The following is a 57671-nucleotide window of genomic DNA, read 5'->3' on the forward strand; positions in this document are numbered from 1 at the left end:
GCCCAGCCACCCAGGATGCCGATCCCAACCCACAAAAATGGGATCGGGAACCCTTCAGCGGTGTTGAGATAGATCACTCCCAACATTCCGCCGATAGCCGGCATCACAAAAGGCAAGGCCGCAAGCAGCTTCTCGCGCAATGAAGTACTTTGATCAGCCAACAGACCCCTCCAAAGAAATAGCCACAAGCTGTTGCGCTTCCATGGCAAATTCCATTGGCAGCGCTTGCAGCACCTCCTTGGCAAAGCCATTCACGATCAACGCGACGGCCGCTTCTTCATCCATACCGCGCTGGCGGCAGTAGAACATCTGTTCATCATCCACCTTGGAAGTGGTTGCTTCGTGCTCCACACGAGACGAGTTGTTCTTCACCTCGATGTACGGCACCGTGTGCGCCCCACATTTGTCGCCAATTAGCAGGCTGTCACACTGTGTGTAATTTCGGCTGTTTTTGGCTTTTGGGTGCATCGAAACCTGACCACGATAAGTGTTCTGAGCCACACCGGCGCTGATGCCTTTGGAGACAATCCGCGACTTGGTGTTTTTACCCAGGTGGATCATTTTGGTGCCAGTGTCCGCCTGCTGGTGATGGTTTGTGATCGCGATCGAGTAGAACTCACCCTGCGCATCGTCACCACGCAAAATGCACGACGGATATTTCCATGTCACAGCTGATCCAGTTTCGACCTGTGTCCACATGATCTTGGCACGGTCACCACGACAGTCGGCGCGCTTGGTCACAAAGTTGTAGATCCCGCCTTTGCCGTTCTCATCCCCAGGGTACCAGTTCTGAACGGTGGAGTATTTCACCTCAGCGTCTTCTTCGATCACAATCTCAACCACAGCGGCGTGCAGTTGGCTGGTGTCACGCTGAGGCGCGGTACAGCCTTCAAGATACGAAACGTAGGAACCTTTGTCCGCGATGATCAAAGTCCGCTCAAACTGGCCAGTGTTTTCCGCGTTGATGCGGAAATACGTGGACAGCTCCATAGGGCAGCGCACGCCAGGCGGCACGTAAACAAACGACCCATCTGAGAACACAGCGCTGTTCAATGTGGCATAGAAGTTGTCCGACACAGGCACAACGGAGCCAAGGTATTTTTTTACCAACTCCGGATGCTCACGAATAGCTTCAGAAATCGAGCAGAAGATAACGCCCGCGTCTTTCAACTCATCTTGGAAGGTGGTGCCCAAAGACACCGAGTCAAACACCGCATCCACAGCAACTTTCCGGCCCTCGGCTGGCGCATTTTCCGCACCCTCAACACCGGCCAGAATCATCTGTTCTTTCAGCGGAATTCCCAGTTTTGCATAGGTGGCCAGAAGTTTGGGATCGACTTCATCCAAAGACTTCGGCTTCACCTCCATGCTCTTGGGGCGCGCATAGTAATATTGGTCCTGAAAATCCACTTCAGGATAATCCAACATCGCCCAATCCGGCTCTTCTTTGGTCAGCCAACGTTTGTACGCTTCCAACCGCCAGTCGGTCATCCATTCCGGCTCTTCGTTCTTTTCCGAAATCAGTCGGACAATGTCCTCGGTCAACCCTTTTGGGGCATAATCCATCTCAATTTCGGTTTCCCAACCATATTTGTATTTGCCGCCAACTTCGCGCACGGCATCTACGGTTTCCTGATCAACACCGTCTTTGACCTGGGTTTCCTCAACTACAGCCATGTGCGTCTCCTAATCTTTCTGTCGCGCCAAGGCGCGGTGTTTGTGCATCTGGGCCAGCCATTTGTCGGCAAAACCCATGACGTCCTGTTCGCTTGTGTGTGGCCCCAAGCTCACCCGTATTGCGCTTGCAGCCGTCATCTCATCAAATCCCATCGCGGTCAGCACCTTGCTAGCGCGCACCTTGCCTGAAGAACAGGCAGATCCAGCGGAAATCGCATAGCCGGCCAGATCCATTTGCATGACCTGCGTCTCACCCTTCCAGCCCGGCACCGCAACGGCCGTTGTGTTGGGAAGCCGCTTGGCCCCTTTGCCAACGATAATGGCGTCTGGCGCGTCTGCGGATAGCCTGTCTTCCAGCAAATCGCGCAGCTCTGCAACCCGATCCCAAACGCCATCGGCCAATTCTTGCACCGCGACTTTGGCCGCTGCCGCAAAACCCGCGGCCCCAATCACATTCTCGGTACCAGCGCGCCGGCCCATTTCTTGACCGCCGCCGAGTAATTGTGCGGGCACTTCAGTACCTCGCTTGACCACAAGAGCCCCAATCCCTTTGGGGCCACCAAGTTTATGTGCGGAAATCAGCGCCATGTGCGCGCCTGTCCAATTAAAGGCCAGAGGCAACTTGCCAAAGGCTTGTGTCATATCGCTGACGGCCACGCCGTCAGGCAAGTTTTGCACAACTCCTGTTTCGGAGTTTGCGAGTTGTACACAGCTTGCGCTTGGATCGTGAACCGCCACGGAACCCTGCTCATCAACGAGCAAATCATTTAGCGTCCAGGCGTTGACCGCATCATGTTCAATGCCCGCCGCATGCAAGTTACGCCCCGACAGGGCCAAAGCCGCAGACTCAGTTGCACTGCTGGTAAAAATCACATCCGCGCCATCCGCCCCAAAAGCCGAGGCAATATCGCCGCGTGCTCTCTCTAGGATAGCTTTGGCCTTCCGCCCTTCGGAATGTACCGACGACGGATTCCCATAGACCTCCATGGCGGCAATCATCGCCTCCCGCGCTTCAGCGCGCAGTGGCGTTGTTGCGTTATGATCCAAATAAGTACGCATCAGGCGTTTTCGTCCGCCATTTCATCAACAACGGAAAACAGTGTTGGAACCGCAGGACACGGCGCCAGCTCGTTCTCGACAATATCCGACAGACGGGTTTGGTGCAGAAACACATACACATGCGCTGACAGCCCTTCCCAGAGTCGGTTCGCCATCGATTGCGCCCGAGAGCCACAAGAGCCTCCGCTGGCCCCTGCCCCCGTGTGCAAGGCTGAAACCGTCTCATCCACAGCTGCCAGAATATCGGCCACTCGAATCTCGGACTTTGAACGCGCCAAACGGTATCCGCCACCAGGCCCGCGAACAGACGTAACAAGCTCAGCCCGACGTAACTTCACAAAAAGCTGCTCCAAATAAGGCAGCGAAATATCCTGTCGTTTGGAGATTTCGCTCAAGCTCACGAGATCTTCGGGTGGTTGAAGTGCAATATCCGCCAAAGCAACCACCGCATAACGGCCTTTTGTCGACAGTTTCATGTAGCACCCCTTCGAATTGATTGACCTCAGCCATGCATATGCTTAAGTCGCTAGGACCGGAACGGCTTGTTTTTGAACCGTTCAACTATTTAGAAGCGTTCTAAGGTGACAGAGCAAATTCGTCAAGAATTCGTTCATACCTTTTCAGGGAGAAAAGCGACAAATATGCCAGAGGTGATTTTTCCGGGACCAGAAGGCCGCCTCGAAGGCCGCTATCATCCACAAAAAGAAAAAGATGCGCCAATCGCGATTGTGCTGCATCCGCACCCGCAGTTTGGCGGCACCATGAACAATAAGGTTGTCTACAACCTGCACTATGCCTTCTACAATATGGGCTTTACTGTGCTTCGGTTCAACTTCCGTGGCGTTGGCCGGTCTCAGGGTGAATATGATCAAGGTGTTGGCGAGCTGTCTGATGCGGCGTCGGCGCTGGACTACCTGCAATCGATGAACACCAATTCCAAGCACTGCTGGGTGGCTGGGTTCTCTTTTGGGGCATGGATCGGCATGCAACTCCTGATGAGACGACCAGAGATCACCGGGTTCATTTCAATTGCCCCACCAGCCAACATGTATGATTTCTCGTTCCTTGCGCCTTGCCCAAGCTCTGGCTTGATTTTGAACGGCACGGCGGATCGCGTTGCACCGCCTGCGGACACCCACACGCTTGTGAACAAATTGCACGAGCAAAAGGGCATCACCATTACGCATACTGAGATCGATGGCGCGGGGCATTTCTTTGAGACCGACGACTACATGGATCAGATGACGGGCAACGTCACCAACTACGTGAAACGCCGCCTGACGGAGAGCAGCCGCTAATGAGCGCACTGGACACGCTGGCATCCAAACTTGCCGATGACACAATCAAAGCCCAGAAAGAACTGGGTGATGAGCGTCTCTTCATGGAGGTAAGTGCGGTGCTTGGCGCGTCCTCTCAGTCGCTTGAAGAAGCGTATCTGATGGAAGTGCGTGTGCGCATGTCCGAAGAAAAAGGCCGGGCCTTTCTCATCAACAAAGTGAAAGCCGCCCGAGCCGCAGCAGCGAAGACAGAAACACCCAAATGAGCGACCGCCTCTCCGCCCAACTCGCCTTCTTGACCGAAGCCGACAAGTTGAAATCTGTCTACCGCGCCACCAATGTTCTGGATGGCCACCGCAAAGAAGACAGTGGCGGCCACAGTTGGCACATTGCGCTTTACGCGATGATCCTGTCGGAACATGCCAACACAAACATCAACATCGACCGTGTGATCCGCATGCTGCTGATCCACGATCTGGTTGAAATTGATGTGGGTGACAGTCCAATACACGGCGATCACGATATCGCTGCGATGGAAGCTGCGGAAAGCGCCGCGGCAGACCGAATCTTTGGTCTATTGCCAACAGATCAAGCCAGCGTGCTGCGCGCGTTGTGGGACGAGTTTGAAGCGGCCGAAAGCGATGACGCCGTGTTTGCCAAAAGCATTGATCGGGTTCAGCCAGTGATTGGCAACCTTGAAACCAATGGCGGCACTTGGCCCGAGTACAACGTGACCAAGCAACAGCTTGAAGACCGTGTGGGCTGGAAAGTTGCTAAAGGCGCCCCTGCGATTTGGGACCACTTAAAAACCCGCATCGCCAAATGGTTTTCCGAAAACGGTTAAATTAAAAACACTGAGGCCAGCCATATCCCCAACGCCACGGCAGACCTGAACAGGGCAACCCCCCTACGCGCACGGCATCATACATGCGGTCCGCCACAAAATAGATCGCGGCAGTGACATCTTCCGGCGTACTATCAAATTGTTGCGCCAACACGGCGGCCTGACCATCTGCCACGCCCTGCACGCACATTCTCAGATCCTTATCTGCCTTTAGACGCGCTCGAAAACCAGCTTCCGCGTCAGGCACTTCACCCCCCAGGTGATACGCTCTGTCATGCACTACACAGCAGTCATGCCAGGGCGCTTCATGCGCAAACACACGCGCGAACCAAGGGAACGTGCGGGCCAAACTACCCCATGCCGCAGACATGCCGCCAGAACAGCCATCCGTTGTGAAAGGCACCAAAGCGGTTGAGTCCTCCGCACGAAGTACCTGCAGTCGGCTGTGCCGCCAAACCTCCACCTTGGAAGAAAACCCCAATTCTCCATCTGAACTCTGAGAATTAACCGGCTCACTTAAAACAATAATCACGGAGAGAAATGCGATGAGCTTACTGCACGTCATCTTCGCCTCGATGTGGCACATCCAGCCCAATCCGCCCCGCCAATCCAAGCACCAGCCGCTCAACGCCTGTCAACGTCTTGCGATCAGCCAACACCTGCCGGGCCAGCGCAGGTTCATCAGTGATCAGTCCATCCACCCCGTAAGACAACATGCCCGACATCGACAACGCGTCATTCACGGTCCACACATAGACCTCCTTGCCAACATCCTGTGAACCACGCACCAGCTGGCGCGACATGGTTGCACTGTTCACCGCCAGAAAGTCGACATCCAGATCCCACATGTTTCCAAGTGATGCCGAGGCCAAAAGCCCGACATTCCAGTTCGGACGCAATTCGCGCATCTTGGCCACCGCATTCGCCTTCAGCGACATGATCTTAACCTGATCCACCATGTCAGCAGCTTCCACGATGTCGATCACCCGTTGCTCAAGGTCTTCGTCATGGCCGTAGTATTTGAGCTCAATGACCACGCCGGACTTATCCTTGGTTGCCAGCAGCACCTCTTCCAACGTGGCCGTACGCTCTGAGGCAAACGCTGGCTCAAACCAGCTGCCAATGTCGATTGCGTCCAGATCCGCCAAAGTGGCGTCCCAGATTTTCAATGGGTTTCCAGCCACTTTCATAAAGTCGCTGTCATGCACCACAACCACTGCGCCATCCGCGGTTTCTTGTACATCGATCTCCACCCAGTCGGCTTGGTCCTCAACGGCACGGGTTACCGCGGCCATCGTGTTTTCCGGCGCCGCGCCAGATGCACCTCGGTGCGCGATCACCGCAACCGGTCGATCCTGATCAACCTTCATCAGCTCCGCAACACCAAAGCCGCCAAGCAAAGTGACAACAGCCGCCACAGCCACCACGCCCCCCAAAAACGCCTTAGGCAACTCTCGTTTTTGACCGGCATTGGGCCAGTCTGCGAACCCCATAAAGGCCACAGCCAGGGCACCGGTGGTCAGAGATGTGAGGATCAGGTTGAGAAGCGCCCACAATGCTGCCGACAGCAGCAGAAACGCGGCCAGCCCCTTGAGCCCAAACGGCACAAAATGCAGGCCAATCTGAATAATCACGCCAACAACAAACAAGGCTGCGCCACCGACCACGGCGCCTAGCGCCGCCCAGATTGCCAATCTCCCAAGGAATTCTACGCGCCGACCCGCCATGCGCGCCTGACTCTCACGTAAGGCCTCCCCTGCCCGACGATTGTCAAATACCACCAGCGGCAATGCCAGAACCCAGCCCAGTGTCCGCCACATCACCAAAGCCGCCATAAACGCCAACGCAATGCCGCAAACCACCACGGTTTGCACAAATTCCGGCGGATGAAAGCTGAGGTAATAGTTGATGTCGTAATCCGTCATCCAGCTGACAAAAGCCAAACCGCAGACCGCGAGAAAGGGCAAACACATAGCCAGAAGCCGCAGGCAAAACTGCACGGCCAACCCAAGCACCGCTGGTGCACGCGGGAGCACCAGCGCCACTCCGTCCAAAAACCCGTGCGTCTTTCCTTCTCGGTCGCGCAATGCAACCGCCATCATGAAAGACACGTCCAGCGTCAGAAGAACCAAGGCCAGTCCGGCGATCAGCACTCCCGCCACAAACCCAACTGGAGAAAGCAAAAACAAAGCGATGTCAAAATCGGCCAAGGCTGGTTGGCCTGAAAATTTCAACGCCAAGTGTACCGTGCCGGCCATTAGTGGCGCAAAAGCCGCCGCCAGCAAAATGTTGAACACCAGATGGGATTGCACAAAGGGCACTCTCAGATGCCACGCCACCCTAAAACACCGTACCACCTCTGACACTGCTTGCTTCACATCATCACTCCAACACCCGTTTAACGTGATCCTACCTCTGTCCCCTGCCGCGGTCGAGAGGTGGTGGAATTTTGTGAAATGCAATTGTCATGCTAGGTTTCGCGCAACAATAGTTCGCGCCCGATACAAATTGTATACAATCGCATACAAAGCCTTCCCAAAGCGGTTAAACTTCCTTACGACGGGCGACAAATACGACTCGGTTCACAGGAGACCCCCATGACCAAAATCAAAGTGGAAAATCCCATCGTCGAGATGGACGGCGATGAAATGACACGCATCATTTGGCAGTTCATCAAAGACAAATTGATGCTGCCTTACTTGGACCTCGATCTGCTGTATTATGATCTGGGCATCGAAGAGCGGGACCGCACCGAAGACCAAATCACCATTGATGCCGCCGAGAAGACCAAAGAAGTTGGCGTTGCAATCAAATGCGCCACCATCACACCCGATGAGCAGCGCGTCGAAGAATTTGGCCTCAAGAAAATGTGGCGCTCGCCCAACGGCACGATCCGTAACATCCTTGGTGGTGTGGTGTTCCGCCAGCCAATCATCTGCCGCAACGTACCGCGCCTTGTGCCAGGCTGGACCTCCCCCATTGTAGTGGGGCGTCACGCCTTTGGTGATCAGTATAAAGCCACCGATTTCACCTTCCCTGGCGCTGGCAAGCTGACCATGAAGTTTATCGGCGAAGATGGCACCGTGATTGAGAAAGAGGTCTACGACGCGCCGTCCGCTGGCGTGTATCAGGCGATGTACAACCTCGACAGCTCAATCATCGACTTCGCGCGCGCCTCTCTGAATTACGGCCTCAACCTCGGCTGGCCGGTGTACCTCTCGACTAAAAACACCATCTTGAAAGCTTATGACGGCCGCTTCAAAGATCTGTTCCAAAAGGTCTATGAGGAAGAATTTGCCGAGAAGTTCAAGGCAGCTGGCATCTGGTACGAGCACCGCCTGATCGACGATATGGTTGCCTGCGCCATGAAATGGAACGGTAAATTTGTTTGGGCATGTAAAAACTACGACGGTGACGTGCAATCTGACACCGTGGCTCAGGGTTTCGGTTCCCTTGGCCTGATGACCTCACAGCTGATGACCCCGGACGGAAAAATTGTCGAGGCCGAGGCCGCGCACGGCACAGTGACTCGTCACTATCGCCAGCACCAGAAAGGCGAAGCCACCTCCACCAACTCGATCGCCTCGATCTACGCATGGACTGGCGGGCTGAAGCACCGCGCAAAACTGGACAACAACATTGCCCTGCGCGCCTTTGCAGAAACACTGGAGCGGGTGATCATCGACACCGTTGAAAGCGGGCACATGACCAAAGACCTGGCGCTTCTTGTCGGGCCTAATCAAGGTTGGATGACCACCATGGGCTTCCTCGAAAAGATCGATGAAAACCTCAACAAAGCCCTCGCAGGCTGATCGCTGAGACAAAATGCCCTAAGGCGCACCCGCTGCGCCTTAGGATGCCCTTTACCCTCGCCCGGTAGACCCCAACTGCATAGCGGCCTTGCGCCGCACCCCCTAGACAGTCGCACTGCGCTGCGGCAAATCCGGTGCCATGGTAAGTTTTATTGAATCCCCAAGCCCTGAAAAACACAGCCCTTTTGATGATATTCAAGGGCTTGTTGTTGGCACCCTGCTGGTTGCACTGTCGGTACAGTTTCTACAGGCGGTTGGGCTCTTTACTGGCCAGATTGCCGGCCTGTCTTTGGTCGCGGCCAAGGCCACCGGGCTGACGTTTGGTGCGCTCTTTTTTGTCCTGAACCTGCCATTTTACATCATTGCTTACCTGCGCATGGGTTGGTTCTTCACGCTCAAGACCTTTGCCGCTGTGGGCCTTTTGACGCTCTGGACCTTCTTGCTCCCGCAAGTTTTTGAAATCGCCACGGTGCACCCACTGGTTGGTGCAGTGCTCGCGGGTGTAACCGCTGGCGCAGGTTTGATTGTTCTCTTCAGACATGGCGCCACTTTGGGTGGCGTTGGCATTGTGGCGGTTTGGCTGCAAGACACCAAAGGCATCAAGGCCGGCTGGGTCCAACTTGGCTTTGACGTGCTGGTCTTTGGCCTCGCAGTGTCGTTTTTTGACCTCAACGCGGTCGCCTTCTCGCTGATTGGCGCCGCAGTAACCAATATCATGATCGCAACAAATCACCGTCGCGATCGCTACATCGCGCGCTAACCGTCAGGGACGCGCATGCCCAAAGCCTATTTAATCCTCTTGGTTGCCGTTGTGTTTGAAACCATCGGCACCGCAGCGCTGCAGGCCAGCCAGCAATTCACCAAACCCATCCCCTCAATTATTGTGGTCATTGGCTACGGACTCGCCTTCTATATGATGGCACTGACCCTCAAGGTTCTGCCGGTTGGGATCACCTACGCGGTTTGGTCTGGGCTAGGTATCATCTCCATCTCAATCATAGCTTATTTTGCCTTTGGGCAAAAACTCGACTTGGCGGCAATTCTTGGCATGGGGCTGATTGTTGCGGGTATTCTCGTGATAAACCTGTTTTCTAAGACCGCTGTGCATTAAGGTACACAAAGGGCTGGCCTTTTGCTGCGACCCGCGATAGGGCGAGCGCGAACAGGAAAGGCTGCCCTTATGGATCTTCGCAACATCGCCATCATCGCCCACGTTGACCACGGCAAAACCACACTCGTGGATGAGCTGCTGAAACAGTCGGGCGCATTCCGGGAAAACCAGGAAGTGGCCGAGCGCGCCATGGACAGCGACGCGCTGGAGCGTGAGCGTGGCATCACCATCTTTGCCAAGCCCACCAGCGTTGAGTGGAAGGGCACACGCATCAACATCGTGGACACCCCTGGCCACGCCGATTTTGGCGGCGAAGTGGAACGTATCCTCTCCATGGTTGACGGCGTAGTGCTGCTGGTAGACGCGGCGGAAGGCCCAATGCCACAAACCAAATTTGTGACCTCCAAGGCGCTGGCTCTCGGCCTACGCCCAATTGTTGTTCTCAACAAAGTTGACAAACCCGACGCCGAGCCAGATCGCGCGTTGGATGAATGCTTTGACCTCTTTGCCTCCCTTGACGCAAACGATGATCAGCTCGAATTCCCACACATGTACGCCTCTGGCCGCAACGGCTGGGCAGACGCTGAACTGGACGGGCCACGCAAAGACCTGCACGCGCTGTTCAACTTGATTGTGAACCACGTGCCAGAGCCCAAGCAGGTTCACAAACAAGAAGACGACTTCCGCATGCTGGCCACAACTTTGGGTTCTGACCCATTTGTTGGCCGCATTCTGACGGGTCGCGTTGAATCTGGTACGCTGAAAGTGGGCGCAACTGTACAGGCGCTGTCCCGCATTGGTCAAAAGATCGAACAATTCCGGGTGACCAAGATTCAGGCATTCCGTGGCCTGGCCCAACAGGACATCGAAGAAGCCCAAGCTGGTGACATCGTTTCTCTGGCCGGTATGACAAAAGCCACTGTGGCTGACACCATTTGCGCGCTGGCGGTTGAAGATGCGCTCGAAGCGCAGCCGATCGATCCGCCAACTATCACAGTGACCTTTGGCATCAACGACAGCCCGCTGGCTGGCCGTGACGGCAAGAAAGTTCAGTCGCGGGTCATTCGTGATCGTTTGATGAAAGAAGCTGAATCAAACGTGGCGATCAAAATCGCGGACACTCCCGGCGGCGAAGCTTTTGAAGTTTCCGGTCGCGGCGAACTGCAGATGGGCGTTCTGATCGAGAACATGCGCCGCGAAGGCTTTGAGCTGTCGATTTCTCGCCCGCAAGTGATCATGCGTGAAGAAGACGGCCAGACTGTCGAACCTGTTGAAGAAGCCACAATCGACGTGGACGACGAATACTCCGGCGCTGTGATCGAAAAAATCACAGGCTCTCGTAAAGGCGAATTGGTCGAAATGCGCCCAGCGGGTGCTGGCAAGACCCGTATTATCGCGCATGTGCCGTCCCGTGGCCTGATTGGCTACCACGGCGAATTCCTCACCGACACTCGTGGCACCGGTGTTCTAAACCGGGTCTTCCACGGCTGGACGCCCTACAAAGGCACCATCGCTGGCCGTCGGTCCGGCGTTCTGATCTCGATGGAAAACGGCTCCTCCGTAGCCTTTGCACTGTGGAACCTCGAAGATCGCGGCAAAATGATGATTGGCGCTCAGGCTGATGTCTACACCGGCATGATCATTGGCGAGCATAGCCGTGAGAACGACCTTGAAGTGAACCCACTGAAAGGCAAGAAACTCACCAACGTCCGTGCATCGGGCACCGACGAAGCAGTTCGCCTGACAACGCCGATGACGTTGTCGTTGGAAGAAGCCATCGCCTACATCAACGATGACGAGCTGGTCGAGGTAACACCTAGCAACGTGCGTCTGCGCAAACGCTATTTGGACCCACATGAGCGTAAGCGCATGTCCAAGAAGATTGGCTAAATGATTGATGAAACGCCGGGGTCCTGCCCCGGCGTTTTTCTTTTTGACAAATGACTTGAGAAGATCGCGAAAGTATTTGAAGTTCGGGCCATAGGATTTTCACATTCCAAGGCGCCATGTTCAAAAAATTGTTCTCAGCAGTATCCGCCTGCCTTCTGCTTCTTTTCGGCGGCGCATTGCACGCTCAAAGTGGTGGGTTCGGCACCTTCAGCAGCACCGATACGCTTGTCAAACGTACGTCACCGCAACAAGTTGGCGTTGGCATCACAATCGACCAAATCACCTTTGTGGATCAACAAGCGGAAAACTTCGGGGTTGTCGGCACCCTCTTCCTTAAGGCGGATTACCCTCAATTTGCCTTTGATTCTGCGGCGCATGGCAGTGACGTCAAAACCTACAGCAACGAAGCATTCCGAAAACTTTTGAACGATGCCGGTGCGCAACCGCCCTACTTTATCTTTCGCAATCAACAAGGTCGCCGCTTCACTCAGCAGGTGTCGATCTTGCTGAAAGACACAGGTGAAGCCACGTATGCAGAACGCTTCACAGCTACCCTGCAAGCGCCCCACTTCAACTTCAAGCGATACCCCTTTGATACTCAGGAATTTTTTATTGAAGTGTCATCAATGCTCCCGCTGAAGTTTGTCGAGTTCTATCCGTTGGAAGAACAAACTGGTATGGGGGATCTACTTGGTGAAGAGGAATGGATCCTCTCAAACTCTTCCATAGAACGTCGCTCAGTGGAAGGCATCGGAGGTGCTGAGACCACCATGGTGGCGCTGCGCTTCGAGGGCAAACGACATGTACAATACTACGTACTGCGTATCCTGTTGCCACTGCTCATCATCCTGTTTGTGAGCTGGGCCACCTTTTTTCTGGAAGAATACCGTCGTCGCATCGACATGGCCTCAGCCAACCTCCTGGTTTTTGTGGCTTTCAACTTTGCGATTTCGACAATGCTGCCCAAGCTCGGCTACCTAACCTTCATGGACTCGCTGTTGGTGGGCATGTTCCTCATCACCGGCTCCACGGTTCTGATAAACATTGCTCTTCGACGCTTAAAAACTTCTGGCCGCGAAGACCTCGCCCGCAAAATCGACGGATATCTCGTGATCTGGATTTTCCCAATCCTGCACGCGATCTTCCTATTCTGGGCGGTGAAGTTTTTCCTCATTTGAGCCGTCAACTCAATGGGCGAAACGGTTCAATCTCAAAACTGCCGTTTTTGTGGAATCGACAGAACGACCCCGCCGGGATTTCTTCCCACCCCTCTTCCGCCTCAACCAGCGGTTCACTCACCACCGCACGACCACTCCGGCTGTCGCTGGCGCGGTGATACACAGTTGGCGCCCGATTATCTGAGGCATATCGCACCGCATACAGGGTTTCCCCATCGCTGAACGCCGCCGCCAAGCGCATGTGAGGGGTTGTGCCCCGCTCCCGGCTCATGCGCTCAAGGATTCCAACCGCAATCTGAAGCGACTCTTTTGGGTGCTCTTCCATGCCTTCCATCAGGCCCAACAAAAACAACACCTCACTGTCCGTCGCGCCCTTGCGCTCGGGATAGAGTTCATCAGAGATCAACATATCCGCGCGACGCCGAAAGGTCTCAAACCCGCCAACTTGCCCGTTGTGCATGAACGACCAACGCCCCACCGCAAATGGATGGCAATTGTTTCGGCTCGTAGCAGTGCCTGTAGAGGCTCGCACATGAGCCAGAAACAGGCTCGACTCCACTTGTGCGGTCAACGATTTCAAGTTGGGATCGGACCAAGCCGGTAGAATATCGCGGTACAGCCCCGGTTCCGACCGATTTCCGTACCACGCCAGACCAACACCGTCGCCATTGGTCTGCGTCTTACACTCTGTGGCTTGCATGCTTTGCTGGATCAACGAATGATCTGGCCGCGTCACAACATCTTCGAGGAAACAAGGTTCCCCAACATAAGCAGCCCAACGACACATCAGAGTTTTCTCCTTACTTCCGAATCCTGACAAAAAGATGCGGGATAACGGTTCTCGCGCATACATACGCGAGAACTCGAAAGGATAAAAGCGCAAGCAAACGCTCCACGTCGGGAATTTTTCCTAGAAATGGTGCGTGTCAGGACCAAAATCCCTCAACAAGTGCGCCGCGACGACACTTTGTTCTCACACCCAAGAAGTCCGAATGACTCAGTCGTTGGTTTCGACCACCATCAACTCGCGCTCTGACGCACCGCGCGCATGGTTAAGCGCCTCTTGGTACTCCGGGCTGTGATAGCAGGCGACCGCCGTGTCGACATCTGGGAATTTTGCCACCACATTGCGTGGCCGCTCTTTGCCCTCCAGCTGCACAAACCGGCCACCACGGGCAATAAACTCGCCGCCGTGTTTGGCAATCGCGGGGCCTGCAAGCTCCGCGTATTTCCCATAAGCATCCGCGTCAGTCACGGTCACATGTGCAATCCAAAGTGCGCCCATCTGGCTCTCCAATCCAATAGTCCTGCTCGACACTCTACGGGAAACGTCGGACAGGCCAAGAGAATTTTGACCAAATGGTCAGCCTGTGATCACCGCTTCCGCCGCTGCAAAAGCTTCTTCGGACTTGGAAGCATCTTTGGCGCCACCTTGGGCCAAATCCGGACGACCACCGCCGCCTTTGCCCCCCATTGGTCCAACTGCCGCGCGGACCAGGTCCACGGCGCTCAGATCACCTTTCAGATCATCCGTCACACCGGCAGCCACGGCCACTTTTCCGCCGGCATCTGCCACCAAAAGCACCGCGCCACTTTCCAAGCGTGCCTTGTGTTCGTCGATCAACGGAGGCAGATCTTTACCGGACACACCCGAGAGCACTTGCGCAAAGAACTTCACACCGTTGATCTCTTTGGCTTCCAGGCCAGCTCCCTGACCATTTCCACCAGACATCGCCAGCTCACGACGCAGCGTCGCAACCTCGTTTTGCAGCGCTTTGCGCTCGTCAAGCAGCGCTTTCACGCGATCTACGATGTCCCCAGGTTGCGCCTTCAATGTGCCAGCCACTTCGGCCACCCGCTTGGCTTCCCGCGCCAGATGTTCAAACGCCACCTCACCCGTCAACGCCTCAATCCGACGAACACCAGCTGAGGACGCGCTGTCCGACAACAGCACAAACACACCAATATCGCCGGTCTGTTTGACGTGCGTGCCGCCACAAAGTTCGATCGAATAGGTGTCGCCATTCTGGCCTTTGCCAGTGTTGGCCCGGCCCATGGAGACAACACGCACCTCATCGCCGTATTTTTCCCCAAACAGCGCCTGCGCACCGATGCCGCGGGCGTCATCCGGTGTCATCACACGGGTTTCCACCGGCGTGTTCTGACGGATGTAGGCGTTCACGTCCAAGCCAACCTGGGTCAGCTCTTCCGGGCTCAATGCTCTGTTGTGGCTGAAATCAAACCGCAAACGATCATCCGCATTCAGCGAGCCACGCTGAGCGACATGATCGCCAAGCGCCTCGCGTAGCGCTTCATGCAGCAGGTGTGTCGCTGAGTGATTGGCCCGAATCGACGAACGGCGACTGTTGTCGACGATCATCGCCACCGGATCGCCTTTGGAGATTGTCCCACGCGAAACCAGGACCTTATGCGCAATCAACTTGCCGTCAGCAAACTTCTGAACTTCCGACACTTTGGCCATCTCGTCGCGGTTTTCCAGCCGCTCCACCAAACCGTGGTCCGCAACTTGGCCGCCGCTCTCGGCATAGAATGGCGTCTGGTTCATCACCAACCAGCCTTCTTCACCTTCTGCCAGCGCCTCAACCAGTGCGCCATCTTTCATAACTGCTTGGATTTGCCCCTCGGCAGTCTCGGTATCATACCCGAGGAACTCAGACGCCCCATTTTCATCTGCAACGTCAAACCAAACCGCGTTTTCAGCGGTGTCACCGGAGCCCTTGTGGGCCGCCCGCGCCTTGGCTTTTTGTTCTGCCATAGCGGCATCAAAGCCGTCGGTATCCACTTCGCGGCCTTTTTCGCGCAGCGCATCCTGGGTCAGGTCCAGCGGAAAGCCAAAGGTGTCATACAATTTGAACGCCGAGGCTCCATCCAACGGTGCGCCGTCTTCCAAACCATCCAGCTCATCGTCCAACAGCTTCAAACCACGGTCCAGCGTCTGTTTGAATTTGGTTTCTTCCTGCTTCAGCGTCTCTTCAATCAAAGCCTGCGCTTGCCCAAGCTCTGGATACGCCTGCCCCATCTGCTGCACCAGCGAGGGTACAAGCTGATGCATTACAGGGTCTTTGGCACCCAACAGGTGCGCATGTCGCATCGCACGACGCATGATCCGGCGCAAAACATAGCCGCGTCCATCATTGGAAGGCATAACCCCGTCCGCCATCAGGAAGGATGTGGAGCGCAAATGGTCAGCAATCACGCGGTGATGCACGTTCTGCTCCCCATAAGGATCAGTCGACGTCACATGGGCCGAAGACTCGATCAACGCTTTGAACAAATCGGTGTCGTAGTTGTCATGGCTGCCCTGCAGCAATGCGCCAATCCGCTCCAGCCCCATGCCGGTGTCGATTGACTGCATGTCCAGTGCTTTCATCGAGCCATCTTCGAACTGCTCATTCTGCATGAACACCACGTTCCAGATCTCGATGAACCGGTCGCCATCTTCTTCAGGTGAGCCAGGAGGGCCACCCCAGATATGCTCGCCATGGTCGTAGAAAATCTCGGTGCACGGACCACATGGTCCAGTTGGACCCATTTGCCAGAAGTTGTCAGAGGTCGCGATACGGATGATCCGCTCCTCTGGAACACCGATTTTCTTCCAGATATCATAGGCTTCATCGTCAGTATGGTAGACCGTCACGTAAAGACGCTTTGGATCGATGCCAAATTCTTTGGTAATCAGGTTCCACGCAAACGGAATAGCCTCTTCTTTGAAATAATTGCCAAAGGAGAAGTTGCCGAGCATCTCAAAAAACGTGTGGTGACGTGCCGTGTAACCCACATTGTCCAGATCGTTGTGTTTGCCGCCGGCCCGCACACATTTCTGCGATGTGGTTGCACGCTGGTAATCCCGTTTTTCCACCCCAGTGAAGAGGTTTTTGAACTGCACCATGCCTGAATTTACAAACATAAGTGTCGGGTCATTGCGTGGCACCAGCGGGCTGGAGTCCACAATCTCATGACCTTGTTTGGCAAAGTAGTTCAGAAAGGTCGACCGGATGTCGTTTAGGCTGGCCATGAGCAGATCTCTTAACGTGGGTTTCGGTATTCAAGCGGGTGTATAACCCCCGCGCCTGCCTGTCCACATGGCATTGCGCCCAACTTAGTGCGACAAGTGCCAAACGCCCCACCTTACCTAATCATCAGCGCCTCACACCTTGCGCAAGATATCTCCGGCCTGAATCACACCATCTTGCTCAACGCTGCAGAGAACACCACGTAACCGCAGCGACCGATGCTCCGGTTTCCTGATCCACTCATAAGCCGCCTGCCCGTACCGGACCTTCCACTTCACACAAGCGTCGTTGAAGACCTCTGACACCTGCAAAACAGCGGTGCCAACTGTCAATATCTGACCAGTTGGTAAGTTTCCGTCCGACATATCGAGGTCCGCTGTAAAAGTATCGCCAGGATGCAGCGCGTCCTCATTTGGTGCCCACACCAAATCCAGCACACGCTGCGGAATGATGCACACTTGAATGCCTGGATGAGGCGCACCGACTTCAGTACGCAGCCAAGGCTGCGTCATCCATCGTTCTCCAGGAATGCCTTGGGCCGCTGTCAAAGTGATCTTATCCACAAACCGTCGGGCATTGCGCTCCGGACGTAGGCACAAATGCGAAATGGCCGCCCTATCTTTTGGGGCGGCCAAAACATGCGGTAAGATCCGCATCAATTCTTCAGAGGACGGGATCAATCCTCTAATAACTCTTCGTCACCTTTCGGCATATCAAAGTCCAGCCCATGCGCAGCGCGGATTTTGTCCTCGATCTCCAGCGCCATACGGGTGTTTTCCTTCAGGAACGCCGAGGCATTTGCGCGACCTTGCCCAATCCGCTCGTCGCCATAACTGAACCAGCTGCCAGATTTCTCAACCACGCCGGCTTTTGCACCTAAGTCGAGCAATTCGCCCATCTTGGAGATGCCTTCGCCATACATGATGTCAAACTCCACTTGCTTGAACGGTGGCGCCACTTTATTTTTTACAACCTTCACGCGCGTTGCGTTGCCCACAATTTCATCGCGATCTTTCACCGAGCCAATACGGCGGATATCCAGCCGAACGGAGCTGTAGAACTTCAACGCATTACCGCCCGTCGTGGTTTCTGGCGATCCAAACATCACACCAATCTTCATCCGGATTTGGTTGATGAAGATCACCATACATTTGGACCGCGCAATCGACCCAGTCAATTTGCGCATCGCTTGGCTCATTAGGCGCGCCTGAACCCCAAGGTTACTATCACCCATGTCGCCTTCAAGTTCGGACTTCGGTGTCAATGCTGCAACCGAATCGACCACAACCATGTTCACCGCACCAGAGCGCACCAATGTGTCAGTGATTTCCAACGCCTGCTCCCCGGTGTCTGGCTGCGAAATCAGCAGTTCATCCAGGTTCACGCCCAGCTTCTTGGCATACAGTGGGTCCAATGCGTGTTCCGCATCCACAAACGCGCAAACGCCACCTTTTTTCTGCTCTTCCGCAATACAATGCAGAGTCAGCGTGGTTTTACCGGAACTCTCTGGTCCATAAATCTCGATGATCCGCCCTTTGGGCAAACCACCAATTCCCAGCGCGATGTCCAAACCCAAAGAGCCGGTCGAGGTTGACTCGATCTCTTGCGCAGGGTTGTCCGCGCCCAGTTTCATAATCGAGCCCTTACCAAACTGCCGCTCAATTTGCGCCAGCGCGCTGTCCAGCGCTTTCTGTTTGTCGGGGGATGAGGATTTCTTGGTGGTCATTGTCAAAAGATCTGCCGTTGCCATTTGCTTGGTTCCTTATTCCACACCCGCGCGCGGGCGGCAATCACTGCCTGTGTTCACCTCTTGTTCTAAAAACTTATGAGATCAAAAGGAGAACAAATCAAGAGAAAAGAATAGGAACATTTTCCATCCCCTTTGGTTAAGAACTGGTTTACAAACTTAAGGCAACTTGTCTTTCATTTACTCAAGGCCATGCAAATGCTTGTTTTCTGGAAACAAAAACTTGTGTTCCTGTCTGTCCCAAAGACCGGCACAACAGCCATTGAGGAGGCTTTGGCCCCCTCTGCAGACATGGTGATTTCCAATCCACCAGAGCTCAAACACGCTCCGGTTTACCGCTACAATCGCTTTTTCCGTCCCATGTTTGAACGCGCCTGTAAAACTGATGATCTGGAACTGATGGCCGTTATGCGCGAACCGGTCAGCTGGCTGGCCAGTTGGTACCGCTACCGACGTCGCGATTTTATGCGTGGGCATGCAAACTCAACCGAGAACGTGAGCTTTGAAGAGTTTGTCCAAGAATACATGAAAGGTGACAAGAAAGCGGCCTTTGCCAATGTTGGCAGCCAAGCCAAATTTCTAGAGCCGCGCCCCAATGGAGTGAAAGTGGATCACTTATTCCGCTATGAGGATCAACCTCAATTAATCGCGTTTTTGGAAGATCGTTTGCAACAAAAGGTCCAATTGCAACGCCGAAACAGCTCCCCCCCTATGCCACTCGATCTGCCAAACGCCACCATGCAAAAGCTGCGCAAAAAATGCGCAGCGGAATTTGAGCTTTACGAGAGTCTGACTTAGGAGTTTGAGATCCGCGCCTGAACTGCTTCTGTGAGGTCGCTGAGGGAAAACGGCTTCGGCAAGAAACTGGAATTTTCAATGCGCGCCTGATCGTCAGAGAAACTATCTTCCGCATAACCGGAGACAAAAATCACCGGCACATTTGGATACTCCTCACGCGCCTGGCGCACCCAGCTTGGCCCATCCATGCCAGGCATAATCACATCACTGACAAATACATCAATGGTTGGGTGATCCATCTCCAGAACTTCCAGAGCCTCTTCTCCCGACGCGGCTTCAAGCACGGTGAAGCCCCGCATTTTCAACGCACGTGTCGCAAAAGACCGCACTGGTGCCTCGTCCTCGACAAGCAAGACAACCCCGCTGTGCTGGACTTCTGGCAAGTCTGGGCGCTTGCCAAGCTCAGGTGCCGCCACCTGCTCTGCTGCGGCACCATGCGCAGGAAACATCAACGTGAAGGTGGTGCCCACTCCCTCCGTGCTGTCGACAAAAATGTAGCCGCCGGTCTGCTTCACGATGCCATACGCCGTGCTCAGGCCAAGCCCGGTGCCTTCACCTGTCTTTTTGGTGGTGAAAAAGGGCTCAAATACTTTCTGGAGCTTGTCACGCGCGATGCCGATGCCCTGATCTGCCACCGTGACCGACACGTAATTGCCAACTGGCACAACCACCCGGTCACGCTCCAACGCCTCGCTGAGCTCAACACCCTCAGTTGTCACTCGGATTTCGCCGCCATCCGGCATGGCATCCCGCGCGTTCACAACCAAGTTCATCAGCACCTGCTCCAACTGCCGCTTGTCTGCGCGGATCGCGGGCAGCACCGGATCATTGTTCAATGTCAATGTCACCCGCTCCCCAACCAATCGGTTCAGCAAATGGGTCAAGTCCGCCAACGTATTGCGCAGGTCCAACACTTCCGGGCGCAGGTTCTGCTTTCGGGAGAACGCCAACAACTGCCCAACCAGCGCTGCGGCACGATTGGCGTTCTGATTGATCTGAATAAGGTCCGCGTAGTCCGCATCCCCTTGGTCGTGTCGCAGCAACAAAAGGTCACAATGCCCTGAAATTGCTGTCAAAAGATTGTTGAAATCGTGTGCCACACCACCGGCCAACTGGCCAATTGCCTGCATCTTTTGGCTTTGCACAAATTGCGCTTCCAGAGACTTGAGCTCGGTGGCGTCACTTAGCACGGCAATCAAAGAGGTCTCGCCACCTTCGATCACGCGATTCAGACTGACTTGCACAATCACATCTTTGTCGTCTCGCTTAAGGCGCAAGAATTCCGATTGATTGACCGTTTTCCCCTGCGCGGCTTCCATCAGCCAATCCACAATTGAACGTCCCAGACCCTCCATGAGGTCGCCGATAATGGTTTTCGGTGAAACCTCCATATTGATCAACGCCCGTGCAGCGCGGTTGGCCAACAGCACGTCACCGGAGGGGGTCACTTTCAAAAGGGCAACCGGCAGCTCGTCAAACTGCACCGCCCCATCGCGCATCACCGGTACTTCAGTGGGCAGCAAGTAGACCTCACGCCGCCCGGCCGTGGCCTCAAATTCCGCGACCAAACATTGCTGCTCTCCGTTTGAGGTATGCACCACAGTTGCACTGCGCAGATCTTGCACATCAGGACCAAACACATCCGCGAGCGTTTTCTTGCGCTCGCCAAGCAAGTGACGGGCTGCTGGATTCATAAACAAAACCGTCCCAGACCGTCCGACAGTCAGCATAGGTAACCGCGGCGCCCCACCGGCATGCTGCGCATCCGCAACGGGATTAGATTTCTGGATGTTCCACAGCAGTACGCCGTATTCCAAACTTGTTACGGACAGCCGCATCATCGCATCACGCAGAGACAGCTCTTCTTCGCATTTTCCCTCTGCAAGGCTGCTCGCAATCATGTCGCGCACCTTGCCTTCGGGGTCCAAAACCTGATCCGACAACGCTTCAATCATGGTGTCGCGCGCGCCCAAACCCGCATCCATCGCAGCCTTATTGGCGTAGATCACCTGCCCCTCAGGGTTGGACACAAAGGCCTGATCGGTCGCCTCGTCAAACATCCGGCGCAGCAGGGATACCGCCCGCATTTGCGCGGCCTTTCGGCGCAAAGACACCATCAAACTCACAGCGCTGCCCAGGCCCAGAAGCCCGCTGGCAAACACCATCGCTATGCGCATCGGGCCTGGTTGCAAAAGAACAGCCGTCACCACCATGACCAAAGCGGCCAAGGCGAGGATGCCGGCATGATGTGGTGAGTCACCCATATGACGGGGGGAAGGCCCCTTGGCCTTTGTCGAATTGGACACGTCTGCACCTATTCTTTTACGTCTTCGTTAATATGCGTCAAATTATCTTAAACACGCATTAACGAAGACAGAAGAAAAAGCGTAAGCCCTCTATTTTTTACGCAAAATTGCCCCAAAGAATCCGTCGCCACCTTCAGAGAGGGCGAATTGACGCTGCCATTGCACCGCCCATTCCGGGAATTTTCCTACAAACCGATCAATCTGAGCGGTGTTTTCGGCACTCAAAACGGAACAGGTCGCATAAACCAAAACCCCACCTGGCGCGACCAACTCTTTGGCTTGATCCAGAATATCTGCCTGTGTGACCTCCAGTTGCGCCAAATCGTCCTCTGTGAACCGCCATTTGGCGTCCGGGGCCCGTCGCCAGGTTCCGCTACCGGAACAGGGCACGTCACATAGCACCATCTCATACGGCGCAGACGCCGATGGGTCCTCCACAATCTGCACAGCCACACCAGCGCGTTTGGCACGGGCCGGCAGGTCCGCCATTCGATGTACCAAAGCATCATAAGCAAAAAATGTGGCATCAGCACGCCCAGCCATTGCCAGAGTTTTGCCGCCTCCACCTGCGCAATAGTCCAGAACTTTCAAACCCTGCTCCAGTGGCAACTGCGCCACCAACGCCTGACTGGAGGCATCCTGTAGCTCGACCATCCCATCTAGATATGCGGCGTTCAGCTTAATCCGCCGCGCGCCTGCGGTCACTTCCAGCGCAGTGTCCACCAAGTCCATTGGCTTTGCTTCAATGCCATCTTGCAACAGGGCAGCCTGTGCCTCGGCACGGGTCGCCTTGCGCGGATTGACCCGCAGGATAACTGGCGCGCGGCCCCGCAACGCCTCATGAGTTGCCTCAAACGCTGCACCAAGACTGGCGCGCATGGGGTCCTGCAACCACTCCGGCAGATCAAGCGGCATGTCGCCATCAGGTGATGTGGCTTCTCGTTCGGTCAGCGGAGCTGGTCCATATCCTTCGCCGCTGAAAACCATATCCAAATCCGCGCCATCCTGACGCAAAACACCAATCATCACACCACGCCCTGTCAAATCCCCACCAACAAATGCGGCGGAGTTTCTTCGGCGCAGCGCATCAAATACGTGATCCCGCACAGCCGCCCGGTCTTTGGAGCCCGCAAACCGGCTGCGCCGCGCCCATCCCGTCAACGCTTTTTCCGCCGGCGTTCCCTCCAAGATGTCATCGAGAATCTCTATCGCTGCTTGTACGCGCGCTGCTGGTGTCATGTGCCGCCTCTTTCCAATTTGATCGGGCGCACCATGGTATTTTTTTTGCGGCCGCCCGTCAGCGTTGCTCTACATCATGGCGTGCTGTGATCGCAACTGTTCGCAGCCCGCTTAAATTTTGAGCACAAATCAATCATAGAGATACCGTGGGTCATTCAAAGTACCGCATCGCGCGTGAAATGCATTTGGACCTTTAATTTAAGGACGTGTCATAAGGCTTCGTTAAACTTGCCACCGCTAGTCCATCACGTGAAACCTCAACAATCAGAGAGTCGACTGCGATGCCAGCCCTCCTCACAAAACTGTCTACACGGATCAGTGCCATCGCCGTTGTGGCTCTTGCACTGGCCATAGTTCTCACCCTTTTGCTGCAAAACCACATGCGCAACACGGTTGAAACCATGTACAATAAGAAGCTTCTGGAAATCACCGAAACGGCAACCAGCCTGCTCGCAAATCTGGAAAAAGGTGTGCAAGAGGGCAAGTACAGCCCTGAAGAAGCCCGCACGCTGGGTCGCGAACAACTGGAATCTCTCAATTATGGTGACTCCGGCTACCTTTTTGCCTTTGACACCAACTACGTGATGACAGCGCACCCACATCGCCCGCAGTGGATCGGACACAGTCAGGAAAGCTTGGAAGACCCAAACGGCCTGATGATTTTCCAGGAAATGCGCAAGATTGCCATGGAAAATGGCAGCGGCACGCTGATCTATCACTTCCAAAAACCCGACAGCGATCTGCAAGAGGCCAAAATTGGCTTTGCCTACCACTATAAACCGTGGAACTGGATTGTCGGAACCGGTGCGTATCTGTCTGACATCGAAGCGGAAATGGCAAAAATTCGCAACAAGGCGTTAACCATTCTGGGGGGCATTCTTGTTGTCCTGTCTTTGGTCGCCTTTTTCATCATCCGCAGCGTCACCGGCCCATTGGACAGCTTGCGCAAGCGCATGGCAGATTTGGCTGAGGGGGACACAAACGCAGACATCCCATTCACCCAAACCCAGAATGAGTTGGGGGACATGGCCCGCACTCTGGATGTGTTCCGCGCCGCGCTGGTGCGCCAACGTGAGTTGGAAGAAAGCCAGAAACAAGCCGCAGCCGCTCAATCCGAAGTGGTGGAAACCCTATCTGATCACCTCGCGAACCTTTCAAACGGTGATTTGGCTTCTAAAATTGCCGTCGTTTTCCCAGCTGAATACGAAAAGCTTCGCACAGATTTCAACGCCTCGATTACAAATCTCAGCAGCACAGTCACTGATGTGGTCGACTCTTCCAAATCGATTCACAGCGGTGCGACTGAAATCAGCCAGGCTTCGGATGATCTGTCCAAACGGACAGAGAGTCAGGCCGCCACGTTGGAGGAAACCGCAGCGGCGCTGGATGATCTGACCCGCTCCGTAAAGGCCGCAGCAGATGGCGCACGTGATGTGGAAGGCACTATGCAGACCGCAAAAACCGAGGCTGAGGAAAGTGGCGAAGTGGTGCGCAATGCCGTTTCCGCGATGACCGAGATCGAGCAAAGCTCGGCGCATATCTCACAAATTATCTCAGTGATTGACGACATCGCCTTCCAAACCAATCTGCTTGCGCTGAATGCAGGCGTAGAAGCCGCCCGTGCCGGCGACGCAGGTCGGGGGTTTGCGGTTGTGGCTTCTGAAGTGCGCAAATTGGCGCACAGCTCTTCTGAAGCTGCCAATGAAATCAAGGCGCTCATCGAGAAATCATCGGAGCAAGTGGACCGTGGTGTGAGCCTTGTGGGGCAAACCGGCGATGCCCTGAGCACAATTGTCGATCGTGTGGTGCATATCTCCGGCATGGTCTCAGCTATTGCTGATGGCGCGACGGAACAATCCCAAAGCCTTGCTGAGATCAACGCCGGTGTGATGCAGTTGGATCAGGTGACGCAGAAAAACGCGGCCATGGTCGAAGAATCCACCGCAGCGACGCATTTACTCAAGTCCGATGCCGTAGGCCTCGCAAAAATGGTTGGTCACTTCAATTTGGATGCCAGTGCCAAATCAGCCAAACCCAAGCCTGCAGCAAAGGTAACTGAGGCGGACTGGCAGGCGGACAAAAAAGCGGATCAACCAAAGCCAAGAGCAAAGAAAACGGCGCCAGCTCCTGCAGCGAGAAGCTTCAGCACCAATGGCAATGCCGCTGAAGAAACCTGGACAGACTTTTAAGCCACGTTTCGAAAATCAAAAAGAAAGGGCTGAACCCGCCAAGGTTCAGCCCTTTCTCGTTAAAGAATGCATACCCCTAAAGGCGGTTAGCCAATCCGGTAGTTCGGACTTTCACGGGTGATCTGAACGTCATGCACATGGCTTTCTTTCAATCCGGCACCGGTGATCCTCACAAACTTACAGTTCTTGCGCATCTCGGCTACGGTCGCGTTTCCAGTGTAGCCCATCGCCGCACGCAGACCGCCTACCAACTGGTGCACAACTGTGCCCGCAGGGCCTTTGTAAGGCACCTGCCCTTCGATGCCTTCCGGCACCAATTTGTCGCTCGCGGCATCCTTTTGGAAATAGCGATCCGCAGAGCCGCGCGCCATCGCGCCAAGCGAGCCCATACCACGATAAGACTTAAACGACCGGCCTTGATACAGGATCACCTCGCCCGGGCTTTCGTCGGTGCCCGCAATCATCGAGCCAACCATGGCGCAGGACGCACCGGCCGCAATGGCCTTGGCAAAGTCGCCAGAGAACTTGATGCCGCCATCCGCAATCACCGGCACATCGCCCGCAGCCTTTGCGCAATCGTCAATCGCGGTCAGCTGCGGCACACCAACACCAGCCACCATACGTGTGGTACAGATCGAACCCGGCCCGATACCCACTTTCACGGCGTCTGCTCCGGCGTCAATCAGCGCTTTGGTAGCCTCACCAGTGGCAACATTGCCGGCAATCACTTGAACGGAATTGGACAGGCTCTTAACCCGCTTCACTGCGTCAATCACACCTTGAGAGTGCCCATGGGCTGTGTCGATCACCACAATGTCCACACCTGCATCAATCAGCATCTCAGACCGGGCAAAGCCACTGTCGCCGACCGAGGAGGCCGCAGCCACCCGCAGGCGGCCCAGATCGTCTTTACAGGCTGTTGGGTTCAAAACCGCTTGCTCGGTGTCTTTCAAAGTCAGCAAACCGGTGAGCTTGCCCGTGCCATCATGTACCAGCAGTTTCTCGATCCGACGCGCCCGCATCAGGCTCTTGGCCTCTTCCAGATCCGCAGGCTCTTGCAGCATCGCCAGATCCGCTGTGGTCATCATGGCATGTACCGGCGTGTCATCGGACTGAGCAAACCGCATATCGCGATTGGTGACGATGCCCACCACGCGCCCTTGCTCGTCCACAACAGGGAAACCAGTAAAGCGATAGCGCTCGATCAACGCTTTGGCATCTGCCAATGTTTGGTTTGGGGTCAGTGTCACAGGGTTGTAGACAATGCCGCTTTCAAACCGCTTCACTCGACGCACTTCGCGCGCTTGCGTTTCGGCATCAAGGTTCTTGTGAATCACCCCCATGCCACCGGCCTGCGCCATGGCAATCGCCATGCGGCTTTCGGTGACCGTGTCCATGGCCGAACTCAGCAGAGGAATGTTGAGATCGATGGATTTTGTGACCTTCGTGCGCGTGTCTGCCGTAGACGGCAAAACAACCGACGCAGCCGGAACCAGTAGAACATCATCGAAGGTGAGTGCCTCACGAATCTCCATCGCAAATCTCCTTTTGCGGGGCTTCATTTGGCACGTCCCTATCGCATGGCCTTGATCTGTGGAAAACCCCTAATCGCCCCCATTTACCGCTTCTGACGCCTTCGCGACGCAAATACTTTAGCCGCATGTGCTACGCGTGCGTTTTCTGACCTAACGGTCAACTTTTCAGTCTCTCTTTGCCGCCCATAGACCACCCCATGCCGCTCCTTGCCTTTCTCGGTAAATTTCGGCAGCTATGCTGCCAGCCAAGCGAACAGACTTAAGGCCTTCTCGATGAGCAGCGACCCATTAGTGATCTTCACCCCTTCCGGCAAACGTGGCCATTTTCCAGTAGGCACACCCGTTCTGACAGCCGCCCGCCAATTGGGCGTTGATCTGGACAGCGTCTGTGGTGGCCGCGGCGTCTGCTCCAAATGCCAGATTACGCCCTCTTACGGCGAGTTCCCCAAACACGGTGTGACCGTCTCTGAAGACGCCCTGTCAGACTGGAACGCGGTAGAGCAACGCTACGACGACAAACGCGGCCTGACCAAAGGCCGCCGCCTTGGCTGTCAGGCCACTGTGCAAGGTGACATCGTCATCGACGTGCCGCCGGAAAGCCAGGTGCACAAACAGGTGGTGCGCAAACGCGCCGAGGTGCGCGACATCACTCTGAACTCCACCGTGCACCTGACCTATGTCGAGGTCGAAGAACCCGACATGCACAAGCCCTCCGGTGACTTGGAGCGTCTGCTCACTGCTTTAAAAGCCGCCACCGGCCACGCGGAAATCTCGGTGGACACCCATCTCCTGCGCCCGCTGCAACCGATCCTGCGCAAAGGCAAGTGGTCTGTCACCGCCGCGATCCACCAAGACCACACCGGTGCCCCGCCCCGTCTGATTGCGCTCTGGCCCGGTTATTTCGAAGGCCCCGTCTTTGGTCTCGCGGTCGACCTCGGCTCAACCACCATCGCCGGCCACCTTTGTGATCTGACCTCCGGCGAAGTTGTCGCCTCGTCTGGCCTGATGAACCCACAAATCCGCTTTGGGGAAGATCTGATGAGCCGCGTCAGCTACGCCATGATGAACAAGGGCGGCGATCTGGAGATGACCGCTGCGGTGCGCGACGGCCTCAACCAACTGGTCGTCGACATTGCCAAAGACGCCAATATCGCGCCAACTCAGATCCTCGACGCCGTCTTTGTGATGAACCCGGTGATGCATCACCTGTTCCTTGGCATTGACCCGTTTGAGTTGGGCCAGGCTCCTTTTGCACTGGCAACGTCCGACGCGCTCTCCCTGCCCGCATCCGAGCTTGGCCTCAACATCGCCCTAGGCACTCGCGCTTATTTGCTGCCCTGTATCGCAGGCCACGTGGGCGCAGACGCCGCCGGTGTGGCACTTTCCGAAGCGCCAGACAAATCAGAAGACCTTGCACTGGTGGTTGATGTGGGCACCAACGCGGAAATTCTGCTGGGCGACAAGAACGGCGTGCTCGCCTGCTCTTCCCCAACCGGCCCCGCCTTTGAAGGCGCACAGATCAGCGCTGGCCAACGCGCAGCGCCCGGCGCCATCGAACGTGTGGAAATCGACCCGGTTACCAAAGAACCACGTTTCTGCGTCATTGGCAGTGATCTCTGGTCAGATGACAACAGCTTCGCCGCCGCCATCGCGGGCACCGGCATCACTGGCATCTGTGGCTCCGGGATCATCGAAGTGATTGCCGAAATGCGCCTCGCGGGAATCGTGGATGCCTCCGGTCTTATCGGCTCAGCGGAGCAAACCGGTACATCCCGCTGCTTTGCCGACGGACGCACCAATTCCTACACGCTTTGGGAAGGTGACGCCGACCAAAAACCCATCACCGTCACCAACTCTGACATTCGTGCCATTCAGATGGCCAAAGCCGCGCTTTACTCCGGCGCCCGCTTGCTGATGGACAAACGTGGCGTTGACCAAGTTGACCGTGTGGTGCTCGCAGGCGCCTTTGGTGCACATATCTCCACCAAACACGCCATGGTGCTGGGCATGATCCCGGATTGCCCCTTTGACAAAGTCACCTCAGCAGGCAACGCCGCTGGCACCGGTGCCCGCATCGCTCTATTGAACAAAGACGCGCGTTCTGAAATCGAAACCCTCGTGCGCAAAATCGAGAAAATCGAAACCGCCGTGGAACCGCGCTTCCAGGAGCATTTTGTGAACGCTTCAGCATTGCCAAACTCCGCCGATCCTTTTCCGATCCTGCGCGAGGTTGTCGATCTACCCGAAGTAAGTTTCAACACCGGCGGTGGCGATGGGTCCGGTGGCGGTCGTCGTCGCCGTCGTCGCGGCTAGCCAAATCCCGCTTGACCCTCCCGCAACGCTGCCCTACCAACAGGCGTGCTGCGGGTATGGTGAAAAGGTATCACACGAGCTTCCCAAGCTCTTGTTACGGGTTCGATTCCCGTTACCCGCTCCACAAAATCAATCACTTACAGATCCACCTTAACACAAAACGCCGCATCCCATTGGAACACGGCGCTGTTGTTTTTTGCAGGGACACAAAGCTCAGTCGCGCATGCTCAGAATGTGATCGAGCAAGGCCACCGTGGAGGCACTTGATCCCTCCGGCGCGCCTTTGCCTTCCATCGCAGGCACCAAACCGTTGGCCAGCTCTTTTCCCAGCTCCACGCCCCATTGGTCGTAAGAGTTGATGCCATAGATCACCCCTTCGACAAACACGCGATGCTCATACATCGCCACAATCTGGCCAAGCACATAAGGCGTCAGGCGTGGATAAACCAAAGTGGTCGACGGGCGGTTGCCGGTAAACACGCGGTGCTTCGCCAGCTGCTCCAACTTGGCGCCGGACACGCCTTTTTCTTCCAGCTGCGCCCGCGCTTCCGCCTCAGTACGCCCCTTAAGCAAAGCTTCCGATTGCGCCAAGCAGTTTGCCACCAAAGCGCGATGGTGCTCACCCAAGGCAGGCTCATGCCCTTCGGCCCCAACCAGAAATTCACAGGGGACAACTTCCTGCCCCTGATGGATCAACTGGTAAAACGCATGCTGCCCATTGGTGCCAGGTTCCCCCCAGACCACCGGCCCTGCAACGCGATCCAGCGGGCTGCCATCCAAGGCCACGCCTTTACCGTTGCTCTCCATCTCAAGCTGTTGAAGATAGGCCGGCAACCGCGCCAACCGCTGCTCATAAGGCAGCACAGCACGTGTGGCATGGCCACAGACCTGCTGGTTCCAAATCCCGATCAAGGCCAACAGCACCGGCAAGTTGTCTTCAAACGGCGCGTCACAGAAGTGCCGGTCCATCGCCTGACCACCCTCAAGGAAGCTCTCAAACGCTTTAGGACCAATCGACAGCATCAGTGAGAAACCAATTGGCCCCCACACCGAATAGCGCCCACCAACCCAATCCTCAAAGCCAAACACCCGCTCCGCCGGAATACCAAACAGCGCGCACTTATCCACGGCAGAAGAGATCGCGACAAATCTCTCCAACGCGTCAGGCCCACCGGCCCAGGCCATAACCGAACGCGCATTCATCAAAGTTTCCTGCGTGCCAAAAGTTTTGGACGCCACAATCACCAACGTGCTGTCCGGGTCCAATCCCGCAAGCGTATCGGTGACGTCCGCACCATCCACATTGGAAATAAAGTGGCACTTTGGCCCATCACCATAAGGCGCCAGTGCCATGAAGGCCATCAAAGGTCCAAGATCAGACCCACCAATGCCGATGTTCACCACATCGGTGATGCGTTTGCCATTGCCCGGAAAACTGCCATCACGCACCGCGCTGGCGAGCTTGGCCATGCGAGTACGTGTCTCGCGAACCTCAGGCAGCACATCCTGCCCATCGACAACAAGCGGGGCGTCTCCCAGGTTACGCAGCGCCGTGTGCAACACCGCGCGGTCTTCTGTTACGTTGATTTTTTCGCCAGCAAACATCGCCGCCCGCTTGGCCGCCACGCCTGCAGCCTCCGCCAAACGGATCAACGCCGCCTTGGCCTCTGCATCAATCAACGTTTTGCTGTAATCAAACAGCAACCCATCTGTCTTCAGGCTAAAATCCAGTGCCCGCGCGTCATCGACTTCAAATAATGCCGAGATCTGTCGCGTCTCCGCGCTGTCACGCAGCCCGCCCAATTCAGTCCACATACCCAATCACTCCGTCCAATGCACTTCTGCGCCGCTGGAAATAGCTTTGATCGGCGCCTCTTCTTTTGGCAGTTTCTGGGCTGCTTGCAAAGCGTCACGCTTGTCCGCGCCCTTGATCAAGATGTGTTTGCGCACCGCCGCATCCAATACGCGCGCAGACAAAGTGATACGCACATCCGGCAAATCTTCGCGCCGGATTGGAACCAACACAGAGGCATCCGACGCCAGCGCCGCTGCCAGCCCGTCTGCACCCGGGAACAGCGACGCTGTATGCATATCCGCCCCCATGCCCAGCAACGCCACATCCACCGGCAGCGCACCCAAAATTGTGGTTTCCAGTTCGGCCAGCACGTCCTCAGGTATTTCCGCGGGCGCATAAAGCGGCAAATACCGCGCCGCCACAGCCCGGTTGGTCAACAAACGTGACTTCACCAGCGCAGAGTTAGAACGCTCGTGATCCTCCGGCACCCATCGCTCATCGGTCAAGATCACGTCCATGCGGTCCCAGTCCAAATCGACCGCACTCAACGCATCAAAAATTGGCCCCGGCGTCGTGCCGCCCGGCACGGCCAGAACCACACGGTCCTTGTTGTGCAGCGCCTCCGCCAGGTCATCCGCCAGCACGCTGGCGACATCCATCGCCATCATTTCCGCATCAGGGTAGGTGTTGAAGTTCATTTGCCTAATCCTCTCCAGTTTCGCCCGTCCCGGCGCATCATCAAAGCCGCGTCATCCGGCCCAAAGGAAAACGAGTCATAAGGTTTTGGCACATCGCCCCGCGCTTCCCAGCCGCGAATGATCGGATCGGTCCAGGCCCAGGCCGCCTCCACCTCATCATCGCGCATGAACAGCGTTTGATTGCCACGGATCACATCCATGATAAGCCGCTCATAAGCATCAGCCGCACCCGCGCCTGTTGGCCCCAGCGCCTCGGCAAAACTCATGTCCAAAGGCACATCCACAAGCCGCATGCCACCGGGTCCAGGCTCCTTGATAGTTACCTTTAATGTAATACCTTCATTGGGTTGCAGCTGAATGTTCAACTCATTTCTGTGTCGTCCAGCGTCATCGCCAAAGATCGAGTGCGGTGTGTCTTTGAACATCACAGTGATCTCACTGTCGCGTTCCGACAACCGTTTTCCTGTGCGCAAATAGAATGGCGTCCCCGCCCATCGCCAGTTGTTCACTTGGCATTTTAAGGCCACAAAACTCTCTGTTTTCGACCGCGGATTGTCCACATCCTCACGATAGCTGTCCGCCCCGTCGGCAGCAGTGTACTGTCCTCGGACAATATGATGTGGTGCAACCGTATCCAACGCGCGGATCACCTTAAGCTTCTCGTCGCGCACCGCATCCGGCTCAAATTGTGATGGTGGCTCCATCGCAATCAGGCATAGGAGCTGCATCAAATGGTTCTGCACCATATCGCGCATGGCACCGGAGCGTTCGTAATACTCGCCTCGCCCCGCCACCCCAACGCTCTCCGCGACGGTGATCTGAATGTGGTCGATGTATTGCGCATTCCACAACGGCTCAAACAGCATATTGCCAAAGCGCACAGCCATAAGGTTCTGTACGGTCTCTTTGCCGAGATAATGATCAATCCGGTAGATTTGGCTCTCGTCAAAATACTGCGCCAGTTCGTGATTCAATTTCTGTGCCGTCTCCAGATCATGACCAAACGGCTTTTCAACCACAATGCGCGTGTCCGCCTCAGTCAGCCCAGGCCGTTTCAGCCCCTTGGCCAAATCCGAGTAAACTCCTGGCCCAACAGAAAAGTAGAACGCGCGCACAGACCCTTCGTTGAGCAGAGCCGCCAACTCCCCCCAACCGCCTTCTCCGCGAGCGTCCACCGCAACATAATGCAAATGATCACAGAACCCAGACACGGCTGTCACATCCTGCGCAGCATCCCCAGCAAACTCGCGCAGCGCCTCGGCCACAGACGCACGATACTGCGCTTCCGTCAATTCGCGTCGGGCCGCGCCAATCACCTGACTGCCTTCGGGCATCTGCCCGGAGCAATACCGCTTGAACAATGCAGGTAAAATCTTCCGCCGCGCCAGGTCACCGGTCCCACCAAAGACCACAAGATCAAACGTTTCCACGGGAATGATGCGAGAAACCATCGGGCCTCTTTCCTTATTGGCTGTCCGGATTTCACCGGAAAATCGTTAGCGCTAACGCCGTCATAACACCGCCACTCTAACATCACAACCACACATCACAACTGTGTCACACGCGGTGTCGCCGCTTTACTTGCCATTATGTATTTGACTAGTACCAACAGACCACAAGACATGGCAGGCACATGAAAGATCACGCAAATATTGGGAAGTTCAACGATCCCTACATTACCGCCAAAGGCGACACCCGTGCCCATGTGGCCCTCACCGATCCGCAAACGCTCTGGTTCAACACCGGCACGTTGTGCAACATCGAATGTGAGAATTGCTACATCCTGTCGTCTCCCACCAATGACGCGTTGGCGTACCTGACAGCCGACGAAGTCTCCGACTACCTAGACCAACTTGAAGCGCGTGAATGGAAGGTGCGTGAAATAGCCTTCACAGGCGGCGAGCCTTTTATGAACCCTGAGATGAACGAAATGACCCGCCGGTCGCTGGAACGCGGCTATGAAGTGCTCATTCTCACCAACGCAATGCAACCCATGCAGCGTAAACGTGTTAGCGCAGGGCTGCTTAAACTGGCCCAAGACTTTCCGGGCAAATTGACGCTACGGATTTCCGTTGATCACTGGTCTGCCGAAATGCACGACAAAGAGCGTGGCAAAGGCACCTTTGACCGCACACTGGACGGCATGCGCTGGCTGCGCGACAACAACATCCAAATGGCCGTCGCGGGCCGCACTATGTGGGATGAAACAGAAGCGACGTCGCGCACCGGATACGCCGATCTCTACGCCAAAGAAAACTTTAAGATAGACGCCTCAAACCCTGGAAAAACTGTACTTTTTCCCGAAATGGACGAAGAGGTCGAAGTGCCCGAAATCACCGTCGACTGCTGGGGCATTCTGAACAAGTCCTCCGATGAAGTGATGTGCGCCAGCTCCCGCATGGTGGTCAAACACAAGGGCGCAAAAACGCCCTCGGTAATTGCTTGCACGCTCCTGCCATACGATCCGCAGTTTGACCTCGGCGCCACCCTGGAAGAAGCCGAGAAACCGGTGCAGCTAAACCACCCGCATTGCGCCAAATTTTGCGTTTTGGGTGGCGCCTCTTGCTCCGCCTAAATCTACTTGGATCAATTCAATTCGGGCGAATGCCAGTACTTTGTGCCCTCTAAGCTGCCATTCACACGCCACCGGTCCTTGTCGAGAACAAAGACCGACTGACCCTGGGTGAACCGCACCTCGTCCGCGCTTTTGTCATCGCCAACCTGCGCGCCACCGCCCGCCGTGGCGTCATATCCGTTAACAACAAACCGTTCAAAATCCGCTGGGGTTTCGAACAGGATCACAAATTGCGTGGCGAAGCCACCAATGCCCAGACTGGCCCCCAGCCCCCCGGTGCCCATATTCAAATATGTGCGTGCGCCGGTGTCTTTGGCCACGGCCACACCACGCCCATATCCGGTGGTCACAGGGAAGACAGTCACCTTACGGCTATCAAACGCCGCATAACCTGCGCTATCATGATACAGCGCATCCGCCTCCGGGTTCTGCGCAAGCAGCACTGCCATTATTTCGTCTGACATGGCGTCCAGCCGCGCCCTGGTGGCCTCCGGTGTTTCTTCATTGGACAGCAGCTCATCCGTTGACGAAATTGCCTCCCCAACGCTGTTCACACCTTTTTCCACGGTGTTGCCAACCGCATTCGCGCCTTTTCCTATGGCCTCCCCAGTGGCGGTCACACCTTCGCCAATGGCTTCACCTGTAGTTTCAGCGCCCTGTTTGATCTTGTCCCAAAGCCCTTGCGCTTCTGACGGACCAGCTAAATTGACTACGATCACTCCAACCGCCAAAACTTGCCATTTCACCCACATATATGCCTCCACAAACGCCCAATTTCCACGGCTCGAATAAAGCACAAAGCCAGCAGACACATCACCCCTGCGTCACCACTGGGCAATACTCCGCCGTATTTGTCCAAATTCCTCCGATTCTTCAGTCCATTATGCCAATTACACTGCGAACAGCTCTGCAACTCTCACACCACCATTGCACCCTACATGATGCCTCTGATATAAGCATTCCAACAACATATGGACCGCCAATTAGAAGCGAGACTGGGACTTGAGCGACACGCCGGAAACCCCTGAAAACGAAGAAGAAACCACACACGAACGGATGTTCCACGACGGTCCTTCTGTGTCGATCGAAGAAGAGATGAGCGCCAGCTACCTCGACTACGCCATGAGCGTGATCGTCAGCCGCGCCATTCCGGACCTACGGGACGGCCTCAAACCAGTGCACCGTCGCATCCTGTATGCCATGCACGAAACGGGCAACAGCCACGACAAGTCGTACCGCAAATCGGCCCGTCCTGTTGGCGACGTGATGGGTAAATACCACCCACACGGCGACTCCGCGATTTATGATGCCTTGGTGCGTATGGCCCAGGATTTCTCCATGTCTTTGCCGCTTCTGGACGGCCAGGGCAACTTCGGCTCGATGGACGGCGATAACCCGGCAGCGATGCGTTACACCGAAGTGCGCATGGACAAACCCGCCGCCGCTTTGCTGTCCGACATCGACAAGGATACCGTTGATTTTCAAGACAACTACGATGGCAAGGACCAGGAACCAACCGTTCTGCCCGCGCGTTTCCCTAACATGCTGGTCAACGGCGCAGGTGGTATTGCGGTGGGTATGGCCACCAACATTCCGCCACACAACCTGGGCGAAGTCATCGACGCCACTCTGGCGCTGATCGAAGATCCCGACCTCACCTCTGAACAGCTGATCGACTATGTGCCCGGTCCCGACTTTCCAACTGGCGGCATCATGCTGGGCCGGTCCGGTGCCCGCAAGGCTTACCTCGAAGGTCGCGGCAGTGTTGTCATCCGCTCTAAGACACGTGTTGAGGAAATCCGCAAAGACCGCTACGCGATTGTCATTGATGAGATCCCTTATCAGGTGAACAAGGCGGCGATGATCGAGAAAATCGCCGAAGCCGCGCGGGACAAACGGATCGAAGGCATTGCCCACGTTCAGGATGAATCTGACCGTGACGGCGTGCGTGTTGTGGTGGAGCTGAAACGTGACGCCACCGCCGAAGTGGTGCTGAACCAACTGTTCCGATTCACCCCGATGCAAACCTATTTTGGTTGCAACATGCTGGCCCTGAATGGCGGTCGCCCAGAACAGCTCACCCTGCGCCGTTTCCTGACCTCCTTTATTGATTTCCGCGAAGAAGTGGTGGCCCGCCGCACCGCGTACATGCTGCGCAAAGCGCGTGAACGCAGCCACATTTTGTGTGGCTTGGCGGTTGCAGTCACCAACGTTGACGAAGTGGTTGCCACCATCCGCGCCTCTGCTGATGCAGCCGAAGCGCGTGAAAAGCTGATGACCCGCCGCTGGCCTGCGGAAAGCATCGCCGCTTACATCAAGTTGATTGATGATCCGACCCACACTATGAACGACGACGGCACCTATAACCTGTCAGAAATTCAGGCCCGCGCCATCTTGGAGTTGCGCCTTCAGCGGCTGACCCAAATTGGGGTAACAGAGGTCACAGATGAACTTGAAGAACTGGCCCGTAAGATCAAGGAATATCTGGAGATTCTTGGGTCACGCGAGCGCATCATGGGCATCATCGGCGACGAGCTGCGTGAGGTACGTGAAAACTTCGCCGTGGATCGCCGCACAGAGATTGTCGACTGGTCTGGCGACATGGACGACGAAGACCTGATTGAACGCGAAGACATGGTGGTGACCGTGACCTCTGGTGGCTACATCAAACGCACACCGCTTGCTGACTTCCGCGCCCAGAAGCGCGGCGGCAAAGGCATCTCGGGCATGCAAACCAAAGAAGAAGATGTGGTCACCACCCTCTTTGTGGCCAACACCCACACGCAGCTCTTGTTCTTCACCACAGATGGCATGGCCTACAAGCTGAAGACATGGCGTTTGCCCTTGGGTGGTCGCACGGCCAAAGGCAAAGCGATTGTGAACATCCTGCCGATCCCATCAGGGGTATCGATTGCAGCGATCATGCCAGTTGACCGTCCCGAGGACGAATGGAACGATCTTCAGATCATGTTTGCCACATCTGCGGGCTCTGTGCGTCGCAACCGCCTGTCAGATTTCACCAATGTGAAATCCAACGGCAAAATTGCGATGAAGTTTGAAGACGACAACGCCGACACCAAGCTGATCAATGCCCGCATCTGTACCGAGGAAGACGATGTGATGCTTGTGACCAACTCTGGCCGCGCAATCCGCTTCCCAACCACCGAAGTGCGGGTGTTCAACTCGCGCTCCTCTGTGGGTGTGCGCGGTATCCGCCTCAACGGCGACGATGAAGTGGTCTCCATGTCAGTGATCCGCCACTTCCGCGCCGAAAGCGAAGAACGCGCCGCCTATTTGAAACGGCGTCGCGCCGTAGCCGGACTGGCTGACGACGTGAACGAGGATGACGAAGCACTTGCTGGGGAATTGAACCAAGAGCGCTACGCAGAAATGTCAGCAGCTGAAAACCTAATCCTCACGATCACCTCGGGTGGCGCAGGCAAACTCAGCTCCAGCCATGACTACCCGGTCCGTGGTCGCGGTGGCCAAGGTGTGGCTGCTATGGACAAGGCCATGCGCGGTGGTGAACTGGTCGCGTCTTTCCCCGTGGAAATGGGTGATCAGATCATGCTGGCCACCTCCAAAGGTCAATCGATCCGCGTACCCGTTGATGGCATCTCCTTCCGCTCCCGCTCAGCAGGCGGCGTTAAGGTGTTCAACACTGGCAAAGGTGAAGAAGTGGTTTCTGTGGCCTGGATCGCCGAGCAAGATGAAGAAGAGGTCGCCAGCGAAGAGTAACGCTGCCCGACACCAAACCTCAAACGGCCTCGCATTTATTGCGGGGCCGTTTTGATTTCGGCCCAAGTTGTCAAAATCATTGCATTATTTCCTGCCGTGTGCCCTGCTTTAACTCAACACAAATCAACACGGCACTCACATAATGCACCTAACCAAAGTCTATCTCCTACTGCACGTTCCCTCAGCCTTTGCAATTGCGATGAGCGCCATATTCACTGTTCCTGCGTCCGAAACTTTCGCCGCGACAATCACGCTCAACACCAATGAACTGTCGATCGACGCCGAATACGGAGATGCCATTGAGGCTCAAGAACTGACCGGAAAATACGCCAACTGCACTTTGCTTTATGAAGGTGGTGTGGCGCGTGGGGACCTGCAAAAATTCCACGCTTTGTACAGCTATGATGGCGAAGGATTTTCCAACAACTTGCCTGAAGGCGCCACGCTCTGCCTTAACAGCCCGGGCGGCGACCTCTATGAATCGCTTGTCATCGTGGACTTCCTACGGGACATCTTTGCTGATCTACAAACCTACGTCGCTGATGACGATCTTTGCGCCTCAGCCTGCTCAAACCTGTTTCTCTCCGGCGCCCACACCTTCGAAGGGGAAAGCTATGAGACCTTTGCCATGCGCGCCATCGCGCCTACGGCCCTCCTCGGCGTACACGCCCCGCGCATCGTTTTGCCAAATGACGGCGAAACCTACGACGCAGACGAAGTGGCCGCCGTGTATGACGAAGCCATTCGGGATTCCTCACTTCTGTTTGCCTTTGCGCAAAAGGTCGATGACGAAAACACCCCCTACCTGACGCCCTACTTGTATGCGCGTAGCATCGAAACACCGCCACATGACATGTATTATGTCGACACTGTTGGGGACGCGATCTTTGCCAATATCCCTGTGACAGGCATTTCCTACGATGTGGAACTAAGCCCAGACCTGATCGACACCATATGTGACAATGTTTTTCTGCTCGATGACGGAGCTTTCAGCTGGGCATTTGCGCCAACGTGGAAACCCCATCCTTTGGCCTCCATTTCGGAGATGTATTTCGAGTTCGCGCAAATTCTCGAGCTTGAGGCCCACGAAAACCAAGCAGAAGACGGTCCGTTTTATACGTCATCCCTCAACATTGAGCAAAACAATGGCGCCATCTACGGCTATCGACGAGGCTACCGCACCGGTGGCCCTTATGGAGCCGAAGATTGCCTTGTCCGCCTGCCCTCGTCAGAGCAGATCGGCGCAGAGACCAGCTTTGGCTCAGCCCGCATCGCATGGGACGCGCGAGACAGCCATGCAATCGAGGTGCGCATTGGCACGCAACACCCGCGCAGCGAATACGCCGAACCAGAGGCACCCCACGTCAAATCACCACACGACTACTGGAATGTCTTGAGTGCGGACGACGAAAACCAACTGCACACCTACCCGGCGCTAATGCTCTTCGCTTTGGGCCGCCCCCTCAGCGATTTACCTCGGATCGTTGAAATGAAAACCGAAACCGAGGAAGTTGCCGCGATCGACGACACTGAAGCCGACATTCTGACCTGCGGCGACCTTTGGTACATGCGGAATCGGATTTTCCACGAAAACGGCTACTGCTTTGGCTCTGAACGCGGCATTTCCACCTTTGGCAACGCGGAATGCTTCACCAAGTCACCTACCCTTTCAGAAGCAGACACGGCCTTCATGAACGCCATCAAATTGGCCGAAAAAGACCTCGACTGCTAGTTCTCACGCCAGTCCTCTGAAGGGGCGCACAGCCCCTTCACAAACACGCACTTGATCAAAGACAAACACATCACCGCTCCCCTCCGCTAAAATGAGGCAAACCTTGGAAACGCAAAAATCCCGGAGACCGTGATGAAAACACCCGCCATCCTCCTGACCTTCGCACTCAGCGCCGCCCCTCATTTTGCTCTGGCAGAGACAACATTGATCGACGCTGGCGCTGCCCACGCGGCTCTAAGCGGCATACATTACACCTGCGACTTAGGCGAAATGAAATTCGACATGATTTTCAAAGAGGTAGAAGTGACCTCAAATGTATTTCCCTACGAGTTTCGAGCTGGTGAACGGGCCTCTGACGATGCCTACATCCTGACAGGTGCTGGCGAAATCCACCTGCAAAGCGCAAACGAAATCCGCTTCCTCACACTCGACAAAGGCACGCTTGGCATTGCCAAAACACTGGACGGTCGCGCCGCCACCTGCGTGCCAAAGTAACACCTTGGCCTGTTTCTTCTTGCCATAAGTATCCAAACAAAAGGGACGCCAAAGCGTCCCTTTTCTCTTTTTTGTGTCCACAAACCTTACAGCTTGTAGATATCCCCAAACTTGGCTTCCAGATAGTCCAGCAACGGCGCCCCACTTGGCGCTTTTCCTGTTGCATGCACAATGGTGTCTGCTGGCTTGCGCAACCCGCCATGCCGTTGAAGGTTCTCACGCAACCAACCAGTCCCGCCCGAGGTATCGCCCTGCGCCAACTGCGCATCCAGATCTGGAACCGCTGCCCGCATCGCCTCATTCAGGCAGCCCGCATAAACGTTGCCTAGAGAGTAGGTTGGGAAATAGCCAAACAGACCCACGGACCAATGCACATCCTGCAAAACACCGTTTGACGGCTTGTCCACCGCGTAGCCAAAATCAGCGTTAAACCGATCGTTCCAAGCCGCTTCCAAATCGCCAACCGCCAGGTCACCCAGCATCAAAGCCCGCTCCAGATCAAAGCGCAGCATGATATGCAAGTTGTACTGCACCTCATCCGCCTCGGTGCGGATATAGCCGTCATTCACCCGGTTCACCGTGCCGTAAAATGCCTCAGCATCCGCGATGCCAAAGTCACCAAACTCCGCTTTCATTTGCTCGAAGAGCCATCCGGTATAGGCACGGCCTCGGCCCATCTGGTTCTCATAGATCCGGCTTTGGCTTTCGTGCACGCCCATCGACACACCACGGCCAAGCGGAGTCAAAAGATACGCGTCATCAATGCCTTGCTCATAAGCCGCATGGCCCACTTCATGGATGGTGGAGTAGAAGCAGTTGAATGGATCACTCTCGCTGGTGCGCGTGGTGATCCGCACATCTTTGCCTGACCCAGAGCAGAACGGGTGTGTGACACAATCAATGCGCCCATGGTCAAAGTCATAGCCAAAGCTTGCCGCCAGCTTGGCGGTTAGCGCCATCTGTTTAACCGACGCAAACTGCCCTGAGAGCTTCTGAGGTGCTTCCGCTGCCAAAACCGCCGCCCGCAAGGCCACCAACCGCGGCCGCATTGCGTCAAACATCGCTGCGATTTCTGCCGCCGTCATCTCCGGCTCATAATCGTCAACCATGGCGTCATAGACATCACCACCGGCCGCCAGCGCCTGACCTTCTTGCCGCTTCAGGTTCACTACCTCTTCCAGGGTTGGCAAGAACCCGGCCACATTTTCATCAGACCGCGCTTGTGCCCAGATGCCTTGCGCCCGGCTGGTCATTTTGGCAATTTCTGCCGCCAGATCAGCTGGCACCTTGGAAGTCCGCTCAAACGACTTGCGGATGTGCCGCACCTGCGCGCGGCCCACCTCATCAAGCTGAGCCTCATCAATCGCGGCCAGCCATTCACCAACCTTGGGATCGATCCGGCGCGCATGCAGGACACTTTCCATCGCCGCCATTTCCTCAGCCCGCTGCGGCGCGGCGCCAACCGGCATAATTGCCTCTTGGTCCCAGCCCAAACGTCCAGCCACTTCGCCCAACGCCTGTGTGGTATGGGTAAACCCCATCAACTGCTCATATGCAGACATTCTTGTTTTCCTTCTCTCAGGATGCGTCACGCACCGAGGTTGCAATAGGATAATGGCTCAGGAACCGCGCCCGTAGGATCAGAACCCAGACCACAACAGCAATGGCTTGGTGCGTAATCGCAATATGCACCTGTGCCGCGTAGAGCACTGTGGCGATGCCAACCGCAATCTGCACCGCAATGGCAGCAAAGGCAGCATTAAACGCAAACCGCGTGTGCCCATGCGCAGAACCTTGCCCACGACGCCACACCACAACGGCAAAAATCAGCAAGAGATAGCCCCAAATGCGGTGCGTAAATTGCACAAGACCAGGGTTTTCAAAGAAGTTCCGCCATAGCGGCTCCATATAAAGTGCATCCGCGGGAAACAGGTTTCCCCCCATCAGCGGCCAATCGGTAAAGCTGCGTCCCGCATCAATCCCGGCCACCAACGCGCCCAAAAGGATCTGCAGGCCAGTCATATGCAACAGCCCTGTGGACATGCCAAACAGCTTGGCTTCTTTCCCGCGCCGCGCCTGCATCAGGTCGCGCTCACTGCGCCCCAAAAGCAGAATGTACCAGGTGATGAACCCCAGGATCACAAAGGCCAGTCCCAAGTGCACCGCCAGCCGATAGCTCGCAACTGTGGTCACGCCTTCCCCGGAGGTTACGCCACTCGCAACCATCCACCAGCCCACAGCGCCTTGCAGCCCACCAAGCGCGCCAATCAGGAACAGCCGCCCGGTCCAACCGGTCGGAATTTGCCGCGCTAGCGCAAATCCGGCAAAGCCAAGCGCCCAAACAAGACCAATCACCCGGCCCAGCTGACGATGCCCCCATTCCCACCAATAGATGTGCTTGAAGTCCGCCAGCGTCATCCAGTTGTTGTCGATCGCCCACTGGTCAATCTGCTTGTATCTGTCAAATTCGCTTTGCCAATCCGCCTCATTCATCGGCGGGATCGCCCCGGTCACTGGTCGCCATTCGGTGATCGACAATCCGCTGTCAGTCAGGCGGGTCAAGCCGCCCACGGCAATCATCACAAAGACCAGTGCAAACAGGATCATCAGCCAGATGCGAATGCCCCGCCGCGCACCCTTGGCGCCGCTGTCAATCACACCCACCGCTTTGGGGGACTCTTTGGGTCCGTCTTCACTGACCTCTTCAAAAATGCTGCGCTTCTGGCTCATCGCTGTCTCCAAATCTTGGCGCGAGCCTAGTGGGACCAAGCGCCAGCTTCAACCACTCTCAAGTGGGAATTGAACAATAGTTCAGGCGACAAAAAGCCCCGCCAAATCAATCTTTTTCTTTCCAGCGCACCATCTGACGCATCACGCCATGCAACATCTGCACATCCGCACGTGTGAGCCGCATCCGGCTCCACATATTGCGCAGATTGACCTTCATATTTTCCGCTTTCTCCTCCGGGTAAAAGAAGTTGGCCTCTTCAAGTCGTTCTTCGTAGTGCCGCCCGAGCGCATCGATATCCGCATTACTCGCCCAGTCGGTTTTGGCCATATCCACCCGCTCGTGCACAATGTCGGTGCTCTGGCGACGCCACTCATAAGCCGTAAGCAACACACATTGTGCCAAATTGAGCGACGCATACTCCGGATTCACCGGTACATTGATGATCGCATTGGCCCGCGCAATGTCTTCGTTCTCAAGCCCTGCCCGCTCCGGCCCAAACAACACCGCAACCTTTTCCCCACGCGCAATCATCTCAGTAGTCTGCTTCATCGCCGTTTCTGGCGTCACCACCGGTTTGGTCAACCCGCGTGCCCGCGCCGTGGTGGCAAACACATAATGACAATCTTCCAACGCCTGTTCCGTGGTCTCGGTCAGCAATGCGCCATCCAGCACCCGCCCTGCACCCGAGGCCATGGCGACAGCGCGCTCATTGGGCCAACCGTCACGCGGATCAACAATGCGCATCTTGTCCAAGCCAAAGTTCAGCATCGCTCGCGCCGCGCCACCGATGTTCTCCCCCATCTGTGGGCGTACAAGCACAAAAGCGGGCTGTGGCGTGGCACTGGTCATGTTGGTCTCCGATGAGCGCGTTCAAAATCCGCCCGCTGATACCCCTGCACCCCCAACAAAACAAGCCGCTGCGCTTTCTCCTTCTACAAATACCTGATCCACAGGTTAAAATCTCCGCAACTTAAGGGAGGAATCACCATGGCTTATGACGAAGGACACGCCACTTTGATGCGTGAAGACCTGCAGGACATCGATGGCATCAGCGAAAAGAAGATGTTTGGCGGCCTGTGCTTCCTGCATCACGGCAACATGGTCTGTGGCGTGCACAAAGGCGGCGGCATGGCTCGGGTGGGCAAAACTCGCGAGGCCGAAGCGCTTCAAATCGAAGGCGTCGACCCACTCTCTTTCACCGGCCGAAAGATGGGCGGCATGGTGGATCTCTCCGAGGATCTCTTGGGCGATGATGATCTGCGTGCAAAAGTGATCGCACTGGCTTTAACCAACGCACAAAGTCTTCCGCCCAAATAGCCAACTCCTGATAGCCAAGAGGTAAAATCCGCGCTATAGCGACGCGATCCAAAAACACGCACAAGACCATCTGGAGCCCGAGCATGTCCGACACTGAGCTGCCGCAGATCTACCTGATCACCCCGCCGGAAATCGAACTCTCCCGCTTCCCGGATCAACTGTCTGCCGTGCTGGATGCCGCTGACATTGCCTGTGTGCGTTTGGCGCTGGCGACCAAAGACGAAGACCGCCTGTCGCGTGCGGCAGACGCGCTGCGCGAAGTCGCCCATGCCCGCGACGTCGCCATTGTGATCAACGAACATGTGCAGCTGTCCGAGCGTCTGGGCCTCGACGGGGTGCACCTGACTGATGCAGCCCGCTCCGTGGCCAAAACCCGCAAAGAGCTTGGCCAAGACGCCATTGTGGGGACGTTTTGTGGCGCGTCGTCACACGAAGGCATGTCTGCTGGCGAAAACGGTGCTGATTATGTGGCCTTTGGCCCGGTTGGTAGCACGAGCCTTGGTGACGGCACCTTGGCCGAGAAAGACCTGTTTGAGTGGTGGTCTGCTATGATCGAGGTACCTGTTGTGGCCGAAGGCGCATTGGATACCGACATTATTGCAAAGCTCTCGCCATTCACGGACTTCTTTGGCATCGGTGAAGAGATTTGGCGCAGCGACGATCCCGTGGCCAAGCTCAAAGAACTGCACGGCGCGTTCACCGCGTAACTAGGAGCGTCCATGACCGCGCAAGCATCCACACAGCCAGACATCCTTTGCATCGGCTCCGTCCTCTGGGACATCATAGGCCGTGCGCCAAGCCATATGCGCCAAGGCTCCGACGTGCCCGGCCGCATCTCTCGCTTGCCGGGTGGTGTCGCCTGGAACATTGCCATGACATTGGCCCGATTTGGCGTGCGTCCAGCCACACTCACAGCCATCGGCCAAGATGTTGAAGGCGACGAGTTGATGACAGCCTGCACAGAAATGGGCGCGATCATGGACTACGTCTATCGCTCTGCTGACTTGCCCACCGACACCTATATGGCGGTCGAAGGCAAAAACGGGCTGATCGCTGCCATTGCGGATGCGCACAGTTTGGAAGCGGCAGGTGATAAGATCCTGGTCCCGCTTGAGGACGGCACCCTGGGCAGCGAAGCCGCGCCCTACTCTGGCCTCATCGCGCTTGACGGCAACCTGACACAACGCTTGCTCGACCAGATTGCCCGAAGTCCTCTGTTTTCCTCAGCTGACCTGCGCGTCGCCCCTGCTTCGCCGGGCAAAGCTGAACGTCTGATGCCTTTCCTGATGCATTCTCGGGCCGTGCTCTACGTGAACCTCGAGGAAGCAGGCTACCTCTGCAAAACTGAGTTCAAATCCTCAGAAGCCGCAGCAGCTGCGCTCTTGGAACGTGGCGCCGCCCGTGCTTTGGTGACCGATGGCGGCAACGACGCGTCTGACGGCACTGCTGACGGCGTGATCACCCAACAACCCCCTGCCGTTTTGGTGACCCGTGTCACCGGCGCAGGTGACACCTTTATGGCCGCACACATCGTGGCTGAATCCCAAAACTGCTCCCGCAAAGAAGCGCTCGACCGCGCTCTGACGGCAGCCGCAAAATACGTTTCCGGAGAACACGCCACATGAGCCTCATTTCCCTTGATCTTGTCCTTTCCCCCGAAGTTGAGGACGCCAAGAAAAACGGCACGCCGATCGTGGCGCTGGAAAGCACGATCATCACCCATGGCATGCCATATCCGCAAAACCTTGAGGTGGCAAAACAGGTCGAGGCAGACATTCGTGCAAAGGGTGCTGTGCCTGCGACCATGGCTGTTTTGAACGGCACGCTGCATGCCGGGCTGACCGAGACTCAGCTTGAGGAGCTTGCTCAGGCCAAAAACGTCGCCAAAGTCTCGCGCGCGGACATGCCTGTGATCATGGCCCAAGGCCGCACCGGCGCCACCACCGTCGCCGCGACAATGATCGCCGCAAACCTTGCCGGCATTGATGTCTTTGCCACTGGCGGCATTGGCGGCGTACACAAAGGTGCGGAAGACAGTTTTGACATCTCCGCCGACCTGACCGAGCTGGCCCACACCCCTGTGACCGTTGTCGCTGCCGGTGCCAAAGCCATCCTCGATGTGCCCAAAACCCTCGAAGTGCTCGAAACCAACGGCGTTCCGGTCATCACCTATGGCCAGGACAGCTTCCCGGCCTTCTGGTCCGCCACCTCTGACCTCGCCTCACCTCTGCGCATGGACACCGCAGCCGACATCGCGGCAGCCCACAAAACCCGTGGCGCCATGGCCTTGCCGGGCGGTCAGCTGGTGGCCAACCCGATCCCCACAGCGGATGAAATCCCAGCTTCTGAGTTGGCCCCGGTGATTGCCCAAGCCACGCAGGAAGCCGCAGAACAAGGCGTCAGCGGCAAAAACGTCACGCCTTTCCTGCTGGCGCGGATTTTTGAACTCACAGACGGCAAATCTCTGGTCGCCAATATCGCCTTGGTGCGCAACAATGCACGTTTGGCGGCAGACATAGCCACAGCTCTCAAAGCCTGAGCCCCATTTTAGCGTAAATATCAGGCTGCCACGGCGTTTTGACACGTCGTGACAGCCGCAAAATGTGGTTCCCAAACAATCGTCATTGCGGCGCCACACACAAATGCCTAACTAAACAACAGGCAGACCCTAGGACCGCACATGACGACACCCTTTGACGAAAATGACACCCCGCACAAATCTGGCTTCTTTGCCCGACTGCGGTCCAGCTTTCTGACGGGTATCGTGGTCATCCTGCCCATTGCCATGACCATTTGGCTGGTTTGGACTTTTGTAGGTTGGGTGGACGGCTTTGTTCTGCCGCTGATACCATCAACGATCCAGCCAGAGAAATACATCGGCATCAATCTGCGCGGCGTGGGCATGATCATTTTCTTGATCTTTACCATCCTGGTGGGCTGGATCGCCAAAGGCTTGATGGGCCGGTCGCTTTTGCGGATCGCCGAAAACCTGGTCTCACGTATGCCTGTCGTGCGCTCAATCTATTCCGGCGTGAAGCAAATCGCGGAAACTGTCTTTGCCCAAACTGAGCGCAGCTTTGAAAAAGCCTGTCTGATCGAATATCCGCGGCGTGGCATTTGGGCGATTGGCTTTATCTCCACCACAGCCAAAGGCGAAGTGGCCGGCTCCGCCGCCACCACCAGCCCGCTGGTTGGGGTTTTTGTCCCCACCACACCCAACCCGACTTCCGGCTTTCTGCTGTTTTTCCCAACAGATGACATTATCGAATTGGAGATGAGCGTCGAGGAAGCCGCCAAATTGGTGATCTCCGCCGGTCTGGTTTACCCAAACCCCAAAGATCCAACTGAGCCGCCAGAAGAGTAAGGCTAGCCATACATCTCCGCCAAATCCACCGTTCCACGCACATTCAGGTCCGCCTTGTGCGCGCTCAAAAACGCTTTGGCAGCCGCCTGACCAGCTTCTTTCAAATGCAGCAGAACCGAGGTCACTGGCCAGCTCTTGGTGGCCACTGACAACCGGTTCATCAGCGCGTCATCAGCAATCATATGCACCTTCACCTCCCGCTTTTCTTCCCGACTCAGAGCGCCTTGTTCAATCAGCTTTTGCACAAATGCAACGGCCCGCAGCTCACTCAGGAGCGACGCGTTAAAACTGATCTCATTGATGCGGTTGGATATTTGCTGCGGCGTAACCGGCAAAGTATCCCGGCGCAGCGGATTGATATTCACAATCATCACATCTTCCGGCAAGTCCTGCCGGTACAGCGGCCAAAGCGATGGGTTTCCAGTGTAACCTCCATCCCAAAATGCCTCAGTTTTGCCGGTGGTCTGATCAAACACATTCACCGCTTTAAACAGGGTGGGCAAACAGGCTGAAGCCAACAAAGCATCGGTGCTGATCTCACGGCCTTCAAACACCCGCGCTTTGCCGGAACGCACATTGGTGGCACAAACAAACAGCTTTGGGCCTTCATCCGCGCAGACCTGATCAAAGCTGAACTGATCCACAATGTCGCGCAGCGGATGCTCATACAGCGGCCCCATCGCGTAGGGCGAAGTCAGCCGCTGAATCATATCCGCCGCCATAAACGGCCAGCTATACTCCATCGCCCGGCTCACCATGCCGGGTGGCACGGTGGCAAACCAGGCATCCATGCCAGGCACCTGTGCCGCCCCCATCTGCTGCCAAAACCAATCAAGACTAGCCCGCGCCCCATCACGTCCGCCCTCAAGAAACCCCGCTTTCAAGGCGGCCCCATTCATCGCCCCGGCAGAGGTGCCGGTGATCCCGGCAATCTCAATGTCTTCGTCCTGCAACAGGACATCCAACACGCCCCAGGTGAAGGCCCCATGCGCGCCACCACCTTGCAACGCCAGATTGATACGCTTCATGAGGCCGTCCTCCCTTTACAAAGCGGTCCAGCCGCCATCTACGCTGATTGTGGTGCCGGTGATCTGTGCCGCCGAATCCGAGGCCAGGAAACACACTGTGCCGCCCAACTGTTCGACAGTGGCAAACTCGCGGCTCGGTTGACGCTCCAGCATCACCTTTTTGATCACCTCGTCCCGCCCCATGTTGTATTTCTCCATAGTGTCCGGGATCTGCGCCTCCACCAGAGGGGTCAGCACATACCCGGGGCAAATCGCGTTACAGGTGATTGGCTCCTCAGCGGTTTCCAGCGCCACAGTCTTGGTCATTCCGACAACACCATGTTTCGCGGCGACATAAGCCGACTTATACGGCGACGCGGTCAGCCCATGCGCACTGGCAATGTTGATAACTCGGCCCCAGCCCCGCGTGCGCATATGTGGCAGCGCCGCCGCCGTGGTGTGAAACGCCGAGTTCATATTGATCGCGATGATGGTGTCCCATTTATCAACAGGGAACTCATCAATCGGCGCCACGTGCTGAATACCAGCGTTGTTCACCAACACATCACAGCCGCCCGCATCCTCGATCAGCTTCCGACATTGATCCCCTTTGGACATGTCCGCCGCGATGTAACGCGCGTTTACGCCAAATTCCGCCGCAATCTCCGCCGCCAGTGCGTGATCTTCATCCCGATCGGTAAAAGAATTCAGCACAACGTCCGCACCAGCCCGCGCCAGCTCCCGCGCCACGCCCAGACCGATTCCCGAATTGCTGCCCGTCACAATCGCCAATTTGCCCTGCATACTCATTTGTTGTTTCCTCTCATCACGGTTGTGCGCAGCATATCATGCTGCACCCGCAAAATAAGGGAAATCCACACCTACCGTAATCTTACGTAAGCCTGCCATTTGGCAAAAAAAACGCCCGCGCGAAGCGGGCGTAAAGTTATTGAGGCAGGTTTCATACAGGCAAGAAACCTATCGAGCAGTGACACCTTTATAAGCGTTACTGCGCCGGTCTCCAAGCTAAAAGTTTGATAAGCCACCAATACCTCGTTACTTTTTGGGTAAGCAAAAAACGAACCAACAGGATTGTTCAGGCAATGACACCAATACGTTTCCCCAAAGTCACCAGTGCCGCCGCTGCGTTCGCGCTATCACTGGTCGGCACGCACACCGTTGCAGAACCCCAACATGGCATCGCTATGTATGGTGACCCGGCTTTGCCACATGATTTTGTGTCTCTGCCCTATGCCAACCCAGACGCCCCCAAAGGTGGCCGCGTCGTCACCGGCAATGGTGGCAGCTTTGATTCCCTGAACCCATTTGTGCGCAAAGGCACCGTTCCTTGGCAGCTCCGGTTCTTTGCATATGAATCCCTCATGGGGCGCAACTGGGATGAACCATTCGCTCTATACGGTCTTTTAGCCGAATCGATTGAGACGCCAGAGGACCGCTCCTGGGTCGAATTTACCCTGCGCGAAGAGGCCCGATTCTCTGATGGCAGCCCGGTGACCGTCGAAGATGTGATCTGGTCTTATGAAACCCTGGGCACTGTCGGCCATCCCCGCTACCGGGGTTTCTGGGGCAAAGTTGGCAGCATCGAGGCCACCGGCGACCGCTCCGTGCGCATCACATTCAACACCGAAGACCGCGAGTTGGCCCTGATTGCAGGTCTGCGTCCCATCCTGCAAAAGGCGCAGTTTGACGGCAAAACCTTTGAAGACATCACCCTGCAGGACGTCCCGCTAGGAACCGCGCCATATGTGGTCTCCAATTTTGAAGCAGGCCGCTTTGTCACCTTGTCGCGCGACGAAGACTACTGGGGCAACGATCTGCCATTCCGCAACGGCACACACAACTTTGACGAGATCAAAATTGACTTCTTCGGTGACGGAGATGTGATGTTTGAAGCCTTCAAGGCAGGCGAAGTCTCCTTCACCCGCGAATTCAATGCGGAAAAATGGGCCTCCAATTATGATTTCCCGCGCGCCCAATCCGGCGACATTGTGAAATCCGAAATCCCACACCAGAAGCCCTCCGGCATCACTGGTTTGGTGATGAACACTCGCAAGGCTCCTTTGGATGACATTCGCGTGCGCGACGCGTTGATGCATGTGTTCAATTTTGAATTCATCAACGACACAATGACCGGTTCCCGCCAGCCGCGCATCACCTCCTTCTTCTCCGGCTCCCTCTTGGGCATGGACGAAGGCCCGGCCCAGGGGCGCGTAGCAGAATTCCTGCAACCCTTCGCCGATCAGCTGCCCCCAGAGGCCCTCGCGGGGTATTCCTTGCCAAAGTCTGATGGCTCCATCCGCAACCGCGCCAACCTGCGCAAAGCCATGGCCCTGATGGAGGACGCGGGCTATTCCGTGGTGGACGGCAAGTTGCAAAACGCCGACGGCGAAGTGCTCACACTCGAAATCCTGCTCAAACAGGGGGACTCCGAGAACAAGGCGATTGTTGATATTTACTCCAAAGCACTCGAAGGCCTTGGCGTGGAACTGACAGTGACCCAGGTGGATGGCCCACAATACACCGAGCGCACCGCCGCCTTTGATTTCGACATCACCAACTACCGCCGCGCACTCTCGCTGTCTCCTGGCAACGAGCAGAATCTCTACTGGGGCGCTGCGGCGGCGGATCAAACCGGCTCACGCAATCTGATGGGTGTAAAATCTCCAGCCATCGACGCCATGATTAACGAGATGCTGACCTCCACATCGCAAGACGACTTTGTCGCCGCAACCAAGGCGCTCGACCGCGTGCTGACTTCTGGTCGCTACGTGATTCCAGTCTGGAAATATGCCGTTGGTCGCATTGCCCACCAGAAAGAGCTTCACTACCCCAAAGACAACCTGCCGATCTACGGTGACGGGGTGGAATGGCTGCCAAGTGTCTGGTGGCATCAAGACTAAACGCAACACAGGGCGCCTTCGGGCGCCCTGCTCGTTAATGGGTCACATTTGGCAAATGTGCACCTCCGCAAAACAGTCGCGATACAGACGCTATACCGACGTCAGTTTCGCCGCTCGATTCGAAGCTTAATGCCATCCCGAGACCGCACTGTCAGATGGGCGATTGGCACGGGTGCATCCCCCTCTGGCGTGATCCGAAAATGCTTTAAAATCATCGACAACATGAGCACACCCTCAACCATGGCAAAGCCCGCACCGGTGCAAACACGGCTGCCGGACGAGAACGGAATAAAGGCCTCACGCATGCATTTTTTGCCGTTGTCCGTTTGCCACCGCGTTGGGTCAAACCCGTCCGGGTTGTCCCACAACCTTTCCTGTCGGTGCAGATGCCAAGGCGAGATAACCACCTGAGATCCCACGGCAATATCACGATCTCGGAAGTGTTCAGGACAGGTTGTCTCGCGTACCATCATTGGCACCGGCGGATACAAACGCAGCGCTTCGCGGAACACATCCCGGCAAATCTTCATCTTGCTGACAGAGCCAAAACCCTCGGTCAAATCTACTGCTTCCTCAGCGATTTTCTCCTGCCAATCCGGGAACAGAGCACACAAATACAGTGCCCAGGCCAAAGCCGACGCGCTGGTTTCATGGCCAGCGAGGAAGAAAATCGCGACCTGGTCAACCATCTCATTGGTATCAAAGGTTTTTCCATCTACTGGATCAACCGTTGTCATGATCTTAGTGGCCAAGTCATCCGGCGCAGTTCCCGACTCGATCGCCGCCATCCGCTCCTCGGTAAGTTGCGTGATCAACCCGCGAATACTGGCAGCCGTGCGTTTGGTGTCTTTTCTAAAAAACCTTGGAAACCAACGTGGTAGAGGCAGGAATGCCCCCAAATTCACAATTGGTGCGCTGCGTTGATAGGTGCGAAATTCGTCAAACACCTGACCCGCAACTTCATGTTCAATCGGAATTGAGAACAAAGTCCGGAAAATCACGTCCGCCGCCGCGTGGCTGGTTTCCCCTTCGATCTCAATTGCTTGCCCCACGTGTATCTCAAGCCGTGCCACAGCAGCTTCGCTTGCAGCCCACATCGCCGGAAACGTGTCCCGCAGCCGTCCCCCTTCAAATGCGGGGTCAATAATCCGCCGTTGCCGCTTCCATGTCTCTCCATTGGTCAAGAACACCGACTTGCCCAACAACGGCTTCAGTCCCTCGCTAACCCGTTGAGATTTGGGGAAATCATCTGGCCGTTCCTTCAAGACCGTTTTTATTAACGACGGCTGGTTGATCATGTAGGAGCGGAAAAACGGCGTACGAAACTCCGCCATCCAAGCACGATAGAGCTTGGCGGGCTGTGCCGACAAAAGATCTTTGCGAAAGAGCTTCACATACTGCCGCAGCGTGACTTTTTCCGGCCGAGGCGTCGGTTTTGGAGGGATCATGAAGCCACCGAGGTAAACTTGTTGACCGGCTTCTCAATGCGAGATCCCGACGCCTTGCGCCCCTCATACCGCTCCGCCAATGTTTGTGGCCCGGCTGTAATTCGGAAATAGTCGTAGTCCCTAGGCCGATCAAAAGCGCAAAGGTATTGAAAATGCAGCCGAAAGAACCGCCACCGCAGTTCCGCCCACCTCGCCTCGGAGAGTGTCTGCGTGAAGGCGGCCGAGAACACCAGCGGCCACCTTTTTCCATCTTCAGGAGCAACGCCTGACACGGACACCGGATCACACAAAGCAAACGCACAGCCATCCCCCGGCGCCGTCACATCCACCCAGGTCAATTCCTCCCGTTGGCACAAAAACGCCAAATCCGCGCGCAACCGACCCGCCTTGGGCAAGAAACTCACCATCGGCACAACCTGCCCCAGAGATAGAAATCCCAGCGCGGGCCCAGTCTCGGGCACGCGCCCATCTCGAATCAAATCCGCCAAAACAGACACTGCCAAATGCGCCCCACTGGAATGCCCGACAACCAACACTTCGTCACAATCTGATTGCAACGCCTCTGAAATCCGCTCCGCAAACTCCGTCATCCGCGCCTCCAGAGCGGGCGGATTGGCGCCCTTTGTTGAGGCTGAATAAGCATAGTCATGCATCAAGTAATAAGCAAAGAACTTGCCGTCATGTTTCTGAAACCATTGCAGAATTGGCAGAACAACAATCAGTCCAAACACGGCTGTCCAATCCGGCAACAGCATGGCGAGCCCCTTACCGATGCCCCATGCTGCCAGCAGCGCCAACAACAATTGGACCACCAAAAACAACACCGGATACAACGCCGCAATCACCGGACCTTTGCGCAACTGCATCAGTCGCCACAAAGCGCCAGATCCAATATAGGTCCAAGCCGTCCTTAAGAGCTGCCCGTAGGTCGAAAGAATGCCCTGCTCCATGCTGTCGCGCACAATGTCGGACCACACCAACACTTCAACGTCGCACTGCGCCTCTTGGCCCCCGATATTGCCTGCAACATGCCATCCATAGGGGCCGCCTTTGGAAGTCTTGGGCGAAAGAGCAAGTTCATAGTCAGAAATCGCCGCCTGCGCCGCGCCCTCCTTGCGGTACAACTCCCGATAACGCCGTGGATGAATCGGATCGTAGCCGGGGATATAGAATACCCTGCGCGTCTTTACCTGCCTATGCTGGGGCTCTGCCATCGCCTGCCTCTCCTTTGCAGACAAGTGTAACCGCTCACTTTGGCAAAATTAAGCCTTATCCGAGGGTTGCAAGCGCTGGAAAGGTCTCAAGAAGCCAATAAGAGAACGTCGAGAACGCACCCGTCACCAACATCACGCCAACAAACAACAACAAGCCGCCCATGACCTTCTCGATGGTACCCATGTGACGCTTGAGCTTGTTCATTACGCCCATCGCTCGATTGAGGAAAATTGCAGCCAGCAGAAACGGAATACCCAAACCTGCTGCATAGACTCCCAATAGGATTGTACCGCGTGCGATTGAGGCCTCACCTGCGGCGAGCGACAGAATCGCCCCCAACTGTGGCCCAATGCAAGGTGTCCAACCAAAGGCAAACGCCAGTCCCAGCACATAAGCACCAAAAGCCGACCCGCCAGTTTCCCCCGTTTCAATCCGGGCTTCTCGATCCAGAAACGGAATACGGAACACATTCAGAAAATGCAGGCCAAAAATAATCACCACACCACCGGCAATTTTGCTGAAAAGCTCCTGATTCTGCAGGAAAAACGCGCCAAATACGGAAGCAGTGAACCCGAGAAATAGAAACACAGTCGACAGGCCCATCACAAAGAATAGGGCTGCCACAATCGCCTTGCGCCGTGCCTCTTGTTCGGTGGTGAGTTCCGACATGCTCACGCCGCTCATATAGGCCAAGTAAGGCGGCACAATCGGCAGCACACAGGGGCTGAGAAACGAGATCATACCCGCTGCCAGCGCCACAAACATCGCGGGCAGAAGTCCCGCGTCGATGATATCAATTCCAAACATGCCCCACCCTTAGACCAACTCCAAAAGAAGGTCACGTGCACAGGTCGTCACATCCCTGTGGACAGGCTGAAACATCACGCATATGTCAACACTATGGATCTGGAAATTGACGCAATTGGCCTCTTGTGCCCCCTGCCCGTCTTGCGCCTGCGCAAGCGCATGGAACCCCTAAATGCTGGCGCAAAAATTCGACTGTTGGCGGATGATCCTGCGGCCATCATCGACGTACCGCACTTTTGCTCTGAAGCCGGTCATGCGTTTGTCAGTATGACAGAGACCGACGGTCATCTGGAGTTCATTGTTCAGAAAGGCTGATTTACTTCAGTCCTTTAAAGGACAAGCACAACTCACACTGTTGCGGTGGTCTGCATAATTTCAGGATGGGGGATTGTGGCGGAGAGACAGGGATTCGAACCCTGGAGACGGTCTCCCGCCTACACACTTTCCAGGCGTGCGCCTTCGACCACTCGGCCACCTCTCCGCATCAGAGCGTTGGTCAGTGACCGCCTCTCTGTGGAGCGGTGTTTAGCTGCATCTGTTGGGGGGATGCAAGAGGCAATTTCAGGATATTTTTGCTTTTCCCAACAAAAAAGAGCCGCGCAATTGCGCGGCCCTTATTCGCATGACCTAACGAGGTATCAGACCGCTTCAGCCGCCCTTGCGTGATCGCGGTTAGACAGCTCTTCGGCCACCAAGAACGCCAGTTCCAAAGATTGACTGGCGTTCAGTCGTGGGTCGCAGGCTGTGTGGTATCGTGCCGAGAGATCCTCTTCGGTCACGGCTCGCACACCACCGGTGCATTCCGTCACGTCTTGACCTGTCATCTCAAAATGCACTCCGCCAGGAATGGTGCCTTCGGCCTTGTGCACGCCAAAAAACTCACGCACTTCGCGCAGCACACTGTCGAATGGACGGGTTTTGTAGCCCGTTGCCGACTTGATGGTATTGCCGTGCATTGGGTCACAGGTCCAAAGCACTTTGGCACCTTCTTCCTGAACCGCTTTCACCAAGCGTGGTAGGTGATCGCCGACGTTGCCCGCACCAAAGCGTGCAATCAGCGTCAAACGACCAGCTTCGTTTTCAGGGTTCAGCTTTTTCATAAGAACCTTAAGGTCTTCGGCTGTTGTGGTTGGACCACATTTTAAGCCAATCGGGTTCTGCACACCGCGTGCAAACTCAACATGTGCGCCGTCAGGCTGACGAGTGCGGTCGCCAATCCAAATCATGTGACCGGAACCGGCCAACCACTTGCCGGATGTCGAATCCAAGCGAGTGAGCGCCTCTTCATACTCAAGCAATAGCGACTCGTGACTCGTGTAGAAGTCGACTGTCTGCAGGGAATGCAGACGATCAGAGGTGACCCCAGCCGCCTTCATGAAATCCAAAGTATCGCTGATACGGTTGGCCATATCACGGTACTTCGTAGCGTTTTCACCCTCTGTGAAGCCAAGTGTCCATGAGTGCACCTGATGAACATCCGCATAACCACCTGTCGAAAAGGCGCGCAATAAGTTCAACGTTGCGGCTGCTTGAGTATAGGCCTGCAACATCTTGTTTGGGTTCGGAATTCGAGACTCTGGCGTGAAATCCAATTCGTTGATGATGTCGCCACGGTAGCTTGGCAACTCAATTCCATCAACGGACTCCGTAGGCGCCGAACGAGGCTTTGCGAATTGACCTGCCATACGGCCAACTTTCACTACAGGCACTTTAGCGCCATAAGTCAGCACCATCGCCATCTGCAACATCACTTTGAACGTGTCACGGATGCCGTCTGCGCTGAATTGTTCAAAGCTCTCGGCGCAATCGCCACCTTGCAACAAAAAGGCCTCGCCGCGAGAGGCGGCACCAAGCTGAGCTTTGAGGCGGCGCGCTTCGCCGGCAAAGACCAATGGCGGATAGCTTGCGAGCTTGGCTTCCACAGCCTTCAGCTCAACATCATCCAGATAGTCAGGCATCTGAATCCGGGGCTTTGTGCGCCAGTCAGATTTTTGCCAGTCAGCCATTGTCTTTACTCCAATTAGACAAGTTAATGAGGCCTTATACAAAAGCTCTTGTCCCGGCGCCATAGATGAAATATCCGGCCTTGACGCGTTTGGTGAATGTTTCGTTTAATCGGTCAACTCGCCGCAACATAATGTGCGTGCCCCCTCATGGAAAAGGAAACGATGTCAATGGCTTCGGCACTCGCTTCTGGTCAAATCGACGCGAAATCGCGACGCTTTGTATTTGTACTCTTGGACAAGTTTACCCTACTGTCCTTTGCATCAGCTATTGATTGCCTACGTCTGGCCAATCGTCATATGGGCAGAGATCATTATTCCTGGATTTTGGTTGGTGAAGGCGGCGACACAGTAAGCTGTTCAACAAACACAACTTTTAAGCTTGACGACGATCTAACTGAACTCCGACGAGACGATACCATCGTGCTGTGCGGTGGCACCAGCATTCAGCAGGCCACAACAAAAAAACTACTCAATTGGCTACGCAGAGAAGCGCGTAAAGGTCCGCCGATCATCGGGCTCTGTACCGCTTCCTTTTGCATGGCCAAGGCAGGATTGTTGGATGGAAAACGCGCCACAATCCATTGGGAGAATCAGGACAGTTTCGCCGAAGAATTCGATGAGGTGGAGCTGTCAAAGTCAGTATTCACCATCGACACCAATCGTATGACCACTGCTGGCGGAACGTCTTCCATTGACCTATTTTTGAAGTTGATCGCGCAAGATCTGGGCGAAGATGTCGCCAATTGGGTCGCTGACCAACAAATCTACAGCTCGATCCGCACTGACCAAGACACACAACGCCTCTCTGTGCCA

The 57671-nt window shown here is 55.8% G+C and carries 49 protein-coding genes and 2 tRNA genes (1 of these 51 running past the window's edge); 24 read left to right on the forward strand and 27 right to left on the reverse strand.

Annotation, left to right across the window (positions count from 1 at the left end; all coding sequences use genetic code 11):
- Positions 1-153: 153 nt before the first annotated feature.
- The 3 genes from sufB to QZ517_RS00620 are packed head-to-tail and all read right to left on the reverse strand — an operon-like array spanning position 154 to position 3212.
- A complete protein-coding gene (sufB, locus tag QZ517_RS00610; RefSeq protein ID WP_294220357.1) occupies positions 154-1677 on the reverse strand; it encodes a Fe-S cluster assembly protein SufB in 1524 nt (507 codons plus the stop codon).
- Between the two features lie 9 nt (positions 1678-1686).
- Positions 1687-2739, reverse strand: coding sequence for a cysteine desulfurase family protein (locus QZ517_RS00615; RefSeq protein ID WP_294220664.1), 1053 nt, complete (start codon positions 2737-2739; stop codon positions 1687-1689).
- Positions 2736-3212, reverse strand: coding sequence for an Rrf2 family transcriptional regulator (locus QZ517_RS00620; protein WP_294220360.1), 477 nt, complete (start codon positions 3210-3212; stop codon positions 2736-2738). Before QZ517_RS00620 ends, QZ517_RS00615 begins: the two co-directional genes overlap by 4 nt.
- A 165-nt stretch (positions 3213-3377) precedes the next feature.
- On the opposite strand from QZ517_RS00620, the gene QZ517_RS00625 reads away from it, so the two are divergent.
- Genes QZ517_RS00625 through QZ517_RS00635 form a run of 3 tightly spaced genes read left to right on the forward strand, consistent with a single transcriptional unit; the run spans position 3378 to position 4857 of the window.
- Complete coding sequence (locus QZ517_RS00625; protein ID WP_294220364.1) at positions 3378-4034, forward strand: alpha/beta hydrolase; 657 nt, start codon at positions 3378-3380, stop codon at positions 4032-4034.
- Positions 4034-4279 carry a hypothetical protein gene (locus tag QZ517_RS00630; RefSeq protein WP_294220367.1) on the forward strand — a complete coding sequence of 82 codons (246 nt, stop codon included), beginning with the start codon at positions 4034-4036 and terminating at the stop codon, positions 4277-4279. Before QZ517_RS00625 ends, QZ517_RS00630 begins: the two co-directional genes overlap by 1 nt.
- Entirely contained in the window at positions 4276-4857 is a 582-nt protein-coding gene (locus tag QZ517_RS00635) for an HD domain-containing protein (protein ID WP_294220370.1), read from the forward strand. The genes QZ517_RS00630 and QZ517_RS00635 overlap by 4 nt, the downstream gene beginning before the upstream one ends.
- 1 nt (position 4858) lies before the next feature.
- On the opposite strand, the gene QZ517_RS00640 is transcribed toward QZ517_RS00635, so the two are convergent.
- Positions 4859-5260 carry a hypothetical protein gene (locus QZ517_RS00640; protein WP_294220375.1) on the reverse strand — a complete coding sequence of 134 codons (402 nt, stop codon included), beginning with the start codon at positions 5258-5260 and terminating at the stop codon, positions 4859-4861.
- A 148-nt stretch (positions 5261-5408) separates the two neighbouring features.
- The gene (locus QZ517_RS00645; protein WP_294220378.1) at positions 5409-7169 is read right to left on the reverse strand and encodes a glycerophosphodiester phosphodiesterase; all 1761 of its coding nucleotides are present in this window, start codon (positions 7167-7169) and stop codon (positions 5409-5411) included.
- Between the two features lie 285 nt (positions 7170-7454).
- On the opposite strand from QZ517_RS00645, the gene QZ517_RS00650 reads away from it, so the two are divergent.
- From QZ517_RS00650 to QZ517_RS00670, 5 genes are all read left to right on the forward strand, one after another.
- A complete protein-coding gene (locus QZ517_RS00650) occupies positions 7455-8669 on the forward strand; it encodes an NADP-dependent isocitrate dehydrogenase (RefSeq protein ID WP_294220384.1) in 1215 nt (404 codons plus the stop codon).
- A 139-nt stretch (positions 8670-8808) separates the two neighbouring features.
- Positions 8809-9429 (forward strand): YitT family protein, encoded by a 621-nt coding sequence (locus QZ517_RS00655; protein ID WP_294220388.1) that lies wholly within the window; start codon positions 8809-8811, stop codon positions 9427-9429.
- 15 nt (positions 9430-9444) lie between these two features.
- Positions 9445-9780, forward strand: coding sequence for an SMR family transporter (locus QZ517_RS00660; RefSeq protein ID WP_283427390.1), 336 nt, complete (start codon positions 9445-9447; stop codon positions 9778-9780).
- Positions 9781-9849: 69 nt separating this feature from the next.
- Positions 9850-11670, forward strand: a complete 1821-nt coding sequence (gene typA / locus QZ517_RS00665; protein ID WP_294220397.1) for a translational GTPase TypA — start codon at positions 9850-9852, stop codon at positions 11668-11670.
- Between the two features lie 116 nt (positions 11671-11786).
- Positions 11787-12848: a hypothetical protein gene (locus tag QZ517_RS00670; protein ID WP_294220401.1), complete on the forward strand. Its 1062-nt coding sequence runs from the start codon at positions 11787-11789 to the stop codon at positions 12846-12848.
- A gap of 4 nt (positions 12849-12852) precedes the next feature.
- Here QZ517_RS00670 and QZ517_RS00675 read toward each other — a convergent pair whose 3' ends face one another.
- The 5 genes from QZ517_RS00675 to recA all read right to left on the reverse strand — a co-directional run bounded on the left by QZ517_RS00675 (position 12853) and on the right by recA (position 18632).
- On the reverse strand, positions 12853-13635 hold the full coding sequence (locus QZ517_RS00675) for a class II glutamine amidotransferase (protein WP_294220404.1): 783 nt from the start codon (positions 13633-13635) through the stop codon (positions 12853-12855).
- Positions 13636-13845: 210 nt separating this feature from the next.
- On the reverse strand, positions 13846-14133 hold the full coding sequence (locus QZ517_RS00680) for a DUF1330 domain-containing protein (RefSeq protein ID WP_294220408.1): 288 nt from the start codon (positions 14131-14133) through the stop codon (positions 13846-13848).
- Positions 14134-14211: 78 nt separating this feature from the next.
- Positions 14212-16884 carry an alanine--tRNA ligase gene (gene alaS, locus QZ517_RS00685; protein WP_294220413.1) on the reverse strand — a complete coding sequence of 891 codons (2673 nt, stop codon included), beginning with the start codon at positions 16882-16884 and terminating at the stop codon, positions 14212-14214.
- A 132-nt stretch (positions 16885-17016) separates the two neighbouring features.
- A complete protein-coding gene (locus tag QZ517_RS00690; RefSeq protein ID WP_294220415.1) occupies positions 17017-17394 on the reverse strand; it encodes a hypothetical protein in 378 nt (125 codons plus the stop codon).
- A 164-nt stretch (positions 17395-17558) separates the two neighbouring features.
- Positions 17559-18632, reverse strand: coding sequence for a recombinase RecA (gene recA, locus QZ517_RS00695; protein WP_294220418.1), 1074 nt, complete (start codon positions 18630-18632; stop codon positions 17559-17561).
- 195 nt (positions 18633-18827) lie between these two features.
- On the opposite strand from recA, the gene QZ517_RS00700 reads away from it, so the two are divergent.
- A complete protein-coding gene (locus tag QZ517_RS00700; protein ID WP_294220424.1) occupies positions 18828-19427 on the forward strand; it encodes a sulfotransferase family 2 domain-containing protein in 600 nt (199 codons plus the stop codon).
- Here QZ517_RS00700 and QZ517_RS00705 read toward each other — a convergent pair.
- Together QZ517_RS00705 and QZ517_RS00710 are read right to left on the reverse strand one after the other, a co-directional pair.
- Positions 19424-21691 carry an ATP-binding protein gene (locus tag QZ517_RS00705; protein WP_294220427.1) on the reverse strand — a complete coding sequence of 756 codons (2268 nt, stop codon included), beginning with the start codon at positions 21689-21691 and terminating at the stop codon, positions 19424-19426. The two genes, QZ517_RS00700 and QZ517_RS00705, sit on opposite strands and share 4 nt — an antisense overlap.
- Positions 21692-21823: 132 nt before the next feature.
- Entirely contained in the window at positions 21824-22972 is a 1149-nt protein-coding gene (locus tag QZ517_RS00710; RefSeq protein ID WP_294220433.1) for an RsmB/NOP family class I SAM-dependent RNA methyltransferase, read from the reverse strand.
- 281 nt (positions 22973-23253) lie between these two features.
- Between QZ517_RS00710 and QZ517_RS00715 the strand changes: the two genes are divergently transcribed.
- Complete coding sequence (locus QZ517_RS00715) at positions 23254-25161, forward strand: methyl-accepting chemotaxis protein (RefSeq protein ID WP_294220436.1); 1908 nt, start codon at positions 23254-23256, stop codon at positions 25159-25161.
- Positions 25162-25247: 86 nt separating this feature from the next.
- Here QZ517_RS00715 and guaB read toward each other — a convergent pair whose 3' ends face one another.
- Positions 25248-26696, reverse strand: coding sequence for an IMP dehydrogenase (gene guaB / locus QZ517_RS00720; protein ID WP_294220439.1), 1449 nt, complete (start codon positions 26694-26696; stop codon positions 25248-25250).
- 273 nt (positions 26697-26969) lie between these two features.
- Here guaB and QZ517_RS00725 point away from each other — a divergent pair, with 273 nt between their 5' ends.
- Both QZ517_RS00725 and QZ517_RS00730 read left to right on the forward strand, forming a co-directional pair.
- Positions 26970-29009, forward strand: coding sequence for an ASKHA domain-containing protein (locus tag QZ517_RS00725; RefSeq protein ID WP_294220443.1), 2040 nt, complete (start codon positions 26970-26972; stop codon positions 29007-29009).
- A gap of 50 nt (positions 29010-29059) precedes the next feature.
- Positions 29060-29133, forward strand: a tRNA-Gly gene (locus QZ517_RS00730).
- 89 nt (positions 29134-29222) lie between these two features.
- On the opposite strand, the gene pgi is transcribed toward QZ517_RS00730, so the two are convergent.
- Genes pgi through zwf form a run of 3 tightly spaced genes read right to left on the reverse strand, consistent with a single transcriptional unit; the run spans position 29223 to position 32953 of the window.
- On the reverse strand, positions 29223-30824 hold the full coding sequence (gene pgi / locus QZ517_RS00735) for a glucose-6-phosphate isomerase (RefSeq protein ID WP_294220448.1): 1602 nt from the start codon (positions 30822-30824) through the stop codon (positions 29223-29225).
- A gap of 6 nt (positions 30825-30830) precedes the next feature.
- The gene (gene pgl, locus QZ517_RS00740; RefSeq protein ID WP_294220450.1) at positions 30831-31502 is read right to left on the reverse strand and encodes a 6-phosphogluconolactonase; all 672 of its coding nucleotides are present in this window, start codon (positions 31500-31502) and stop codon (positions 30831-30833) included.
- Positions 31499-32953, reverse strand: coding sequence for a glucose-6-phosphate dehydrogenase (zwf, locus tag QZ517_RS00745; protein ID WP_294220453.1), 1455 nt, complete (start codon positions 32951-32953; stop codon positions 31499-31501). Before zwf ends, pgl begins: the two co-directional genes overlap by 4 nt.
- Positions 32954-33135: 182 nt before the next feature.
- On the opposite strand from zwf, the gene QZ517_RS00750 reads away from it, so the two are divergent.
- Positions 33136-34077, forward strand: a complete 942-nt coding sequence (locus QZ517_RS00750; protein WP_294220456.1) for a radical SAM protein — start codon at positions 33136-33138, stop codon at positions 34075-34077.
- Positions 34078-34088: 11 nt separating this feature from the next.
- On the opposite strand, the gene QZ517_RS00755 is transcribed toward QZ517_RS00750, so the two are convergent.
- Complete coding sequence (locus tag QZ517_RS00755) at positions 34089-34829, reverse strand: hypothetical protein (protein WP_294220460.1); 741 nt, start codon at positions 34827-34829, stop codon at positions 34089-34091.
- A gap of 250 nt (positions 34830-35079) precedes the next feature.
- Between QZ517_RS00755 and gyrA the strand changes: the two genes are divergently transcribed.
- From gyrA to QZ517_RS00770, 3 genes are all read left to right on the forward strand, one after another.
- Positions 35080-37815: a DNA gyrase subunit A gene (gene gyrA, locus QZ517_RS00760; protein WP_294220463.1), complete on the forward strand. Its 2736-nt coding sequence runs from the start codon at positions 35080-35082 to the stop codon at positions 37813-37815.
- 142 nt (positions 37816-37957) lie between these two features.
- Entirely contained in the window at positions 37958-39547 is a 1590-nt protein-coding gene (locus QZ517_RS00765; RefSeq protein WP_294220466.1) for a YARHG domain-containing protein, read from the forward strand.
- A 132-nt stretch (positions 39548-39679) separates the two neighbouring features.
- Entirely contained in the window at positions 39680-40042 is a 363-nt protein-coding gene (locus QZ517_RS00770) for a hypothetical protein (RefSeq protein WP_294220470.1), read from the forward strand.
- Between the two features lie 86 nt (positions 40043-40128).
- On the opposite strand, the gene QZ517_RS00775 is transcribed toward QZ517_RS00770, so the two are convergent.
- The 3 genes from QZ517_RS00775 to QZ517_RS00785 all read right to left on the reverse strand — a co-directional run bounded on the left by QZ517_RS00775 (position 40129) and on the right by QZ517_RS00785 (position 43622).
- Positions 40129-41604, reverse strand: a complete 1476-nt coding sequence (locus QZ517_RS00775) for a carboxypeptidase M32 (protein ID WP_294220473.1) — start codon at positions 41602-41604, stop codon at positions 40129-40131.
- Between the two features lie 16 nt (positions 41605-41620).
- Entirely contained in the window at positions 41621-42772 is a 1152-nt protein-coding gene (gene ctaA, locus QZ517_RS00780; protein WP_294220477.1) for a heme A synthase, read from the reverse strand.
- Positions 42773-42878: 106 nt separating this feature from the next.
- Entirely contained in the window at positions 42879-43622 is a 744-nt protein-coding gene (locus tag QZ517_RS00785) for an RNA methyltransferase (protein WP_294220482.1), read from the reverse strand.
- Positions 43623-43760: 138 nt separating this feature from the next.
- Here QZ517_RS00785 and QZ517_RS00790 point away from each other — a divergent pair, with 138 nt between their 5' ends.
- From QZ517_RS00790 to QZ517_RS00810, 5 genes are all read left to right on the forward strand, one after another.
- The gene (locus tag QZ517_RS00790; RefSeq protein WP_294220485.1) at positions 43761-44090 is read left to right on the forward strand and encodes a TfoX/Sxy family protein; all 330 of its coding nucleotides are present in this window, start codon (positions 43761-43763) and stop codon (positions 44088-44090) included.
- Between the two features lie 83 nt (positions 44091-44173).
- Entirely contained in the window at positions 44174-44797 is a 624-nt protein-coding gene (locus tag QZ517_RS00795) for a thiamine phosphate synthase (protein ID WP_294220491.1), read from the forward strand.
- Between the two features lie 12 nt (positions 44798-44809).
- Positions 44810-45715: a PfkB family carbohydrate kinase gene (locus tag QZ517_RS00800; protein WP_294220493.1), complete on the forward strand. Its 906-nt coding sequence runs from the start codon at positions 44810-44812 to the stop codon at positions 45713-45715.
- Positions 45712-46629, forward strand: coding sequence for a pseudouridine-5'-phosphate glycosidase (locus tag QZ517_RS00805; RefSeq protein ID WP_294220497.1), 918 nt, complete (start codon positions 45712-45714; stop codon positions 46627-46629). Before QZ517_RS00800 ends, QZ517_RS00805 begins: the two co-directional genes overlap by 4 nt.
- A 141-nt stretch (positions 46630-46770) precedes the next feature.
- Positions 46771-47454, forward strand: a complete 684-nt coding sequence (locus QZ517_RS00810) for a DUF502 domain-containing protein (protein ID WP_294220503.1) — start codon at positions 46771-46773, stop codon at positions 47452-47454.
- A 2-nt stretch (positions 47455-47456) separates the two neighbouring features.
- Here the strand turns inward: QZ517_RS00810 and QZ517_RS00815 are convergent, their stop codons facing one another.
- Together QZ517_RS00815 and QZ517_RS00820 are read right to left on the reverse strand one after the other, a co-directional pair.
- Complete coding sequence (locus QZ517_RS00815; RefSeq protein ID WP_294220507.1) at positions 47457-48482, reverse strand: patatin-like phospholipase family protein; 1026 nt, start codon at positions 48480-48482, stop codon at positions 47457-47459.
- Positions 48483-48497: 15 nt separating this feature from the next.
- Positions 48498-49271 carry a 3-hydroxybutyrate dehydrogenase gene (locus tag QZ517_RS00820; RefSeq protein ID WP_294220510.1) on the reverse strand — a complete coding sequence of 258 codons (774 nt, stop codon included), beginning with the start codon at positions 49269-49271 and terminating at the stop codon, positions 48498-48500.
- 395 nt (positions 49272-49666) lie between these two features.
- Between QZ517_RS00820 and QZ517_RS00825 the strand changes: the two genes are divergently transcribed.
- Entirely contained in the window at positions 49667-51382 is a 1716-nt protein-coding gene (locus QZ517_RS00825; protein WP_294220667.1) for an extracellular solute-binding protein, read from the forward strand.
- Positions 51383-51483: 101 nt separating this feature from the next.
- Here QZ517_RS00825 and QZ517_RS00830 read toward each other — a convergent pair whose 3' ends face one another.
- From QZ517_RS00830 to QZ517_RS00840, 3 genes are read right to left on the reverse strand one after another with little or no spacing between them, the layout of a single operon-like run.
- Positions 51484-52830, reverse strand: coding sequence for a cytochrome P450 (locus QZ517_RS00830; protein ID WP_294220515.1), 1347 nt, complete (start codon positions 52828-52830; stop codon positions 51484-51486).
- Positions 52827-54044: a hypothetical protein gene (locus QZ517_RS00835; protein WP_294220517.1), complete on the reverse strand. Its 1218-nt coding sequence runs from the start codon at positions 54042-54044 to the stop codon at positions 52827-52829. The genes QZ517_RS00830 and QZ517_RS00835 overlap by 4 nt, the downstream gene beginning before the upstream one ends.
- 55 nt (positions 54045-54099) lie before the next feature.
- Positions 54100-54852, reverse strand: coding sequence for a cytochrome c biogenesis protein CcdA (locus QZ517_RS00840; protein WP_294220520.1), 753 nt, complete (start codon positions 54850-54852; stop codon positions 54100-54102).
- A 93-nt stretch (positions 54853-54945) separates the two neighbouring features.
- On the opposite strand from QZ517_RS00840, the gene QZ517_RS00845 reads away from it, so the two are divergent.
- Entirely contained in the window at positions 54946-55167 is a 222-nt protein-coding gene (locus QZ517_RS00845; protein WP_294220525.1) for a sulfurtransferase TusA family protein, read from the forward strand.
- 76 nt (positions 55168-55243) lie between these two features.
- Here the strand turns inward: QZ517_RS00845 and QZ517_RS00850 are convergent.
- Together QZ517_RS00850 and QZ517_RS00855 are read right to left on the reverse strand one after the other, a co-directional pair.
- Positions 55244-55333 (reverse strand) — tRNA-Ser (locus tag QZ517_RS00850).
- Between the two features lie 157 nt (positions 55334-55490).
- Positions 55491-56858 carry a class II 3-deoxy-7-phosphoheptulonate synthase gene (locus QZ517_RS00855; RefSeq protein ID WP_294220529.1) on the reverse strand — a complete coding sequence of 456 codons (1368 nt, stop codon included), beginning with the start codon at positions 56856-56858 and terminating at the stop codon, positions 55491-55493.
- A 168-nt stretch (positions 56859-57026) separates the two neighbouring features.
- On the opposite strand from QZ517_RS00855, the gene QZ517_RS00860 reads away from it, so the two are divergent.
- Positions 57027-57671, forward strand: partial view of a GlxA family transcriptional regulator gene (locus QZ517_RS00860; protein ID WP_294220532.1) — the 5' portion only. It continues 351 nt past the right edge of the window; only the first 645 of its 996 coding nucleotides appear in the window; the start codon lies at positions 57027-57029; its stop codon lies off the right edge, out of view.

The organism is uncultured Shimia sp., assembly GCF_913054185.1.
Lineage (GTDB): Bacteria > Pseudomonadota > Alphaproteobacteria > Rhodobacterales > Rhodobacteraceae > Shimia.

Coding starts and splice junctions, on each gene's coding strand:
- sufB (WP_294220357.1), bottom strand. CDS start 1,677: ATGGCTGTAGTTGAGGAAACCCAGGTCAAAGACGGTGTTGATCAGGAA.
- QZ517_RS00620 (WP_294220360.1), bottom strand. CDS start 3,212: ATGAAACTGTCGACAAAAGGCCGTTATGCGGTGGTTGCTTTGGCGGAT.
- QZ517_RS00625 (WP_294220364.1), top strand. CDS start 3,378: ATGCCAGAGGTGATTTTTCCGGGACCAGAAGGCCGCCTCGAAGGCCGC.
- QZ517_RS00630 (WP_294220367.1), top strand. CDS start 4,034: ATGAGCGCACTGGACACGCTGGCATCCAAACTTGCCGATGACACAATC.
- QZ517_RS00635 (WP_294220370.1), top strand. CDS start 4,276: ATGAGCGACCGCCTCTCCGCCCAACTCGCCTTCTTGACCGAAGCCGAC.
- QZ517_RS00650 (WP_294220384.1), top strand. CDS start 7,455: ATGACCAAAATCAAAGTGGAAAATCCCATCGTCGAGATGGACGGCGAT.
- QZ517_RS00655 (WP_294220388.1), top strand. CDS start 8,809: ATGGTAAGTTTTATTGAATCCCCAAGCCCTGAAAAACACAGCCCTTTT.
- QZ517_RS00660 (WP_283427390.1), top strand. CDS start 9,445: ATGCCCAAAGCCTATTTAATCCTCTTGGTTGCCGTTGTGTTTGAAACC.
- typA (WP_294220397.1), top strand. CDS start 9,850: ATGGATCTTCGCAACATCGCCATCATCGCCCACGTTGACCACGGCAAA.
- QZ517_RS00670 (WP_294220401.1), top strand. CDS start 11,787: ATGTTCAAAAAATTGTTCTCAGCAGTATCCGCCTGCCTTCTGCTTCTT.
- QZ517_RS00675 (WP_294220404.1), bottom strand. CDS start 13,635: ATGTGTCGTTGGGCTGCTTATGTTGGGGAACCTTGTTTCCTCGAAGAT.
- QZ517_RS00680 (WP_294220408.1), bottom strand. CDS start 14,133: ATGGGCGCACTTTGGATTGCACATGTGACCGTGACTGACGCGGATGCT.
- alaS (WP_294220413.1), bottom strand. CDS start 16,884: ATGGCCAGCCTAAACGACATCCGGTCGACCTTTCTGAACTACTTTGCC.
- QZ517_RS00690 (WP_294220415.1), bottom strand. CDS start 17,394: ATGACGCAGCCTTGGCTGCGTACTGAAGTCGGTGCGCCTCATCCAGGC.
- recA (WP_294220418.1), bottom strand. CDS start 18,632: ATGGCAACGGCAGATCTTTTGACAATGACCACCAAGAAATCCTCATCC.
- QZ517_RS00700 (WP_294220424.1), top strand. CDS start 18,828: ATGCTTGTTTTCTGGAAACAAAAACTTGTGTTCCTGTCTGTCCCAAAG.
- QZ517_RS00705 (WP_294220427.1), bottom strand. CDS start 21,691: ATGGGTGACTCACCACATCATGCCGGCATCCTCGCCTTGGCCGCTTTG.
- QZ517_RS00710 (WP_294220433.1), bottom strand. CDS start 22,972: ATGACACCAGCAGCGCGCGTACAAGCAGCGATAGAGATTCTCGATGAC.
- QZ517_RS00715 (WP_294220436.1), top strand. CDS start 23,254: ATGCCAGCCCTCCTCACAAAACTGTCTACACGGATCAGTGCCATCGCC.
- guaB (WP_294220439.1), bottom strand. CDS start 26,696: ATGGAGATTCGTGAGGCACTCACCTTCGATGATGTTCTACTGGTTCCG.
- QZ517_RS00725 (WP_294220443.1), top strand. CDS start 26,970: ATGAGCAGCGACCCATTAGTGATCTTCACCCCTTCCGGCAAACGTGGC.
- pgi (WP_294220448.1), bottom strand. CDS start 30,824: ATGTGGACTGAATTGGGCGGGCTGCGTGACAGCGCGGAGACGCGACAG.
- pgl (WP_294220450.1), bottom strand. CDS start 31,502: ATGAACTTCAACACCTACCCTGATGCGGAAATGATGGCGATGGATGTC.
- zwf (WP_294220453.1), bottom strand. CDS start 32,953: ATGGTTTCTCGCATCATTCCCGTGGAAACGTTTGATCTTGTGGTCTTT.
- QZ517_RS00750 (WP_294220456.1), top strand. CDS start 33,136: ATGAAAGATCACGCAAATATTGGGAAGTTCAACGATCCCTACATTACC.
- QZ517_RS00755 (WP_294220460.1), bottom strand. CDS start 34,829: ATGTGGGTGAAATGGCAAGTTTTGGCGGTTGGAGTGATCGTAGTCAAT.
- QZ517_RS00765 (WP_294220466.1), top strand. CDS start 37,958: ATGCACCTAACCAAAGTCTATCTCCTACTGCACGTTCCCTCAGCCTTT.
- QZ517_RS00770 (WP_294220470.1), top strand. CDS start 39,680: ATGAAAACACCCGCCATCCTCCTGACCTTCGCACTCAGCGCCGCCCCT.
- QZ517_RS00775 (WP_294220473.1), bottom strand. CDS start 41,604: ATGTCTGCATATGAGCAGTTGATGGGGTTTACCCATACCACACAGGCG.
- ctaA (WP_294220477.1), bottom strand. CDS start 42,772: ATGAGCCAGAAGCGCAGCATTTTTGAAGAGGTCAGTGAAGACGGACCC.
- QZ517_RS00785 (WP_294220482.1), bottom strand. CDS start 43,622: ATGACCAGTGCCACGCCACAGCCCGCTTTTGTGCTTGTACGCCCACAG.
- QZ517_RS00790 (WP_294220485.1), top strand. CDS start 43,761: ATGGCTTATGACGAAGGACACGCCACTTTGATGCGTGAAGACCTGCAG.
- QZ517_RS00795 (WP_294220491.1), top strand. CDS start 44,174: ATGTCCGACACTGAGCTGCCGCAGATCTACCTGATCACCCCGCCGGAA.
- QZ517_RS00800 (WP_294220493.1), top strand. CDS start 44,810: ATGACCGCGCAAGCATCCACACAGCCAGACATCCTTTGCATCGGCTCC.
- QZ517_RS00805 (WP_294220497.1), top strand. CDS start 45,712: ATGAGCCTCATTTCCCTTGATCTTGTCCTTTCCCCCGAAGTTGAGGAC.
- QZ517_RS00810 (WP_294220503.1), top strand. CDS start 46,771: ATGACGACACCCTTTGACGAAAATGACACCCCGCACAAATCTGGCTTC.
- QZ517_RS00815 (WP_294220507.1), bottom strand. CDS start 48,482: ATGAAGCGTATCAATCTGGCGTTGCAAGGTGGTGGCGCGCATGGGGCC.
- QZ517_RS00820 (WP_294220510.1), bottom strand. CDS start 49,271: ATGAGTATGCAGGGCAAATTGGCGATTGTGACGGGCAGCAATTCGGGA.
- QZ517_RS00825 (WP_294220667.1), top strand. CDS start 49,667: ATGTATGGTGACCCGGCTTTGCCACATGATTTTGTGTCTCTGCCCTAT.
- QZ517_RS00830 (WP_294220515.1), bottom strand. CDS start 52,830: ATGATCCCTCCAAAACCGACGCCTCGGCCGGAAAAAGTCACGCTGCGG.
- QZ517_RS00835 (WP_294220517.1), bottom strand. CDS start 54,044: ATGGCAGAGCCCCAGCATAGGCAGGTAAAGACGCGCAGGGTATTCTAT.
- QZ517_RS00840 (WP_294220520.1), bottom strand. CDS start 54,852: ATGTTTGGAATTGATATCATCGACGCGGGACTTCTGCCCGCGATGTTT.
- QZ517_RS00845 (WP_294220525.1), top strand. CDS start 54,946: ATGGATCTGGAAATTGACGCAATTGGCCTCTTGTGCCCCCTGCCCGTC.
- QZ517_RS00855 (WP_294220529.1), bottom strand. CDS start 56,858: ATGGCTGACTGGCAAAAATCTGACTGGCGCACAAAGCCCCGGATTCAG.